The organism is Rhizobium sp. O111 (assembly GCF_055616315.1).
Window position 1 is genome coordinate 115,344 of sequence record NZ_JBSHXL010000002.1, and the last position, 57,016, is coordinate 172,359.

Genomic DNA, 57,016 nt, shown 5'->3' on the forward strand with positions numbered 1-57,016 from the left:
CGCGCTCTCCGCCGACGCCACGGCCGTCGATGCCGCTGCCGCCGAAGCGACCCGCAGGGTCGCTGAAACGGCGGCGGTTGCAGCGTCAATGGACGAGGGTGCGTCGACCGATGACGCACTGGTGCTACTGTCCGGAAGAACGATGCTGGTGCTTGCTGTTACCGGGCGAGGGGTGATCGGCGCCGCGTCGACCGGCAAGACCGTCCGCGGCTCCGTCGTCGAGGCCGTGGTCGTGGGGGTGTCGATCAGCGCTGCGGTTTGCGAAACCGAGGTTGACGCGGCATCGCTGGCAGAACTGAATACGGCTGCCGTGCTGGTCGCGGCAACACCTGCTGACACTTGGAAAGCCGCGGCCGCTGTGCTCGGCTGGCCGCTGGTGTCATCGGAAGCGGTTGGCGCGGCGCCAATGCTCCAGTTCTGGGCTGCGGTATACACTGCCGTGGCGCCACCGAACGCACTGAGATAGCTGTTATTACGACCGCGTATTTTAATCATCTGCCACCCATCCCCAAATGAGTGGCCATGGTGCCATTTTTCGCGTTGCAGGAAACGACGGCAATCAGTGGTACGCAGAAAAGCGGTTTGTACTTCGTTTTGATTACTTAGTGGGAAGTGTTATATCTGGATTTTATTTGAATATCTGTGCCGATGTGTTTGCGTTGCTTCGCATATAACGATTTGAAAATCGCCGCCGCGGGCATTCAGCCGCCATCGAACAATGCGAATAGTGGCCAGATGCATCACCCGAAAGGAGCGGCGACAATCCACCCAACCCTTTGAACTTGCGGCGGGAACTGAATCCTCTGTCACGGTGTTTCTGCGACATGGACCAAGCGATCAATCAACCGGAAATCACTGTCGCAGCCTTGGCGTCGTCTCGACTGGTTTACACCACGGATATCGAGAGCGGCATCACGCGCAAGGCGGGAAAAAATGGCTTTCTCTATTATGCTCCCGATGGGCGTAGGATCACGGATAGCGCGGAAATTGCGCGGCTGAACGCACTGGCGATCCCGCCCGCTTATGTCGACGTCCGCATATCGCCCAATCCTCTCTCGCACCTGCAGGCGATCGGCATCGATGCGCGCGGACGCAGGCAGTATCGCTATCATCCGGAATGGCATTTAGAGCGCGCACGCGCCAAGTTCGACCAATTATTGGAGTTCGGAGAACGCCTGCCGGATATACGCCAGCGTGTCGATGCCGATCTGCGGGGCCGCGCGCCGACGATGGAAAAGGCCTTGGCCACCATCGTCTGGATGCTCGACAACCTCTATATCCGCATCGGAAATGCCGCATATGCAGAGGATAACGGTTCTTTCGGCCTGACGACCCTGCGGCGGCGGCACGTCAAGATCGACGGCTCCAAGGTCAAATTCCGCTTCAAGGGAAAGTCCGGGAAGGAGTGGAATCTGGTGCATACGGACCGGCGCATTGCGCGTGTTGTCCGCAGCCTGCAGGAATTGCCGGGGCAGCAATTGTTTCAGTATGTCTGCGAGGACGGGACCCGCCGGCAAATATCGTCGCAGGACGTCAACGAGTACATCCGGGAGGTATCGGGCGCCGAGTTCAGCTCCCGCCAGTTTCGGACATGGGGCGCGACCTGTGCGGCCGTCACTGCCTTCACGCCTTTGGAAGTCGCCGCCACCGAGGCCGCAATCGCGCGACAGATGAACGAAGTGATCGACGCCATTGCGGCCATGCTCGTCAATACGCGCGCGGTCTGTCGCTCGTCCTATATCCATCCCGCCGTGTTCGATGAATTCAAGGCCGGCAGATTGGGCCAGTTGCTGCGCACGAGACCAACGCGAAGCAAGCGGCTCTTGAAGTGGATGGATGCGGAAGAGGCCCGTGTGCTGGGGTGGCTGAAGTCGGTGTCTTGAACCGACGCGCTTTCGGGTTGATGGACTGCCCAGCAAAACTTCATCACTCGCGGCAAACGCTCCAGTAGACTGACCACGGCGACAGGTTGCTGCCAGATGACGCGACAAGGCCGAAGATGGCCTCGGCCTTATCCGTGGCCGGGTCCATTGCAATCGCCTCGTCTCCAAGGTTTGCCCGCAGGCACAACCGGCCGCCGCTCGCCAATGGCCAATCGACCGCGACTGCCGTGAAGCCGGATTCGGCGACGATTTCGCCACGGCGCATCCCGGCCAGAAGCGGAACGATCTTCTGGTGGCGGATCGCAAGCAGCGAGGTGTAGAAGTCGTGCATATCGACGCTTTCAGGCTCGGTGAGATTGGACCAATCGAGTTTGGCCATCTCGAATGTCGATGGCGCGGTCGGGTCCAGCAGGTCATCCGTGTCGAAGCCCGGCAGACGCGAGAGCTCCTCGCGGCGTCCGTTTCGCACCATCTCGTTCAGCTCTTCATTGAGGTCGCAGAAATAGGGGAACGCATCCCGCGCACCCCATTCCTCGCCCATGAACAACATCGGTATTTGCGGTGCGAGTAGATAGACGGCGGCCATTGCTTTCGAGACATGAACCGGTTGCGCGGCGATGATCCGGTCGCCCATCGCGCGGTTGCCGATCTGGTCATGGTTCTGGATGAAGGAGACGAAAGCCGTTGGTGGCAAGTCGCGTGTGCTCTTGCCCCTGCTTTCGCCGCGATAGGGCATGTGCTGGCCCTGAAACACAAAGCCCTCCGCGAGCGAACGCGCAATCGCTTCGCTATCCTCAGCGTAGTCGGCGTAGTAGCCGAAGCGCTCGCCGGTGGCGGCGACATGCAGCGTGTGGTGGATGTCGTCGTTCCATTGGGCGGTGAACAGGGTTGTTGCGCCATCGCTCGTGCGCTTCAGGAGATCGCTGTCGTTTTCCTCGTTCTCGACGATCAGGTGAACATGGCGATCGGCAGCGGCAGCGGCTGCGCGCACGCGGCGTGCGAGTTCCAGCAGCAAATGCTCCTCGCTGCCGTCATTGATGGCATGAACGGCATCCAGCCGCAGCCCGTCCAGTCTGAAGACGGTGATCCAGTAAATGGCATTCTGGATGACGAATTCGCGCATCGGCCGCGACATCGCGCCATCGTAATCGATACCCTTTCCCCAGGGTGTCTTATGCCGGTCGGTGAAGACAGGCGCATAGAGCGGTAGATAATTGCCATCGGGGCCGAAGTGATTGTAGACGACATCCAGGAAGACCGAGATCCCGCGCGCGTGGGCCGCATCCACCAGCGCCATCAGATGCTCGGGCCTGCCATAGCTGCTATCGGGCGCATAGGGCAGCACACCGTCATAGCCCCAGCCGTAACGTCCCGGAAAATCGGAAACCGGCATGATTTGAATCGCCGTCACGCCCAGCGGTGCGAGGTGATCGAGGCGCCCGATCGCCGCGAGAAAGGTGCCCTCCTCGGTGAAGGTGCCGATATGCAATTCGTAGAGTACGGTCTCTTCCCATGGGCGTCCGCGCCAGGCTTCTTCCTTCCAATCATAGGTCGCGAGGTCCTCGACCTCGCTGAAGCCATGCACGTCGTGCGGCTGAAAGCGTGAGGCCGGATCGGGCACCTGTAAGCCGTCGGGCAGAACAAACCGGTAAAGCGCGCCGGCACCGACGCCTGCCCTCTCCAGCTCGTGCCACCCGTCCGCAAGGCGATGCATGGGTTGCGGCTCGTGGTCTTCCAGCTTCAGACGGATGTTGTCGAGAAGAGGCGCCCAAAGCCGGAAGGTGACACCCCTGTCGGAAATGACGGGTCCGAATTGCAAGTCAGTCACGTGAAGCCTTTCGACAAATATGATTGGCAGCACTCAACGCAGCCGAGGCCGAAAAGTTCGCGGCGGCTGGAAGGCAGTTTGTCGCGGTGGCGTTATCCACGCCGCTGAACGGGTCACTCGCCCTGCAGCAAAGCAACTGGTTGCCTTCCCAGCAGCTGCGCCACGGGAACAGATGCCGCACCGGCGATCGATCGCTCCGTCAGAAGATCATGTTTCGGGCCCTGTAATTCCGCAGGCAAGATGATGGCGGTGTCGCCCCAGAATTCGGGACCGGCATAGAGTTTTCCTTGCTCCATCTGCCCCAGCATCATGCGCGGTGTCACCGTGATGGTGAAAGCATCGCCCAGCCACCGAGCGTATGCAATGACATGGTCGCGCCGAATTCCTGTCACCGACAAAGGCACATAATCTCCCTCGGCAAACAGGGCAGGCAGGCGTTTGCGCAGGTTGAGGCCAATGCTGATAATGCGCTGTTTGAGGGCTGGAACGGTGAGCTCCGAAATCGGCTCGCGCGTTGCCAGCATGCGCGCCAACTCCTTGGTGTCGATCGGCCGCCGGTTGTCGGGATCGACGAGGCTGAAGTCGCAGGCTTCCGACCCCTGATAGATGTCGGGTACACCGGGAGCCGTGAGCTTGATCAGCGTCTGCGACAGGCTGTTCAGATACCCCGCGGCCATCACCCGCCGGAGCGTTTCGGCGAAGTCTTCGTGAAAGGTCAGGTTGGACGATGCCGTGAGCGCCGCCACGTAACTCTTGATCGCTGCCTCGTATTGTTCGTGCGGCGCGTTCCAGTCCGTCACAAGCTTCGCCTCTCGCACCGCCTTTTCGGCATAGGCGACGAAACGATCCGTCAGGTTTGCAGCCGCGCCATCGCGAAACTCCTCCGGCCATATGCCGGCCAATGCCTGATAGAGCATCCATTCGACATTGGCGTCAGGTGTCAGACCCGCCGGCAGCTCTGTCAGATGGCTGCGGTTCATGTCACGCCAGCACTCTACCCCGAGCCTCCACACGTCCGGCTCTTCGCTGAGCGCGTAAAGACGGGCGCGGGCGTCCTCGCCGCGCTTGGTGTCATGGGTAGAAGTGGCCGACAGCCCGTGCGGCTGCAGTTTTGCTCTTTGCTGCATCAGCGCGTGAAATGCATCGACGCCACTTGCCGGCCTGTCGGGCTCGCCGCCAACTTCGTTGGCGGCGAGCAGCAGGTTGTGGCGATAAAACAGCGTGTCTTCCATGGCCTTCGCCATGATGGGTCCGCTCAGTTGCTGAAAGCGTCGCTGGAATTCTTCTGCACGAGGGCCGCCATCGAGGAGCCCGGCTACAGCGTCCAGCGCATCGCGGTCTCCGGTTTGCATAGCGGCTTTGTCAACGGCCTGCTCGATCAGCCTTCGATCGCTGTCCGACAATTTTCCGGCACGGCCATAGGTGCGATAAAAGGGAAACGCGATGAGCAGCTCCTTGATCGCGGATGCAAGCCGCTGCTCATCCGTATCGGCCAGAAGCGAATGCGCGATCGCCACCAGTCGGCTTGTCTCGCCTTCGAAGTTGCGCTCGATCATCAGTAGCTTGGCCTGTCGCAGGCCGGCGGCGAAATCGGCCGCATCCGGCGAGAGATTGGCATAGGCATGGCCAAGTTCGCGCATGCCATCGGGATCGATGAAGAGATTGCTGAGCGCCGAGATGAACTCGTATCCGGTCGTGCCCTCGATCGGCCAGTCGGCGGGCAGTGTCTCGCCGTGTCCGACGATCTTCTCGGCGACGATATAGATATCGGGGCCAACGGCCGCACGCAGGCGGTCGAGATAGGCCGAGGGATCGGCGAGCCCATCTATATGATCGAGCCGCAGCCCCTGCACATGGCCGGCGCGCACCAAGTCGAGCACCAGCTCATGGCTGTCGGCAAAGACCTGCTCGTCCTCGACACGCAGCCCGACCAGCCCGGTGACTTCGAAGAAGCGCCGATAGCTGAGCGTCCGCGCCGCATCCTGCCAGAAGGTCAGCCGCCAGGATTGCTGATCGTGGACGCTCGATATCAGCGACCGATCCTTGAGGTCTCCGGATATCCGCGCGGTGCTATCCGGGTTGAGCGGCAATCGGGTCTCGAAATAGGCGAGCGACCAATCGCCGGTTTGCGGATCGCGTTGCAAATCGAACTCTCCATCGGCAAGCGCCTCATCGAAGCTCTTGCCAAGGATCGGCAGCGTCAGACGCTGGCTCCAGTCTATATCAAAGTGGCCGGCATATTTGCTGTCCGCGCCGAATTTGAGAACATCGGCCCACCAGGCATTCTCGGTCGAGGCCGCCATATGGTTCGGCACGATGTCGAGGATCAGGCCGAGGCCGGCGGCTTTCAAGGTGGCGCTGAGGCGCTTGAAACCCTCGCGTCCGCCTATCGCCGGCTCGATCTCGTTGCAATCGCTGACGTCATAGCCATGCGTCGATCCTGAGGTGGCCGTGAAGATCGGCGAGGCGTAGAGATGGCTGATGCCGAGCGATTTCAGATAGGGGATGAACTCGATGGCAGTGTCGAAGGTCATGCCATCTCGAAATTGCAGCCTGTAGGTCGATGTCGGTATGTGCATCTGTCGCCTCTGGTGGGATCGCGACACAGCAACAGCGCCAACGCGTCTTTTGTTCCCCTGCATGAGGCTTAGAGGCCGTCAGAATTTCAGCGTGATCAGCAACGGCAGATGATCGGAGGCGCGCTTTGCCAAGGGGGTGGAGATGACGCTGGCGGTACTGACCTTCAACTCCTGCGATAGAAACACGTGATCGATCCGCAGCAGCGGGAAGCGGGACGGAAAAGTCGGCCTCGACCGTTCCGCCGCGCTGAGCTGAGCGTCACGAAACTGCCCGGCCAACATCCTATAGGCCGGCGATGACGGTCGCGCATTGAGGTCGCCACAGATGACGGATGGTGTCGCGTGAAAATCCGGGTTCCCGATCCACTCATCCGAGAGCAGCGTCCGCACCTGCTTTATGCGGTCGATGTTGCGCAGGCCGAGATGGGTGTTGAGCACATTGAGGTTCCGTCCACCGGCATCCACCTGCGTCCAGATCGCCCCCCGTGTCTCGCCGACCGAGGGCAGGGGACCGGCCTTCATAAGTCGTGCCGGAAGGGCGGTCAGGATGGCATCGCCGTATTTCTCTTCCTGTACATGCAGCGCCGGGTGAAAATGGGCCTCCATCTTCAGAAGCGTTGCGATCATCTGCGCCTGATCGATACCACCGGTGCGCTTGCGGCCGACATCGAGCTCCTGAAGCGCGATGATGTCGGCGCCCGATTGCGCGATCACGTCGGCGACCCTGTTGGGGTCGAGCTGCCGGTCGGTGCCGATGCAGCTGTGCACATTGTATGTAAGGATTTTCAGTTCCTGGTCTGCAGTTCGGTGCGAAGTCTCTGTCGATACGCTCATCGAGAGGGAACCCGATTTCATCCTGTTTCGTTCCATTGCTGAAAGATCAATCGGAATGGAATGTTCATGTCGGCGAAGCGCGTCCTCATCAATGCAACCCTGGTTCTCGGACTGCTGCTCGCGGCCTATCTCCTTTACAAGGTCTTCAGTCGCTACTCGATCGACGAGATCACACGGTCGATCGCCGCAATCCCCATGTCACGTTTGCTCTCCGGGCTAGGGTTCGCCGCACTCTCCTATCTATGCCTCACTGGCTTCGATTGGATGGGGTTGCGCTATGCCGGCAAACCGCTGAGCTATCCGAAAGCGGCGATTGCCTCCTTCACCGGCCTTTCCATCGGGCATAATCTCGGCGTCGCCGCCTTGAGCAGTGGTGCCGTTCGCTATCGCTACTATGCGCGGTGGGGCCTGAGCGCCGAGGAAGTGGCGAAGGTCATCCTGTTTTGCGGCGTCACTGTGGGCATCGGGCTATCGGTGCTGGCCGGCTTGGCGCTCTTGGTCAATCCAAGCGATGCGGCCAACCTGCTCGCCATGAACGCCGATGGCCTGTTCATGCTGGGCCTGGCCTGCCTCGCCATCCCGGCCGCCTATGTCCTTCTCGCCGCTACCGTGCGTGCGCCGCTGCGCCTGTGGAAGTGGCGCTTCGAGATGCCGCGTCTCGGGCTTGCGATCGGTCAGGTCGTCATCGGTACGCTGAACTTTATCTTTGTCGCCGCTTGCCTTCACCAGATGCTGGCGGCCCAGGGTGATGTCAGCTTCGTGCAGACGGCGACGGCCTTCGTGCTTGCCAACATTGCCATCCTCGTCACCCATGTGCCCGGTGGCCTCGGCGTGCTTGAGGCAACCGTCAGCCATGTCCTGCCGGGTGCCACGTCGATCGGCGCGCTTGTGGCGTTCCGCGTGATCTATTTCATTGTGCCGCTGTTGATCGGCATTCCGGTCTTCGCGATCAGCGAGCTGGTGCTGCGCAAGCGCGGCAAAGCCGCGTCAGAAGATCGCGGCGGCCAGCCGTCCGACGCGCAGGCGCAGCTTCTGTAGCGGCCAATAGGGACGTCGCGGGTCGACGAGCGTGGTGCCCGTCAGCGGCGACGTCTCGCCTTTCGAGACATCGATCGCGAAGTGCCTCAGCCCACGCTTGCCGACATTCAGCGCGTCCACTGCGGCATTCAGCGACTGCATGCTGCGCTCGGTCTCGCGCACCGTCTCCGGCGTCGTCTCCAGATGCTCCGCCAGCAGCCGGTAACGCAGCGTTGAAATTGCCTCACGATGTGCGGCGGTCGAGGCTTCGATCGCCAGATCGCATTCCGTATCCAGCCCCTCGGAGCGGTTGTTCAGGTTGGACGAGCCAACGCGAATGAAATGGTCGTCGACGATCAGCAGCTTGGAGTGAATGACCAGCTCCTTCTCGCCGCCCTGCCTGTCGGGCACCACGGCATACATGACCCGCAACCGGTCATATTGGTCGATGCGCTTCAGCCGGCGGATCAGCCTGTCCCGGTTGTTGCCCATCGTCAGCTTCTCGAGAAAGCCGTGGGAGCTCTTGGTGACGAGCACGGTGATTTCCGGCCCGTCGCTCTCCTTCAGCCGCTTGGCGATGGTGCGCGCTACGCCGAAAGAGGCGAGATACTGCGTCTCGATGTAAATCAGCCTGCGCGCCGCCTTGATCGCATCGCGTGTCAGCCGAAAGGCTTCGTAGTGGCCGCGCTTGCCGATCAACCCGGGCTCCGTCAGCGCGATCGCGGCGGTCGCGTCCGCAAGGTCGGGGGCTACGCCTGCAGGCCACGATGCCCCGCCCGCCGGCGCCGGCGCCGGGCGTTCGCCCGTGGCGCGCTTCCATCGTCTGCGGGCAACATCGCCGATCAACCGGGCCGCGTCGCCCGATACCATGGACTGCATGTCATGTACCGGGTCATATGGTATGCCATCCGGCGATTTCCGCAGCGTATTGCTCATCTTGTGGTCCGGCTCGTCCCACCGTCTGGCGGTCAGATCGATGCCGCCGAGGAAGGCAAGGCTGTCGTCGATCGAGACGAGCTTCTGGTGATGACAGCCGCGGATCGGGTGGCGGAGATCGAAGCGCATGCTGATCTGCGGGTGAGCGGAAAATTCGCTCTCGCGGAAGAGGCGCAGCGATTTGCCGGAATAGATCGGCCCCATGCCCCATACCAGTATGCGGATACAAAGGTCCGGTTTCTCATCGGCGAGCGACAGGAGAAGCTCACCCAGCGTCTCGGAGCTTTGATGCGGTCTGAGCCTGATATCCGGGTTGAAGTCCCAGCCGACGATCCAGATCGTATGCACCGCCTTGCGAAGCGCCTGGTCGAGCGCCAGAAAATAGGCGGCGCCATCGATCAGGAAGGCGGCCTTCTCGACCTGGCCGACCTGCCAGGCGTTTCGTCTCTGGCGAATGATGCCGTCGGGCAAAACGGGAAGAGAAGCTTCTGTCTTGCGGGTTGCGCGTTTCAGGAACTCGGTTGCCTTGGACGCCTTCAGTCGATCGGCGATGGGTTGAAATTCTGTCATTCTGCTGTCCGGCGCCCCGCTTGGTATTTGACGTGGCCGTAACGCTCGAAGGCGTGACTTGTTCCGTCGAGGTGCACCGCATTTTCCGGGGGATGCCGGCCCATCGGGCGTCGCGCGAAAACAATTGCGGAACGAAAAGCCATTTCAATTGTTTACTTCACGGTAAAGGATGAGCCGAGGAGTAAAATCATGATCAGAGCTATTCTGTTGGTAACCGCGGTGGCGGGCAGTCTTGCATCGTGCACCGCGACCGAACAAGGCACGGCGATCGGTGCGGGGACCGGCGCTGTCATTGGCGGCGTGGCCACCAATAGCTGGGGCGGCGCGGCCGTAGGCGCTGTCGCCGGTGGTGCTGTTGGTGCCTTGATCGGCCAGTCGCAGGAACGTCGCGGCTACTGCGTCTATCGCGACCGCTATGGCCGCACCTATGAGGCGCGTTGCCGATAACCGGCTGAGCCGGATAGATTTGAATTCTCGACGTGCGTGATGCCTGCCGACATCGCGTGCGTCGAATTTTGTGCAATCGGCGCAAACATTCCGCTCGCGCCATGATGCCGACCAAATCTTTTGCTGATGAGAAATCGTCGGCAACGCGTCTTGGGCGAGCGCATGAACTGGATAAATCGTTATATTGATGAACCGCTGCTGCAGGGCGCCGCAACGGTCATGAAACTCTGGCACGGCCATACCGGCCAGCGACCTGATCTCCTCGAGCCGGTCTGGAACCTTCTCTCCATCGCGTTTCTGTTGATCGCAGCCATGCAATGCTTGGGAGGCGAAGCGCTGTGGCTGAGCGAGGCTGCCCTCGTCATGCTCGCGCTGCCATCAGTGCTGAAGCTATACAAGGCGAGCGCGGCGTCGGCCGACTATGACTTGAAAGACTACAAGGCCCTGCGCGCGGTCGCCTTGCAGAAACGGGAAAACGAATGGGCACTCAGGCTTGCGGTTCTCGTCGGCGCGTTGGTTCTGCCTCTCGCCAAGCCCGTCGACGATGTGGCGAGCGCCTATTTCATGCTTGGCGCGTGCCTCTGGTTCTCGCTGACGGCGCCTGCACGGTTCTACTTGAACGCGGCCGAGCCGCCGGCGCCGGATGAGGGCGATCGCCTGGTCCGTCCCGCGCTCGGTTCGGCGGCATAAATTCTGACAACGAGCGGCCTATCGCGGACATCTGCGACGGGCCTCTGTGCTTTTAGCCCATCAATCGCAGATCGCTTCCGCCTCGATCTCGACTTCGTAATCGCCAACCAGATTGCCGGCCTCGATCAGCGTGTTGGCGGGCAGAACCTCGGCGAAGACGCGTCCGTGCGCGCGCGACACCGGTTCCCACTGATTGGCATCGCGCAGATAGATGCGCGTCCTGACGACGTCGTCCATCTTGCCGCCGAGCGCCGATATGGAGGCGGCGATCTTGTCGAGGATGTAGGTCGCCTGCGCGCCGGCGTCGCCTGGTGCTACGCAGCGGTTCGTGCCGTGCGTCGCGGTCGTGCCGGAAACGAGAATGCGATCCCCTACCCTGACGGCGCGGCTATAGCCGGCGATCGGCTCCCAGATGCTGCCGGATGAGACGCGCGAACGGCCCGGACGGCCGGGCACGAGTTGAGCTGTGTAGACCGACGGAATGGCATCCAGATGGTGGCTGAGATCGCCGGATGCGGTAAGGAAAGGCGGCTTGCGGTACTCGTCGCCGCAGTCGCCGGGAATGGCTCGCGTCCTGGCGAATGCGGCGTTCAGCGCGGCGTGATCCTCTTCGTCGAGGGCGAAGGAGAAGACGTTCAGATTGTCGCCGCGATGCTCGTTTTCGCCGATGCGTGCGCCGACGATCGTGGCAGCGACCGCGTCGTGTTCCAGAACCCAGCGGCTCGCGACGTTTGAGATCGACACGCCATGCTTGGTCGCGATGGTTTGGGCGGCGCTGAGAATGCCCTGAAAGGCTTCCCAGCTGCCGGCGGTGTCGATGAAGCGCTTGTATTTCGAGCGGCTCCAGTCCGCGATCGATGTCGGCTCGGGCTGGCCCAGCCACTTCTCGGAGAGAAATCCGCCGCAGAGCGTCCCATAGGCGAGAAGCTTGACGCCGCTTTGGGCGCAGAGCTTCGAGAGCGCACCTGCCGCGCGGCGGTCGATCAGCGAGAACGAGACCTGATTGCTGGCGATCTCGATGCCGTCGGCAAGCGCCAGTGCCAGATGTCCGGCATCGAAATTGGTGAGGCCGAGCGCGCCGATCAGGCCTTCCTCGCGCAGGCGCTGCATTTCGTGTAGGGCATCGAGCCATGCCGGATGCTCGAAACTCCACCAGTGGAATTGCAGGAGATCCACCTTGTCGACACCAAGCCGCGTAAGCCGCTCCTCGACACCGCGGCGCACGACATCAGTCGTCATCGGTCCCGGCTCCGGGCACCATTTGGTGAAGGCGACAGGTCGCTGGCCATTCTGATAGCGCGAGAGCAGTCGGCCCGTGATCAGTTCCGCCGAGCCGTAGTGATCGGCCATGTCGAACGTGTCGAAGCCATCACGCGCATAGGCCTGCAGCACATCGGCGCCCTTGTCGGGATCGATCACTGTGCCGTTCTTCTCGATGTCGGCAACCTGCCAGAGACCGCAGACGATGCGGCTGATGGAGAGATTCTTGGTGAGTGCTGTGCGTGGTGGCGTGGTCGACATGTTTCTATTCCCTGGATGTCTGTTTGCGCTTGCCGGTGAGCGAGGCCAGCGCGTTGGAAGCGCCGAGAATGCCCCGGGGGCGCAGGAGCAGGATGAGGCAGAGCCCGACGCCGATCATGACGATCTGCAGCGATGCCGCGCGCGCCTGCTGTTCCGGTGGTACGAAGGCGGAGACGGCCGCGGCCGACAGCGCCCACAGACCCCAGACCAGCACTGCGCCGAGAATGGCGCCGCGATTGTTGCCGGAGCCGCCGACGATCAGCATCGCCCAGACCTGGAAGGTCAGGATCGGCAGATAGTTGTCGGGCGCGATGAAGCCGATGAAATGTCCTTGCGCGGCGCCGGCCAGCCCCATGATGGCGCCGCCTATGGTGAAGGCCTGGAGGCGAAAGCGGATTGGCCGCTTGCCGAGCGCCTGCGCGGCGCTCTCATCCTCGCGGATCGCGCGCAGCACACGGCCCCAAGGGCTCTTGGCGAGATGTTGGAGCGCCAGATAGAGCGCCAGCACGACAGCGGCCATCAGCGCGAGATTGGAAAGGGAAAACGCCAGCGGATCGGCGGCAAGGTTCCCGAACGGGCGCGGAATGAAGCCGATGCCGAAGGCGCCACCCGTCAGCGGCTGCAGGTTGAGCACGCAGAGTTGCACCGTGACCGCAACGCCGAAGGTGGCGATGGCGAGGTAATCGGAGCGCAGCCGAATGGTCAGCGCGCCGACCAGCCAGGCGGCGAGCCCCGCGAGCAGGGCGCCGCCGACCCAGCCGACGGCGATCGGCATGTCGAAGCCGCCGAAGCGGCCGGGCGCATCCGGCGTCGTCAAAAGCGCCGATACGTAAGCGCCGATCGCGACGAAAGCGGCGATGCCGACGTTGAACAGGCCGGTCTGGCCCCATTGCACGTTGAGCCCGAGGCACATGATGGCATAGGTCAGCGCCATGGTGAGGAAGAAGGCGGCGTAGGCGATCAGATCAAGGCTCATGCTGCTCTCCCGAACAGGCCGCGCGGGCGAAGAAGCAAGACTGCCACCAGGATCACGAAGGAAACAGCCGCCCGCCACTCGGCGCCGACGATCTGCACGGCCGCCGCCTCCGATAGGCCGACGATCAACCCCGCGATCATCGCGCCGGGAACGCTGCCGATCCCGCCGAGGATCGCGGCTGCAAACAGCGGCAGCAGCAGGTCATGGCCGAGATAGGGGCGGATCTGCACGAGAAGGCCGGTCATGATGCCGGCGATGCAGGCAAGGGCGGCGCCGACGAACCAGACGACGCGGATCACGCGGCGCACATCCACGCCGGCAATACCCGCGAGAGCCGGATTTTCGCTGACGGCGCGCATCGAGCGGCCGATATCGGTGCGGGTCATCAGCAGGTGGATGGCGAAGACCGCGACCAATGACAGGCCAAGCGACAGGAGCTGGTCGGGCGTGGCGCGCAGTCCGCCGCCGATCTTCACGGCGATCTGCAGCGCCTTGGTGTAATAGGCGGGCTTGGAGGTGAAGATGAATTCGAGCAGGCTGCGAAGCGCAAGCGAGGCGCCGAAGCTCGCCATGACGAGGATGATGATCGCGCCGCCGCGCGCCCGCAGGCGCCCGAACAGAACCGCATCGACGGCGAGCGCCAGCAGACCCGTGAGCAGGATCGCGACAACGGCCGCAAGCGGCAAAGACCAGCCGAAGGAGAAGGGGCCAATCGGCTTGGTCAGCGACGTCGAGAGGAGGCCGAGGCCGCCGCTGACGGCGAGTGCCAGATAGGCACCCCAGGAAAGCATCTCGCCATGCGCGAAATTGGCGAAGCGCAGGATCGAATAGGTGAGCGTCACGCCGATGGCGCCAAGGCCGATCATTGCGCCGGCGACCAGCCCGTCCATGAGAAATTGCGGGTTCATGGTGCCTCCGACGCCTGCTTGGTGGTGCCGAGATAGAGCTTGGCGATCAGTGGGTCGCCGAGCAGCGAAGAGGCCTCGCCCTCGTGCCTGATCCTGCCTTCGACAAGAATGACGGCGCGGCTGGCGATCGCCAGCGCCGCCTTGACGTTCTGCTCGACGAGAATGACGGTGACGCCGCCGGCGTTGATCTCCTTCAGCATCGAAAACACTTCGCCGACGATCTTCGGCGAAAGACCGGCCGAGGGTTCGTCAAGGATGAGCACGGAGGGATCGACGATCAGCGCGCGGGCGACCGCCAGCATTTGCCGCTGTCCACCCGATAACGCGCCGGCCAGGCGCGAGGGCTTACTGGCGAGATCGGGGAAACGACGATAGAGCGCGGCGATCCTGTCTGACCGCTGCGCCTTCGGCAGGACGGCTGCGGCAAGCTGCAGGTTTTCGTGGATGGTCAGCGTCGCGAAGATGTTTTCTGTCTGCGGCACGAAGGCTAGGCCTTCGGCGATCTTGCGGTGAGACGCGACGCGGGTGATTTCCCGCTCGCCGAGCATGACGCTTCCCGAGTGGATCGGCACGACGCCTGCGATCGCCTTGACGAAGGTCGATTTTCCGGCCCCGTTCGGCCCGAGCAGGACCAGCAGCTCTCCGGGCTCCACCGAGAGATCGACGCCGCGCACGATCGGCAGGTCAGGTTCGTATCCGGCGACGAGCGCACGGGCTTGAAGGGCCGACGCGGTCATGCGGCCGCTCCGAGATAGGCTTCGATGACATCGGGATTGGAGGCGACGTCGGCAGGCGTGCCCTCGGCCAGCGGCTTGCCGAGGGCCATGGCGACGACGCGGGTGCACAGCCGCGACACCATATCCATATTGTGTTCGATTAGCAGGATCGACTTGCCCTGTGCATTGAGATCAAGCACGCGTTCCATGATCGTTTCCAAGAGCGCCGGGTTGACGCCCGCCGCCGGCTCGTCGAGCAGGATTGCTTGGGGATCGGCCATCAGGATGCGTGCGAGTTCGAGCAGCTTGCGCTGTCCGCCTGAGAGAACCTTGGCCGGCTGCCCTTCGAGGCCCGACAAGGTGACGAATTCCAGCAGCGCGCGCGCCTTCTCGATCGCCAATCGTTCCTGCTGTCTGACATGGCCGAAGCGCAGGAAGTTGGCAAACAGCCGCTCGCCGTCCTGCGCCTGAGCGCCGACGAGCACATTTTCGAGCACGGTCATCTCGAGAAAGGGCTTCGGGATCTGGAAGGTGCGTCCGACGCCGCGGCCAATTCTCTGTTCCGGGCTCTCTTGCGATACCTCTCGTCCACCGATCCAGATCTCGCCAGATGTCGGCTTGAGACTGCCGGCGATCAGGTTGAACAGCGTCGTCTTGCCGGCGCCGTTCGGGCCGATGAGGCCAACCATCTCGCCTTCGCTGAGCCGGAGCGAGATGCCGCCGACGGCCATGTTGCCCTGAAACGACTTCACCAGCTCGCGCGCGTCGATCACGGCTCTGGCGGGTTCTGCCGCTTTCGGTGGGGCGTCTGGCACTGGCAAAGGCATGGAGGAAAGAAGTCTCTTGATTTGATTGGTGATGTTTGATCAAACTTCACCCCATGGTGAAAAGCAACCGAAAAAAGCAGCGTTCCACGGAGCAGGCTCGATGGTAGTCCCCTCTGCTGGCGCCTATGCGAGCAAGCCGGCCGATCGCGACGACGCGCTGTCGCCGGTCGGGCGCGAGACGCTGCAGGACCGCGTCTACGCGCAGCTGCGCAATTCCCTGATCAACGGCATGTTCGATGCCGGCGACGTGCTGCGCATCGTCGATCTGGCCGAGCGGCTTCAGACCAGCACCATGCCGGTGCGCGAGGCGCTTGGCCGTCTCGTGTCCGAACAGGCGCTGGAATCGCTGCCCAATCGCTCGGTGCGCGTGCCGCTGATCACCCGCGACCGTCTCGACGATCTGGCCCGCGCCCGCATCCTGATCGAGGGCCAGATGGTTGCGCTGGCGCTGCCCAATCTGACGGATGACGACTTTGCCGTGCTGAAGCAGATCAATGTCGATTGCGATCTCGCTTTCGAGCAGCATGGCAAGGATATCGGCCATGTCACCTCGGCGCTGAACCAGCAATTCCATTTCCACATCTATCATGCGGCGCGCTCGCAGGTGCTGATCCCGATCGTCGAGAGCCTGTGGCTCCAATCAGGCGCGATCATTCGCAAGGCCGCGCATATTCACGACGAACAGGGCGGACTTGCCGCCACCAATCATCATTGGGCGCTGATCGATGCGTTGGAAAAGCGCGATGTCGAGGCCGCGATGCAATCGCTGTCCAACGACATCAGCCGCTCCTTCGATCTCATCCGCGGGCGGCTGGATGTCGAACCTGACGGCAATGCATCGGGAGACCACCATGGCTGAACCCATCGACGACGGCTTCGACCTGTTCGATCTGAGGGTCGACGTGATCATTCCAGAGGGCGGTGCCGTCTATTGCGGCGCCAGGCCGGGCGATCATTTCGAACTCAAGGGCGAGATGCTGCATTTGCCGGAGGGGCAGGGGATCTCGATCTACTCGCTCTCCTCCGTGCTGCCGCTGCTCGCGGCCAAGCAGCGCCCGACGGATCGCAACGACTGGATGACGACGGATGCCGACATCGCTTGCCCGGACCCGAATTGCTCGACACGGCTGAGGATCACCCGCACGGGTATCCGCCGTTTCAGCCATGCCGCCACCACGGCGGTTCCTTTGAATGACGAATAGGCCGAAAGATATGCAGCGCATCACCATCGCCCCCGGTTACGAAATCTCCCGCGTCATCCGCGGCGGCTGGCAGTTGGCCGGTGGGCACGGCGCGATCGATGGCGACAGCGCCGTCGAGGACATGATCGCATTCGCGGATGCCGGTATCACCACCTTCGACTGCGCCGACATCTATACCGGTGTCGAAGAGCTGATCGGCCGTTTCCGCGTCGCCTATAGGAACCTGCGCGGCGCCGAGGCGCTGTCGCGCATCCGCGTCCACACCAAGTTCGTGCCCGATCTGACGGTGCTGCCAAACATCAGCAAGGCTTATGTCGAAAGCGTCATCGATACTTCACGCAAGCGGCTCAACCTCGATTGCCTCGATCTCGTGCAGTTCCACTGGTGGGCCTATGATATCGAGGGCTGGCTGGAGACGGCGGGCTGGTTGAAAGAACTGCATGAGGCCGGCAAGATCGGCAAGATCAGCGGCACCAATTTCGACACGGATCATATCGAGGCGATCATCGGCTCCGGCGTGCCTTTCACCTCGCTGCAGCAGCAATATTCGCTTCTCGACCGGCGCCCGGAAAAGCGCATGGTGGCGCTTGCTCAGGAGAAGAACTTCGCGCTGTTCTGCTACGGCACCGTGGCCGGCGGCTTCCTCGGCGACCGCTGGCTTGGCCAGAAGGAGCCGGAGCATCCGCTCGAAAACCGCTCGCTGACGAAATACAAGCTGATCATCGATGATTTCGGCGGCTGGGACCTGTTCCAGGCGCTGCTATCGACGCTGCGCGGGATCGCCGATCGGCACGACACCGATATCGCCACCATCGCCAGCGCCGCCATGCTGACCAAGCCAGGCGTCGCGGCCGTCATCGTCGGCGCCCGCAACAGGGAGCATCTGAAGTCCAATCTCGCCATCGCCGATATCGCGCTCAGCGAAACGGATAGAGCCGAGATCGATGCGATCCTTGCGCAATCAAAGCCGCTCGACGGCGACGTCTATACGCTGGAGCGGGACAGGGAAGGCCGCCACGGCAGCATCATGAAGTACAATCTCAACAAAGGGGAACAAAAATGAGAACGACATTCCTGCTTTCCGCCATGGTTGCTGCGCTTGCTGCATCGACGGCGCCGACGTTTGCTGCCGATTGCGACATCACCGTCGGCCTCGTCATGGAACTGACCGGCCCTGCCGGTGAATATGGCCAGGCGGGCGCGAAGTCCGTCGAGATGGCCTTCCGCGATATCAACGACGCCGGTGGCGTCAATGGTTGCAAGATCGTTGCCGATACGCGCGACAGCCAGAGCCAGGGCAACGTCGCCGTCGATCAGGCGACGCAGCTCGTCAACATCAAGAAGGTGCCGGTCATCATCGGCGGCATCATCTCGTCGGTATCGATCCCGATTCTGACTTCGGTGACGGCACCGGCCGGCGTCGTGCAGGTCTCGCCAGCATCCTCTTCGCCAACACTGACCGAGCTTGGCCGCAGCGGCAAGACCAACGGCGTCTTCTTCCGCACCATCACGTCCGATGCGCTGCAGGGCACGGCGGCCGCGAAGTTCGCGATGGATCAGGGCCTGAAGAAGATCGCGATCATCAACGTCAACAACGACTTCGGCGTCAACATGGTCAAGGAGTTCGCGACCGCCTACCAGAAGCTCGGCGGCACGATCACCTCGACGACGCCCTATAACGAGAAGCAGTCGAGCTACGCGTCCGAGGCCAGCGCCGCCATGGCTGGCGATCCCGATGCGCTCTATCTCGTCAGCACCCCCGTCGATGGCGCGACCATCGCCCGCGCCTGGGTTTCCGGCGGTGGCAAGCAGACCTTCCTGTTGAACGACGGTATGAACTCCAAGGACTTCATCGAGAGCGTCGGCGCGCAGTATCTGGAAAACGCCTACGGCACCTCCTCGGGCACCAGCCCGACGGCGTCGACTGAGTATTTCAACGGCAATTACGAGGCCTTCTCCGGCGGCATCTCGCCTTCGGCCCCGGCCGCCGACCGCTCTTATGACGCCGGTGCAATCGTGGCGCTGGCGATCGCCAAGGCCGGCAAGGCCGATGCGGCAGCCATCAAGGCAGCCATGCCGGAAGTTGTCGCCGCGGGTGGCACGCCTATCCATGCCGGCAAGGAAGAGTTCGCCAAGGCGCTGCAGCTCATCAAGGAAGGCAAGCCGGTGAAGTATGAAGGTGTCATCGGCCCTGTCAGCTTCGACACGTATGGCGACATCACCGGTCCCTTCCGCCTGTGGAAGATCAGCAATGGCGAGGTGACGACGGTCGGCGAATTGAGCGCCGAAGAGGTCACCAAGATCAAGACCGCGCAGTAAAGGTACCAGGCGACATGGGAGCTGTGCTCCCATGTCGCACCAGTCCGGTCTGGGCGCATATGTGCTTTGTTGGGTAAGCAGTGTCGTTCGCGGATCGCGCGACGTAAAAACGGCACCATGCATTTGGCAACCAACACGACAGGCCATCGACATATGAAAAAGCGCTCAATCCTTTCGTCGATCTGTTCGATCGCCAGCCTGCTCGTCATGACATCCGCGGCATCCGCCGAGGACATCGAGCACGGGAGGCGGGTGTTCAGGCTGTGCGTCGCCTGTCACACGGTCGATTCCGAACGCAACGGCTTCGGCCCGCATCTGAAGAGCGTCGTTGGTCGCCCAGCCGGAAGCTTGCCCGACTACAGATATTCCGACGCGATGAAGACAGCCGGCGCGGGTGGGCTTGTCTGGGATGAGGCGGCGCTCTCGGAGTTTCTGTCCAGCCCCAAGAAGAAAGTGCCGGGAACGAAGATGAGCTTCGGCGGCCTCTGGACGACGTCGGAGATCAGCGACCTGATCGGCTATCTCCGAGCCAATCCCTAGACGCGCCAAATGTCGGCTCGTCACGTCTTGACGTCTTGACGTCTTGACGCCGGATCGCCTAAGTCAGCCTCGATGGTTCCCGAAGGGATGACTTCCGACGGGATTAATAGGGAACACGGTGCGGATGACCCGAATGGGGCCAAGACCGTGGCTGCCCCCGCAACTGTAAGCGGATTGCCTGATGTCCTTGTGGTGTTCGTCTCGAACGCCATGCCACTGCGAAGCTCTTCGTGGGAAGGCAGATGTTAGGCGCATATTCGCAAGCCAGGAGACCTGCCGTCAAAACAGTGTCCACCATCCCGGACGGGGTTGTCCGGAGAGGAGCATCATATGATGGTTTTTGACGTCAGCCGCTGGCGCGGTCCCGCTTTATTCCCCTCCGCAATCTCATGGCCGTGATTCCGCGATAGCTTTCGCCGCCGCATGATGTCAGGCGAGCGCTTTGCTGTTTCGTCCTGCATCATCCGTGGCGGTCCCGCTTCGAGTTTCACAGCCACGGCCAGTCGGCTGCGGGCTTCAGCCATACATGAGGACCAATATGAACCGCATCATCCTGCGAACCGCGCTGCTTTCGATCGCGACGGCTTGCGCTTTCACCACCTTTCTACCCTCTGCCCACGCCGCGGCAACGACCTATCCGCTGACGATCACCAATTGCGGCCAGCAGGTGACATTCGACAGCGCGCCGAAGAAGACGGTGTCGATCGGTCAGGGCATGACCGAAATTCTCTATTCGCTCGGCCTCGCCGACAAGATCGTCGGCACGGCGGTCTGGGTCGGGCCGGTGCTGCCCGCCTATGCCGAGGTCAACCAGAAGATCAAGCGGCTGGCCGACAATGATCCGAGCTTTGAATCCGTCGTCGGTCAGGAGCCGGATCTGGTTGCGGCCGAGTTCGAGTGGCATGTCGGCACGCAAGGGTCGGTCGGCAAGCGCGAGCAGTTCGCCGGGCTCGGCATCAAGACCTATGTTTCGCCGGCCGATTGCGTCGCGAAGGTCAATACCGATGGTGGCGACGGGGTGCGTAGCGAGCTCTTCACCATGGAGCTGATCTACCAGGAGATCGCCGAACTGGCGGAAATCTACGACATCCAGGATCGCGGCGCGGCCCTGATCGCCGACTTGAAGAAGCGCGAAGCGGATGCCGTGGCATCGCTTGGCGGGTCGGCTAAGGATCTGCCTGTCGCCTTCTGGTTTTCCAGCAAGGAAGTGCAGGGCGATGCCTTTATCGCCGGCAAGAACAGCGCTCCGGCCTATATTTTGAAAACGCTCGGCGCCCGCAACGTCGTCAGCACCGAGGAAGAGTGGCCGCTGGTCGGATGGGAAACCATCGCGCAGGCCAATCCTGCGGTCATCGTCATCGCCACCATGGACCGCCGCCGCTATGCAGCCGACGATCCGAAGGTGAAGATCGATTTCCTTGAAAAGGACCCTGTCACCAGCCAGCTCGATGCCGTCAAGAACAGGCACTTCGTCGAGATGGATGCGCAGTCGATGAACCCGACGATCCGCACCATCGATGGCCTGGAACGCCTCGCCGTCGGCATCAAGTCCTTCGGTCTTTCCAAGTGAGGCACGCGTCGATTGCCCACCGGGGATGGAGAACGCTGGTCGCGCTCTTCGTCCTTGCCATCGTGGCATTGGGCTTTGTCATCAGTCTCGCCGTGTCCATCGGCGAGATCTCCATTCCTGTCGGCACGACCGCCAAGGCCGTGGCGAACCGTGTCTTCGGCACCGGCTTTGAACTCAGCCGCATCCATGAAGGCATCATCTGGGATTATCGCCTGAGCCGCGCGCTTGTGGCAGCCAGCGCCGGAGCCGCTCTTGCGCTATGCGGCGCGGTGCTGCAGGCGCTGCTGCGCAATCCGCTGGCCGAGCCCTATGTGCTCGGCATCTCGGCCGGCGCGTCAACTGGGGCCGTCGCGGTCATGATCCTCGGCTTCGGCTATGGCGTGTTGACGCTTTCGGCCGGCGCTTTCGTCGGCGCAGTCGCGGCGTTCCTGCTGGTGTCGTTGCTGGCGGCAGGCTCCGGCGGCGGGACGGACCGTATCATTCTCGCCGGTGTCGCTGGCTCGCAGCTCTTCAACGCGCTGACATCCTATATCGTCACCACATCGGCCAATGCCGAGCAGGCGCGCGGCGTCATGTTCTGGCTTCTCGGCAGCCTGTCCGGTGTGCGCTGGCCGGATGTCTATCTCGCCGCTCCTGTTGCGATCGCCGGCTTTCTCGTCTGCATGCTCTATGCCCGTGCGCTCGACGCCTTCACCTTCGGCACCGACGCTGCGGCAGCGCTCGGCATTCCTGTCGCTGGCATCCGGATCGTGCTGCTCGCACTCACGGCGCTGCTTACGGCGACGATGGTCTGCATCGTTGGCTCGATCGGCTTCGTCGGGCTGGTCATTCCGCATGCGGCGCGTTTCGTGGTCGGGCCGGGGCATGGGCGCCTGTTGCCGGCAACGGCGATATCCGGAGCGATCTTCATGGTGATCGCCGATATCGTCTCACGCGTCATCATTCCGCAGCAGGTGTTGCCGATCGGCGTCGTCACCGCGCTCTTCGGCGCGCCGGCATTCGCGCTCATTCTCTACAAGGCGAGGCGGCCAGCATGAGCATTTCCATCAGCGACGTGCATTGGGCAACATCAGGCGTGCTTGTCGTCAAGGGCGTGAGCCTTGAGGTCCCTACCGGCCAGACGCTCGGTCTCATCGGGCCGAACGGTTCGGGAAAATCCAGCCTGCTGCGGTTGATCGGCGGGTTGCGCAAGGTCAAGAGCGGCGTCATCGCCCTCGGCGATACCGGTATCGATACGCTGGCGCGCCGCGATATCGCGAGGCGCGTTGCCTTTGTCGAGCAGCAGGCCACGACGGAGACACAGGTGACGGTGACCGAGGTCGTCCGTCTCGGGCGCACGCCGCATCGTGGTCCGCTGGCGCCGTGGAGCGCCAATGACGAGGAGGCGGTCGAGAATGCTCTGCGGCAGGTGGGCATGGTCGAGAAGGCGCGGCAGCTCTGGCATACGCTGTCTGGCGGCGAGCGCCAACGTGTGCATATCGCGCGCGCACTGGCGCAGACGCCGACCGAGCTTCTGCTCGACGAACCGACCAATCATCTCGACATCCAGCATCAGCTCGAAATCCTGTCGCTGGTTGCCAAGCTGCCGGTCACAAGCATCGTCGCGCTGCATGATCTGAACCTCGCCGCCATGTTTTGCGACAGGATTGCTGTGCTTAGCCAGGGTCGGCTTGTTGCGGTCGGACCGGCGGACGAGGTATTGACCGAAGACTTGATCGCCGACGTGTTCGGGGTGCGCGCCCATATCGAGCGCTCGCCGCATCATGGTCGGCAGCATATCCATTTTCTTGGCTGTATTTCTTGAGGTCCGATGTCCATCAGACAAACCAATTTCGATTTGAAGGAAGAGATCAGGGACTATTGGTCCAAGCGCTCGCAGACTTTCGATCTTGCCTTCGGCCACAGGATACCGCGTGGCCCGGAGTTCGACGCCTGGCAGCAGCCGATGCGCGACCATCTGGGGACCAAGCCGTTGCGTGTCCTCGAACTTGCCTGCGGCACCGGCGAGGTCACGGCGGTGATCCACGATCTCGGCCACGATGTGACCGCGCTGGATTTCTCCGAGGCCATGCTGTCCATCGCGAAAGCCAAGCACGCCGGCAAGGAACGGCTGCGCTTCGTGCTCGCCGATGCCGAAAATCCGATGGAGCCGGATGGCTGCTACGACGCGATCATCTGCCGGCATCTGGTCTGGACGCTGACAGATCCCGCAAAGGCATTCGGCGAGTGGCATCGGGTCTTGAAGCCGGGTGGCACGCTTCTGGTCTTCGACGGCGATTGGGCAAAGCCAACGCGCCTTGGACGCGCGGCGGCATGGATTATCCGGCAGATCGATCGCTTCTGCGGCGCGGACCGGCATTATGACGGCGCGATGAGCGAGCGTCATTCGACGATCATGGCTGAACTCCCCTTCGGCGCCGGGCTGCGGACGGATGATCTCATTCCACAATTGAAGCAGGCCGGTTTCGTGAGCTTCGAGATCTCGTCGCATGGACCGATCGCGAAGGCGCAGCGGCGTGGCGCCAACCTGCGCAACAAGCTCAGGACGCTGGTCTATCGGCGCTTCATTCTCATCGCCAAATCCGCTGGCGTTTCGCAAGACTAGGAATAGCTGAATTGCGAATTTTGCAGCCTGCTGCCATCGCAGCATGTTGACGTGATCGGCTAGACGGGGTCATCTGTGCATCACGGCATGGTGCTCATGCTTGCGGTGATCGGCACGGGAGGCCGGATCATCGCCTCGAAAGGCAGAGCGCCGGCTGGCTCAAGGGAGGAATACGCCTGTCAGCCAGCCCGATCGGATCGGGATGGGCTGAGACCCTTGAACGCTAGGACTCCCGGAATGGCATACAGCACGACGATCGAGCGAACGCGCTTCAGCTTTCGCGATCTCAAGGACCTCCTCGCAAAAGCGACGCCGGAACGCTCCGGCGATCAGCTCGCCGGCATCGCGGCCAGCGGACCGGTCGAGCGCTTGGCCGCGCAGATGGCGCTTGCCGATCTGCCACTGAAGGCGTTTCTCGCCGAAGAGGTTATCCCATCGGAAAGTGACGAGGTCTCCGCGCTGATCGCGAGACAGTTCGACGGGCAAGCCTTCGCGCCGATCAGTTCGTTCACGGTGGGCGAGTTTCGCGAGTGGTTGCTGAAGCCGGAAACAGACCAGCGGACGCTCGAAGCGATCACCTATGGCATCACGCCGGAGATGCTGGCGGCCGTTTCAAAAATCATGCGGCTGCAGGATCTGATCGCCGTCGCCGCCAAGCGGCAGGTCGTCACGCGCTTTCGCAACACGCTTGGCCTCACCGGCCGCTTGTCGACCCGCAACCAGCCGAACCATCCGACCGACGACAGCCGCGGCATTGCCGCCTCGGCGATCGATGGTCTGTTGATGGGCTCCGGCGACGCCGTCATCGGCGTCAATCCGGCGACTGATAGTGTTGAGGACTATGTGCGGATCGTCTCGCTGCTCGACGAAATCCGCGAGCGGCTCGCCATACCCACCCAGACATGCTGTCTCGGCCACGTCACCACCGCCATCCGTGCGGTCGAGGCGCGGGCGCCGGTTGATCTGATGTTCCAGTCGGTTGCGGGATCGCAGAAGGCCAATGAAGGCTTCGGCATCGATCTCGCGCTGCTGAAGGAGGCGCAGGATGCCGGGCGATCACTGAAGCGCGGCATGCCGGGCGCCAATCTGATGTATTTCGAAACCGGGCAAGGGGCAGCGCTCTCGGCCGACGCCCATTTCGGCGTCGATCAGCAGACGATGGAAACCAGAGCTTACGCGGTCGCGCGCGAGTTCGATCCGCTCTTGGTCAACACCGTGGTCGGCTTCATCGGTCCGGAATATCTCTTCAACGGCAAGCAGATCATCCGCGCCGGTATCGAGGATCATTTCTGCGGCAAGCTGCTCGGCCTGCCGATGGGTGTCGACGTCTGCTACACCAACCATGCCGATGCCGACCAAGAAGACATGGATACGCTGTTGACGCTGCTCTGCGCGGCAAACGTCAATTTCGTCATCACCGTCCCGGGTGCCGACGACATCATGCTGAACTATCAGTCACTCTCTCACCACGACGCCGTGTTCTGCCGCGAGACCCTTGGCCGCCCGCCGGCGCCGGAGTTCGAGACGTGGCTTCGCGATGTCGGACTGACCAATGAAGCCGGGGCACTATCCGGTGCGCCGGCGATGCTGACCGATTACCTGTCGAGGGCCGCTCTTGTCTAAATCCACCGCCACCGAACTCAGAGCCGATTACCAGCCGGCCACCGTCGATCTCACTGAGATGACCGATGCGCGCGTCGCGCTCGGGCGCTTTGGATCCGGCGCCCCGACCAAAGCGCAACTGGCCTTCTTGCTCGATCACGCACGGGCCCGCGAAGCGGTATGGTCGACCGTCGACGAAAACAGGCTGGAGAGCGATCTCAACGCGCTCGGGCTGGATGTCGTGTCGGTGGAGAGCATGGCCGAAGATCGCGGCAGCTACCTGCGCCGGCCGGATCTTGGCCGCAAGTTGTCGCGCGCCTCGGTCGAGCGGCTGGATGCTCTGCCGGCTGAGGCCAAAGGATGCGACGTCGTCATCACCATTGCCGACGGCCTCTCGTCGAGTGCGGTCGATATCAATGCGGTCGCGCTCGTGCGCGAACTCTCGGGCCTGTTGCGCTTAGCTGGCTTGTCGATCGGCCCGGTTACAGTCGCCCGCCAGGCGCGGGTGGCGCTTGCCGATGAGGTCGGCGAAATTCTCGGTGCTCGGATGACGATTGTGTTGATCGGCGAGAGGCCGGGTCTCTCCGCTGCCGACAGTCTCGGCGCCTACATCACCTACGAGCCATCCGTCGGCACGCCGGATTCCCGGCGCAACTGCGTGTCGAACATGCGCGAGGGTGGCCTGTCGATGGAGCAGGCGGCGAAGACCATCGCCGGTTTGATCGCCGACATGACGAAGACAGGTGTCAGCGGCGTCGGCCTGAAGGAAGCGCTGGTCAGGTTGCCCAGCGCTTCGTAATCGGTTTCACCGGATGCCCGCCCTTGCGCGCGGCCGTGTGTCATTGCGCTCGTGCTCGAAGATGGCGCCGGGGAGCGGCAGCTTGCCGCGAATGATGTCCGAGCCCTTCTCTCCCACCATGATCGTCGGCGCGTTGGTGTTGCAAGAGGGAACGCGCGGCATGACGGAGGAATCGCAGACACGCAGCCCTTCCAGCCCGTGCACCTTGAGATCGAGGCCGACGACCGCGTCGGCGCCCGTGCCCATCTTGCAAGTTCCGACGGGGTGGTGATCGGTCTTGGCGTTGGCGCAGCCATAGTCGAAGAGTTCGTCGTCGGTCATCACCTTGGGCCCGGGAAGCCGCTCGGCCAGCACGAAGGACTTCAGCGCCGCCTGCTGCATGATTTCGCGCGCGATCTTCAGGCCTTCGAGCGACATCGTCCGATCATGTGGATCGGACCAGTAATTCGGATCGATCAGCGGCGCTGCCGCCGGATCGGATGATTTGAGCCTGACGGTGCCGCGTGAGCGTGGGTGGAGATAGGCCGAGTTCAGCGTCACGCCGGCGTTCTTCAGCCGCTCGACGCCCGCCTCGATGCCGGAGCCGAGGCCGAGGTGGAACTGGATATCGGGAGAACGCGCATTCGGGTCCGCGTACCAGAAGCCGCCCGTCTCGAAGAGCGAGGAAGCAACCGGGCCGGTGCGGAAGAGGATGTACTCCAGCCCCGCCCAGACGGTCCGGTGCAATTTGGCGACGCCGTCATAGGTGTGGTCGCCGGTGCATTCGCAAATGACGAAGAGGTCGAGGTGGTCCTGCAGGTTGCCGCCGACGCCGGGTAGATCGTGCTGAACCTTGACGCCGACCGATGTCAGATGATCGGCCGGGCCGATGCCGGATTGCAGCAGGAGTTTCGGCGAGCCGATCGCGCCTGATGACACCAGCACTTCGCGCTCGGCGCGGATCACCTCGGAGCCCTTGTCCGTCACCACTTCGACGCCGACGGCCCGCGTTCCCTCGATCACGATCCTGCTCACGCGGGCGCCGGTGCGGATGGTCAGGTTCTTTCGGCCCTTGATGGGCGAGAGATAGGCGAGTGACGCGGACGAACGCCGGCGGTTGCGCTGGGTCAGCTGGTAGAAGCCGACGCCCGCCTGCTGCTTGCCGTTGAAGTCGTGATTGTAGGGAATGCCGAGCTCCTGGCCGGCGCGGATATAGGCGTCGCAGATCGGCAGCGCAGAGACGGGCATCGAGACGCCGAGCGGCCCGCCATAGGCGTGGTAATCGTCGGCGAAGCGCTGGTTGTCCTCGGCGCGCTTGAAGTAAGGCAGGATCGAGCGGTAGTCCCAGCCCTCGCAGCCATCCTCGCTGGCCCAGAGATCATAGTCGGCGGCATTGCCCCTTGTGTAGAGCTGGGCATTGATCGACGAGCCGCCGCCGATCACCTTTGCCTGCGTATAGCGCAGTACCCGGCCTTTCATGTGTTTCTGCGGAACGGTTTCCCATCCCCAGCTGGCCACACCCTTGGTCATCTTGGCAAAGCCGGCCGGCATATGAAACAGCGGATTCCAGTCGCCGCCACCAGCTTCCAGAAGCAGCACGCTGACCTCTGGATCTTCGCTCAGCCTGCTGGCGAGCACGCAGCCGGCGGGACCCGCGCCCGTTATGATATAGTCAAAGCCCATTGGTTCTATCCTGTCACAAGCGGGGAATGGAAAGGCCGCCATCGGCATCGATGACGGTGCCGGTTGCAAAGGCGAAGGCGCCCGAGGCGAGTGCCAAGCAAATCCGGCCGATATCGTCGGCTTCGCCCCAGCGCTTCATCGGCACGAGCCCGCCTTCGATCAAAGCGTCGTATTTCGAGGTCACGCCTGCCGTCATGTCGGTGCGGATGATGCCCGGCCGGAGTTCGAAGACGGAAATGCCCGATTCCGCCAGACGCAGCGCGAGCCCTTGCGAGAAGGCGGCAAGACCCGCCTTGCTGATGCAATAGTCCAGCCGCTCCGGCGAACTCGCCTCGGCCGATACCGAGGTGATATTGATGATCGAACGCGGGTGCGGCTTGTTGCCGGATACGAGCATCGCTTTCACCACCGCCTGGGTGAAGAACACGGTGCCGCGCAGGTTCGTGGCCATGATCGCGTCGAAATTGTCAGGCGTCAGGCCGAGGAAGTCGCCCCGGACCACGGCGGCCATGCCAGCATTGTTGACCAGGCAATCGATGCGCCCGAACGCCTGTAAGATCGCGTGAATGGTTTCCTCGTGCTTTTCGACAGCCGAGATATCTGCCTGCAGGTAGATCGCATCGCCACCGTGCTGCTTCAGCTGCGCGACGGTCTCGTCCGCGGTCTCCACGGCACCGACGCCTGTTATCACGACATTGAAACCTGATTTCGCCAGAGCGCCGGCGATGCCGAGCCCGATGCCACGACGGCCGCCGGTGACCACGGCGACGGGCTTGTCCGAATGCGTCGTCATGCTCTCAAATCCTTTGATGCAATGTGGTCGGCGACGCGCAGCGCCTGGCTCGCCACCGTCAAGGCCGGATTGACGGCCGCCGAGGTCGGCAGGAAGCTTGCATCGACGACGAAGAGGTTCTGGTGATCGAAGGCGCGGCAATAGATGTCGAGGGGAGCCGACGCCGGGTCGCGGCCGATCCTGATGGTTCCGCACTGGTGCGAGGGCGTGCGCTTGTCGAAGGGCCGGCTGAGCACCAGCGGAAAGCCGATCGACTTCAGGATGTCCTTGAGCTTGGAGACGAGCGAAAGGTGGGCATCCCAGTTGGTGCGCTGCCATTTCAACACGATGCGGTCGCCGTCGACCATGACCCGGCTTTCCGGATTGGGAACGTCTTCGCTCATCGCGTAGAAATCGATCGCATGGCCGGTGATCCGATTTAGCAGCCATTCCGGGACATTCGGCAGCGATCCTTTAAGGACCTTGCCGGAGATGCGGCCAAGAAGCTGGACGTTGCCAAGCGGCGGTCCGCCATTGCCGTCGGACAGATAGAAGTCGTTGAAGGCGAAGGTCTTCTGGTAGATCGAGGTGTTTCGATATCGCGGCGAGACACCGATCACGGCCGACGAGTTGTGGTTCATGAAGTTGCGCCCGACCTGACCTGACGAATTGGCGAGGCCATCGGGAAACCGGTCATTTGCAGAGCGCAATAACAGCACCGCTGATTGCACCGCGCCTGCGCTCAGGATCACGAGCTTTGGATGAAGCGTGCGGGTTTCGCCGCCTTTGCGGTAGGTGACGCCAGAGATGCGGCCGTCCGCATCCGCTTCCAGCTTGATGACGGGAGAATTGGTCTGAAGGCGGACATTGTCGTGTTGCAGCGCCTGCGCCAGCGCCGCCGTTTCCGCGTCCATCTTGCCGTCGTCGGAGTTCGGATGCGCATCCCAGGGGGTTGGCGCCTTCGCCAGCCATTTGTCGATATCGACACCCAAGGGGAGCGAGAAGGGGTGCAGCCCCTTCGCCTTCAGCCGTGCCCTGACATCGGCGATGGCGGGTTCTTCGCGCACCGGCGGATAATCATAAGCTGTCGAATGCGCCGGCTCCGTCGGGTCATCGCCGAGCGCGCCGCGCACCCGGTACAGCTTCTCGGCGCGGCCATACCACGGCTCCAGTTCCTCATAGGGAAACGGCCAAGCCGGCGACACGCCTTCGCGGTGATGGATTTCCTCGAAATCCTCGCGGCGGTAGCGCGAGAGCACGGCGCCGAAGAATTTCGAATTACCGCCGACATTGTAGTAGTTGCCGGGATTGAAGCCGGTACCGTCTGCCTCGTACCAGGTTTCCTTCGGGCGGAAATGGCCGCGCTGGAAGATCGCCCGCTGGTCGCGGTTGACGGGGTGGTCGGCGATCCGTTCGCCGGCTTCGAGAATAAGGATTTCGGCTCCGGTGGCAGCCAACCCGGCAGCGACGGTCGCGCCACCGATGCCCGAGCCGATGATGACGATATCAGGTGTTCTGTTCATATTGTTGTCCCGCCGTCAGATCACGCGATCCGCGCCTGGCTCTGCGGGTCGAAGAAGACCACCTTGTCGAGGTTGAATGCCAGCCGCGCGTTCTGGCCGGGCTGAATCCGGGCATCGGCGCGCAGGCGGGCGACGACTTCCTTGCCGCCCAGTTTCGTGACCGCGAAGGTGTCGGACCCGGCCGGCTCGACGACGTCGATCAGGCAATCGCCTTCCGCAAGTGTACGCGCGTTGCGGTCGGCGCCGTCGGGGTCGGTTAGCGCTTCCGGCCGGATGCCGAAGACGATCTGTCGGCCGGCATGCGCCTGCAGCGCTTCGCGGCCCGGCGCGATCGGCAGGCGGATGGGCTCGCCGCTGGGGCGGGCGAGCGAGACAGAGAGGCCCGTCGCGCCCTGTTCGATGGTGCCGGAGAGCAGGTTCATGGCCGGAGAGCCCATGAAGTCGGCGACGAACATGTTGGCGGGGTTGTTGTAGATCTCGGCTGGCGTGCCGAACTGCTGCACCTCGCCGTCCTTCATCACGGCGATCTTGGTCGCAAGCGTCATCGCCTCGATCTGGTCGTGCGTGACGTAGACGATCGTCTTGCCCGTCGCCTGGTGCAGCCGCTTGATCTCGATGCGCATGTCGACGCGCAGCTTGGCATCGAGGTTGGAGAGCGGCTCGTCGAACAGGAAGAGCTTGGGATCGCGCACCAGCGCGCGGCCCATTGCGACGCGCTGCCGCTGACCGCCCGAAAGCTGGCTCGGCTTGCGGTCCAGCAGATGGCCGATCTGCAGCACCTTGGCCACCTTGTCGATCGCGGCCTTGCGCTCGTCGGCTGGCACGCCGCGCATCTCCATGCCGAAGGAGATGTTTCCCGCGACCGTCATGTTCGGATAGAGCGCGTAGCTCTGGAACACCATGGCGATGTCGCGTTTGGATGGATGCAGATCCGAGATGCTGCGGCCATCGACGCTGATGTCGCCCTCGGTGATGGCTTCCAGCCCGGCGATGGTGTTGAGCAGCGTGGACTTGCCGCAGCCGGACGGACCGACCAGCACCAGGAAGCCGCCCTTTTCCAGCTCAAGATCGATGCCCTTGAGGATTTCCAGTGCGCCGAAGCGCTTTCTGAGGCCTGAGATTTCGAGAAAAGCCATGGGATTATCCTTTGACCGCACCCGCCATAAGACCGCGAACGAAGTAGCGGCCGGCGAGGATGTAAACGAGAAGCGTGGGCATGGCGGCGATCATCGCGGCGGCCATGTTGACATTGTATTCGACCACACCTGTCGAGGTGTTGACGACGTTGTTCAGCGCCACCGTCATCGGCATGGACTCGCCGGTTCCCGCATAGGCGGATGCGAACAGGAAGTCGTTCCAGATGTTGGTGAACTGGTAGATCACGGTCACGACGATGATCGGCAGCGAGTTCGGCAGCATGATGCGGCGGAAGATCTGGAAGAAGCTTGCACCATCCACCTGCGCCGCGCGCACCAGTTCCGTCGGAAACGCCTCGTAGTAGTTGCGGAAGAACAGCGTCGTGAAGCCGAGACCGTAGACGACGTGGACGATAACGAGGTTGACGGTCGGGTTACCGAAGCCGAGCGACATGCCGATATCATTGGTGAGCATGTTGCCGAAGCGGCCGAGGCTACCGAGAATGGTCGCCATCGGCAGCAGCACCGACTGGAACGGAATGAAGCAGGCAAACAGCATCAGCCCGAAGACCAGCGTATGGCCGGGGAAGCGCCATTTGGTGAGCACGTAGCCGTTCAACGCGCCGAGGATGGTCGAGATGGCGACGGCGGGGACGACCATCTTGATCGAGTTCCAGAAGTAGCCCTTGATGCCGGCGCAGGTGAGGCCGACGCAGGTCTCGCCCCAGGCCTTGAACCAGGGCTCCAGCGTTGGCGCGCTGGGCAGCGACAGCATGTTGCCGCCCTGGATCTCGTCCATGGTCTTGAACGAGGTGACCAGCATGACGAAAAGCGGCATCAGGTAGATGATCGCGAAGATCGCCAGTACGCCGTAGATGACGATGCGGTTGAGCATCCGCATGCGTGCCATGCTGGAGGCATCCGATGTGACCGTGCTCATCGCGATTTCTCCCGCAGTTCCGAATAGAGATAGGGAATGATGATCGCCGAGATGGTCATCAGCATGATCACGGCGCTGGCCGAGCCGACGGCCATTTCGTTGCGCTTGAAGGTGTATTCGTACATGAAGTTGGACGGCAGCCAGGCCGAGCCGCCGGGACCGCCGGAGGTCAGCGCGACCACAAGGTCGTAGGACTTGATCGCCATGTGCGCGAGCACGATGAAGGCGGAGAGGAAGACGGGTCTCAGAAGCGGAATGATGATGCGGCGGTAGAGCTGCACCGTCGAGGCACCATCGATCTGCGCCGCCTTCATGATCTCGCTGTCGATGCCGCGAAGGCCCGCGAGGAACATCGCCATGACGAAGCCCGAGGCCTGCCAGACGCCGGCGATGACGACGGTGTAGATCACGAAGTCCTTGTTCTTGATCCAGTCGAAGTGGAAGCTCGTCCAGCCGAAATGATGCAGCGTCTGTTCCAGCCCGAGGCCCGGATCGAGGAACCATTTCCAGGCAACGCCTGTCACGATGAAGGAGAGGGCCATCGGATAGAGGAAGATCGGCCGCAGAATGCCTTCGCCGCGGATCTTCTGGTCGAGCAGGATGGCAAGCAGCAGCCCGAGGCCCAGGCAGATCGCGATATAAAGAAAGCCGAAGATCCCCATATTGGTGATCGACGTGTACCAGGACGACGGCGGATCGCTTTCGAAGGTCCAGCGCCAGAGCCGTTGATAGGCGCGAGGCCCGGTCAGCGCGTAGGACGGAAAGGTCTTTGAATTGGTGAAGGACAGATAGACCGTCCAGAGGATGAAGCCGTAGACGAAGACCAGCGTGATGGCGAAGCTCGGCGCGAGCACGATTTTCGGCAGCGCATCCTGTAGCCAGCCGCGCAAGGAAAACGAGGTTCCGCGCTGCGCTTTGACTTCTGGTTTGGTGGTAGCGATAGTGCTCATAACATTCATCCCCCTCCCAAGGGTGACGTTGGCAGTCGATATCTTCCCCGCCATCCGAGGCGGGGAAGACCATGCTCGGAGCCGATTACTTGGCGTCGTCGATTGCCTTCACGAGTTCCTCGACGGCCTGGTCGGAGGTCTTGATCTGGCCGTGAACGAACTTCGAGACGACGTCCTTATAGGCGTTGGCAACGGCCGGAGGCGCGCCATAGCCCTGTGCCAGCGAGCCGAACAGCGTGCCGCCTTCGTTGGCTGCCTTCAGGTCGGCGATACCCTTCTTGCCGCAGGCGTCGAAATCGGTATCCGGCACGTCGGTACGAGCGGGAACCGAGCCCTTGACGACGTTGAACGCCGACTGGAAGCTCTTCGACAGCGTTGCCGTCGCAAGCGCCACCTGGGCGGCCTTGCGATCGTCGGGAACATTGAACATGCCGAACATGTCGGAGTTGTAGATCACGCTGCCATCGGTGCCCGGGAAGCGGTAGCAAAGGAAGTCGGTGTCGGGGGTCTTCTTGGCGGCGACGAATTCGCCCTTCGCCCAGTCACCCATGACCTGCACCAGCGCATCACCCTTGATGACCATGGCGGTCGCAAGGTTCCAGTCGCGGCCGGAGAAGTTCGGATCGACATACTTGATCAGCGTGGCCAGGTTGTCGAAGGACTTCTTCATCGTGTCGGACTTCAGCGACTCCTCATCGAGTTCGTTGAAGGCCTTCTTGTAGAACTCCGGTCCGCCGGTCGAGAGCACGACGCTGTCGAACATGGTGGCTTCCTGCCAGTTCTGACCGCCGAGAGCGAGCGGCGTGACGCCGGCTGCCTTCGCCTTGTCGAGCAGGGCAACGAGGTCTTCGAAAGTCTTCGGCTGCGTGCCGCCGATCTTGTCCATCACGGCCTTGTTGATCCAGAGCCAGTTGACGGAGTGAACGTTGACTGGAGCTGCGACCCACTTGCCGTCATAGACGGAGAACTTCTGCAGCGCTGCCGGAACAGACTTATCCCAGCCTTCCTTCTTCGCGGTTTCGGTGAGATCGCCCATCACACCGGCTTGCGCGTAGTCGAGAACGGTGTAGCCGAGCATCTGCGAAGCGGTCGGGTAGGTGCCTGCCGCAACCATCGCCTTCAGCGCGGTCATCGCGGCGTCGCCACCGCCGCCGGCGACGGGCACGTCTTTCCACGCGTAGCCTTCCTTCGCCAGGTCGCCCTTCAGCACGTTGAGCGCGGCGGCTTCGCCACCCGACGTCCACCAATGCAGCATCTGCACTTCCTTGACATCGGCAGCGCGGGCCAAACCGCCCACAGCACCAACTGCCAATGCGACCACGGCGGTCGCCGTTAGAAATCTGCGCATTTGAAAACCTCCCGTTTTCAAGTTCGCGAAACGAGACCCATTCTCGTTCCGTATCCCCCGCCCTCCTCGAGCGTGGTTTCTGCAGACCGGCTCCCCGCCGGTCCTCAGCTCCTGGGCATCCACCAGTTGGTGCGGCTGCCGATATGCATGTTGAGCGTCTTCGTCTCGGTGTAATCCTCTACCGCATGGCGGCCGAGTTCGCGTCCGAGGCCGGACTGCTTGTATCCCCCGAACGGCAGCTCCGATGCGCCGTCCATGAATGTGTTCATCCAAACGGTTCCCGCGCGTACTCTACGCCCGATCGTCAGGCATGTATCGAAATCCTTGCTCCAGACGCCGGCCGAGAGGCCGTAATCGATGGAGTTGGCGATCTCGATCGCCTCCTCGGTGGTCTCGAAGGTGAGGACCGAGAGAACGGGGCCGAACACCTCCTCGCGCGCGACCGTCATCCCCGGTGTGACCTGAGAGAGAATGGTCGGCGCCATGAACTGGCCCATGCCCAGATCAAGCGCTTCACCGCCGTGGGCGATTTCGGCGCCGGCGCTCTTTGCGGCCGCGACGTAGCCAGCGATCTTGTCGAAATGCTGCGGCGTGATGATCGCGCCGACCTGCGTGGTCGGGTCGAGGGGATCGCCGACCTTCACATGCTTGGCGAGCGCCGCCACGCGCGCCACGACATCGCTGGCGATGGACTTGTGCAGGATCAGCCGCGAGCCTGCATTGCAGCATTCGCCGGCGTTGAAATAGGCGCCGAACACCGCCGCGTCGATGAAGGCGTCGAGGTCCGCATCCGGGAACACGATCTGCGGGTTCTTGCCGCCGAGCTCCAGCGAGACCTTCTTCAGTGTCTGCGCCGCATTGGTCATCGTCAGCTTACCAACGCCGGTCGAGCCCGTGAACGAAACCATATCGACGTCGGGATGCGACGTCATGATCGCGCCGACCTCGGCGCCCGTGCCGGTCACGATGTTGACGACGCCATCGGGAACGCCGGCTTCCTGCAGGATTTCACCGAGCACGACGGTCGAGCCCGAGGTGAGCTCCGACGGCTTGACCACGCAGGTGCAGCCTGCCGCGAGCGCGAAGGGCAGTTTTTGGCCGACGATCAGGAATGGGAAGTTCCACGGCGTGATGATCGAGACGACGCCGATAGCTTCGCGCAGCACGACACCCAGCGTGCCGTCGCCCAGCGTGTTGTAGCTTTCGCCATGCAGATCGCGCGCGAGCGCCGCGGCATAGCGCCAGATATCGACCGATCCTGCGATCTCGCCCTTGACCTGGCTGATCGGCTTGCCGGCCTCGATCGCATCGAGATAGGCAAGCTCATCGGCCCTGGCGGCGATGAGATCGGCGGCCTTGAGCAGGATCGCGGAGCGCTCCGATGCCGTCATGCGCGGCCAAGGGCCGGTGTCGAACGCCTTGCGCGCGGCTGCAATCGCGCGCTCGGCGTCGGCGTTGGAACCGGCCTGAAAGCGGCTGACAACGACGCCGTGGCTTGGTGCGACGCGCTCGATCGGCGCGGCATTGCCGGAGATCCATTTGCCGTCGATCAGCATCTTGAAGTCGCGGACCGTCTGATTGGCGAGCGCCTTCGGGGTGACCAGAACCGTCATTACCATTCTCCCTTGAACTGTGCCGGGCGTTTCTCGCTGAATGCGGTAACGCCTTCCTTGAGGTCGCCGGTTTTGGCGACCAGGATCGAGCCGAGCGCCTCGACCGCCGTGCCGTTGTCCTCGCCATTGGCCGATGCGATCATCAGCTTGGTGATCTCGAGTGCCGCCGGTCCACGCGTCGCGACGCGGCGTGCGTAGTCTCGTGCCGCATCGAGGGCTGTGCCCGTGGCGACGACCATGTCGACCATGCCGCACTGGCGCGCTTCCTCAGCGGTGAAGATCTCGCCGCCCAATGCCATGCGGCGGACGATCTGCGCGCCGAACCGCTTGACGAGACGCTGTGTGCCCGACCAGCCGGGGATCATTCCGAGGCCGGTTTCCGGAAGGCCGATCTTGATCTGCTCTTCGGCGATCCTGATGTCGGCAAGGCCGGCAAGCTCCAGCCCGCCGCCGAGCGCGTGTCCGTTCAGCGCGGCGATCAGGGGAACGCGAAGCGTGGCGAGACGCTCGAAGACGCGATGGCCGTAGCGCACCCAGGCGTGCCCGAACTCCTGCGGCGCCATGTGCCCCCAAGCCTTGATGTCTCCGCCGGCCGAAAAGGCCTTGCCTTCGCCGGTAAGGATGGCGACATGCACATCCGGATTGGCTTCCACCGCGTCGGCGGCTTCCGACAGAGCCTTCAGCATGTCGAGGTCGAGCGCATTCAGCTTCTCGGGCCGCGATACGGTCATGATGGCGAGAGAGCCGTCGATATCGATGCGCACGGTTCCGCTAGTCATGGAAGGTGCCCTCCAGAACGCGGGCACTTTTCACTGGAAGCGACAATCCGATCGGCTCTTCTGCAAACAGCCTGGCGTCCATCACCTTGAGGTCCTTGGCGACCAAGAGCGGGAACTCCGACTGATCCAGAACATGTGCCTGCAGGTCGATGCCGGGTGCGATTTCGGTCAGGACGATCCCGTCGGCGGTGAGCTTCATTACGCAGCGCTCGGTCACATAGGTGATGTCCTGCCCTTGTTCGATCGCCCGGCGGCCGGAGAAGGTCACATGCTCGACCTCGTTGACCAGCTTCTTCAGCTTGCCTTCCTTCTCGATCACAAGCTTGCCATCGGCGATGCCGAGCTTGGCGCCGGCATTGAACATGCCGGAGAAGACGATCTTGCGCGCGCGAGCGGTGATATCGACGAAGCCGCCGGCTCCAGCCGTCACATGCGGACGGAAGGAGAGCTTGGAGACATTGACCGAGCCATCTCGGCCGATCTCGAGGAAGGACAGGAGCGACGCGTCGAAACCGCCACCCTGGAAATAGGTGAACTGGTAGGGCGATGGCATGTAGGCATCGGCGTTTGAGGCGCAGCCGAAGGCGAAGTCGAGCAGCGGGACGCCACCGACCGCACCTTGCTCGATCACCCAGGTGACGGCCCCGTGCTGCCCTTCTTCCATCAGGATACGCGGCACATTCGCCGAGATGCCGAAGCCGAGATTGACGCAGCTATTGGCCTGCAGTTCCTGCGCGACGCGACGCGCGATCACCTTCTGAATGTTGAATTCGGGCACACGGAACGTATCGAGCGGGCGGAAGATTTCGCCTGAAATCGCGGGATCGTAGAGCGTCTGTGTCGTCTGCTTCTGCTCTGGATCGACGATGACGTAGTCCACCAGCATGCCCGGTACGCGCACATCATGCGGCTTCAGCGAGCCCTGCTTGGTGAGGCGCTTGACCTGCGCGATGACGATGCCGCCATTGTTGCGGGCCGCGAGAGCCTGGTCGAGCCCGCCGAGATAGGCGCCCTCGTGCTCATAGGTCAGGTTGCCGTGCTCGTCGGCCGTCGTCGCCCTGACGATCGTGACATCGGGCCTGATCGCCGGGAAAAACAGCCAGTCGTCTCCCTCGAAGGAGACACGCTTGACCACGGGCGTTTCCTGGGCGGCGGCGTTCATCGCGCAGCCCTGACGCTTCGGGTCCACGAACGTGTCCATCCCCACTTTCGTCAGAACGCCAGGCCGCTTTGCGGCTGCCTCGCGGTGCATGTCGAACATCACGCCGGAGGGAATGTTGTAGGCCGGAATCTCGTTGCCTGATATCATCTGCCAGATCAGCGGCGGTTCGGCGGTCGACGGGCCGGAAGGGTAGGAGCCACCGATGATCCGCTTCAGGAGACCCTTGCGCGCGATGTGATCGATGCCCTTGATCCCGCTCATGTCGCCAGCCGCGATCGGGTGCAGCGTGGTGATGTCGCGCGGATGGCCGGTGGCCTCGAAGCGCTCGCCGATGGCTTTCAGCATCAGGTCGGGGCAGCCGAGGCCACTGGACGAGGAGACCGAAACGACGGCGCCATCGGGGATCAGGTCAGCGGCTTGCGATGGGGTGATGTGCTTGCTCATCTCTCTCAAAGTCCTGTCTTGACCGGCACCGCAGCGCCCGTGCGCGCCGCTTGGGCGACCGCGAGACCCGTCGCCAGCGACCAGATGCCATCCTTGGCCGTTGCCGACGGCCTGCCGTTGCCGGCGACGGCGGCGTGAAACGCGGTGAGCGCGGTTTCGTAGAGATTGCCGCCGGTGACCGGCAGCGACTGCTCGCCGTCTGCGGTCCGCAAGGTCACCGTGCCATCCGGCCGCTGGGTCATGACATTGCGGCCGATCAGCGAGCCCTCGGTGCCGTGAACCTCCAGACCGGTCTCGGCGTATTTCGTGGTGAAGCCATCGTGGAACTGCGCGATGATCTCGTCTTCGAAGCGCATGACGCCCATCACGGCGTCCTCCAGGCCTTCCTTGCCCATGCCGCCGGCCTGCGAGAACGCGATTACCTCGACCGGGTTACGTCCGAGCACGTAGCGCAGCGTGTCCGTGTCATGCACGGTGATGTCGAGAATGACGCCGCCGCCGGCCTGCGGCTTGTCGAGCCGCCAGCCCTGCAGATGCGGCGGCAGGTAGACGGCGTGAAATACGCGCGCCGAGAGCGGCTTTCCGATCTTGCCGGCCGCGATTGCGTCACGCATCGCCCTGTGGGTCGAAGCATTGCGCAGATGGTGGTTGGTGGCGAGAACGACGCCCGCCTCATCGGCGGCCTTGGCCATCGCGCGGGCATCTTCGAGAGACAGAGCCAGCGGCTTTTCGCAGAGAATGTGCTTGCCCGCGCGCGCGGCGGCGATTGCCTGGGCGCAGTGCAACTCGTTTGTGGTCGAGATATAGACGGCATCGATCTCGGGGTTGGAGAGCAGAGCGTCGAGATCGGAGACATGCTTGCCGATATTGTTCTCGGCGGCATAAGAGCGGGCGCGCTCCGGGCTGGTGCTCATGACGGAGACGACCTCGCCGCCAGTGGCGCGAATTGCTCCGATCACCCATTCGCGCGCGATCGTACTCGCGCCGATGAGACCCCAACGAACCGTCATGCCATTTTCCTCCCAGGCTTGTTCATCGCCGCGCCGCAGCTTTCACGCACGATCAGGCGCACCGAGCTCACGGCCGATTCCGCTTCCGGCTTTCCAGCGTTGATCTGCTTCAGCAGCATCTGTGCTGCGCGTTGGCCGATTCCCTGCGGATCGACCGAGATCGTGGTCAGTGCCGGCACCGTCGTCTTCGCCTCGATCACGTCGTCGAAACCGACGACGGCGAAGTCCTTGCCGGGTTCGATGCGGCGCGCTCTCAGCCCGTCACAGACCCCGAAGGCCACCGCATCGTTGAAACAGACGGCCGCCGTCGGCGGCTCGGGCATGGCCATGGCGCGGGCAAGCGCATCGACGCCGCCGGCGCGCGATGGCGCGGACGAGACGACCAGCTGCTCTTGGAAACCGGTGCCGGTTTTGGACATGGCGTCGCGATAGCCGCCCAGGCGCTCGTCGAATACGGCGGTGTCCGGGAAGCCCCCGACGAATGCGATACGGCTGTGGCCGAGTGCCGCCAGATGTTCGACGGCGGCAAAGGTGCCGGCATGATTGTCGGAGACAAGCGACGACACCTTGGCGCCGGGGATGTTGCGCACGACGAGCACGACCGGAATGCCGGCCATGACAAGCGGCTTCAGATCAACCGCTTCGGTGCCGCGCGCCGGCGAGATGATCAGGCCCGAGACACCGTGCTCGCGCATCGAGGCGATGACCTCGCGCTGGCGATCGATGCTTTCGCTGGTGTTGGACAGGAACTGCACGAAGCCGGCCGACTGCACCACCGTGTCCACGCCCACGGCAAGTTCGGCGAAGAAGCTGTTGGTCAGGTCGTTGACGACGATGCCGATGATCTTCGATCGCGCATTCGCCTGGCGAAGGTTCGCCGCGCCGCGATTATACACATAGCCAAGTTCCCGCATCACGGCGTTGACCTTCGTGCGGGTGCTCTCATTCACCAGGGGCGAGGCTTGCAGCACCAGCGAAACTGTCGACTTGGAAACGCCGGCAGCCTTCGCGATGTCGATGACGGTGACCCGTCCCTTGCCCATGAATGTCCTCCCTTGGTCTGCGCCAATTTTCACTGTTAATAATTGGAACGTTCCAACTTTGTCAAGCGGAGTTAATCGAGCCGCGTCGATGTCTGCGGGCGAATTCACCGGAAAGCATCTGTTGCGGTGCAAAATGGCACAAAACATTCAGTTTTGCCGCTAGCTAACGTCTCTAAAGCGATAAGCGACGCCTTGCTTTTGATGCCGAAAACAGGCTTGCAATTTGGAACGATCCAAATTATTGCATTGTCCACGTCTTGAGGAGGACCCCATGAGCTTGACCTTGAATCTGCCTGACGCCGATGGTGCCGTTCGCGAATATCGCCTTGTCGGAACCCCGATCGAGCGGCCGTCCAAGCCACCGGTATTCAATCGGATTGCCTACGCCGCGGCCCACGTCGTCTCCGATCCGCGCCGAGATTTGGACCCCTGGGGCAAGCCGGCGATCGACTGGGATACGACGATCGCCTTCAGGCGCCATCTCTGGAGCCTGGGTTTCAAGATCGCCGAAGCCATGGACACCTCGCAGCGCGGGATGGGGCTTGATTGGGCAGGCGCGCAGGAACTCATTCGCCGTTCGCTGGAAGAAGCGCGCCATGTCGAGGGCGCCGATCTTGCCTGCGGTGCCGGTACGGACCATCTGGCGGCCGCCGATGCACGCTCGCTGGACGACGTGATCAAGGCCTACGAGACGCAGATCGAATTCGTGGAAAAGAACGGTGGCCGCGCCATCATGATGGCGAGCCGCGCGCTTGCCCGCGTCGCCAAATCGCCCGACGATTACATCAAGGTCTATAGCCGTATTCTATCGCAGGCGAAGGACAAGGTCGTCCTTCACTGGCTGGGCGACATGTTCGATCCCAACCTTGCCGGCTATTGGGGAAGTGCTGATTTCGAGCCGGCGCTTGCGTGCGCGCTTGATATCATCAAGGAAAACCGGAGCAAGGTCGAAGGCATCAAGATCTCGTTGCTCGACAACGCCAAGGAAGTGCAGCTTCGCGACCGGCTTCCCGAGGGCGTGATGTGCTTCACCGGCGACGACTTCAATTACGCGGAACTGATCGAGGGTGATGGCAAGCGCTACAGCCACGCGCTTCTCGGCATTTTCGACGCCGTGGCGCCGTCGGCCTCCAAGGCGCTTGCGTCGCTGGCTGCGGGCGATACCACGACGTTCCGCTCCGTGATCGAGCCGACGGTGCCGCTGTCGCGCAAGATCTTCGAGGCGCCGACGCAATATTACAAGGCGGGCGTGGTCTTCCTGGCCTGGCTGAACGGCCATCAGAGCCATTTCAGCCTGCCCGCCGGCATGCAATCGGCACGCGGCATCAATCATTACGCGGATATCTTCCGCCTGGCCGATAAGGCAAATGTGCTCGATCGGCCGGAGCTGGCGACTGAGCGCATGAAGAACTTCGTGGGTGTCTTCGGCGTGCAATAAGCCGGGCGGAAGGCCGCCCCGCTTATGGTGGTCGTATCAATGAATAAAAGGACCGGCGTGTGGTGACGCCGGTCCTTCCGAACGCTAGGCCGCAGCGAAGGGAACAGCCACGAAGGTCTTGTTGCCGCCTCGCTGTACGAGGAGCAGCACGGACTTCTTCTCGGTCTTTGCTGCATCCGCCACCGCGTTCTTAGCTTCGCTCGCGTCGTGAACGGTCTTGTCGTTCACCGACAGGATGATGTCTCCGGTCTGCAGGCCGGCCTTTGCGGCGGGCTTGTCCGGCGCCACGTTGGCGATGACAGCGCCTTCGACCTTCTGCGACAGGCCAAGCTGGGCGCGGATATCGGGGGTGAGATCGGCAAGTGCGACGCCGATCCTCGGTCCGCTCTGCGCATGCTTTTCAGCGCCGCCGGCGCTTGCAAGCTGCTGTCCGTCATCGCCTCCGCCGATCGCAACCTTGAGCTCGACGCTCTTGCCGCCGCGCCAGACTGTTACGGTCTGCTTGTCGCCGGGCGAGAGGTCGGCCACGAGGCGCGAGAGATCCTTCGGCGATGTCACGCTGTCGCTTCCGACGTTGGTGACAACGTCGCCGGCCTTGAGGCCGGCCTTGGCCGCGGGCGAGCCTTCCGAGACATCGGCGACCAGCGCGCCTTGCGGCTTGGCAAGGCCGATCGCATCGGCGACATCCTGGGTGACGCCCTGAATCTGAACGCCGAGATAGCCGTGCTCGATGGAGCCGTTCTTCTGCAGCTTGGCGACGATCGTCTTGGCTTCATCGGACGGGATCGCGAAGCCGACGCCGACGCTGCCGCCGTTCGGAGAATAGATCGCGGTGTTGATGCCGACGACATGACCGTCGCGATCGACGAGCGGGCCACCCGAATTGCCGTGGTTGATCGGCGCATCGATCTGGATGAAGTCGTCATAAGGGCCGCTGTGCAGATCCCGGCCGCGCGCCGAGACGATGCCCGCCGTCACCGTCGTACCGATGCCGAAGGGGTTGCCGATCGCCAGAATCTGGTCGCCGAGCTTGAGCTTGCCGGAATCGCCCCAGGCGATGGTCGGCAACGCTTTCGGCGCCTCGATCTTCACCACGGCGAGATCGGCCTTGGCGTCGGCGCCGATCAGCTTGCCTGGCAGTTCTGTCCCGTCGTCGAGCGTTACCTTGATATCGGTGGCGTTGGCGATGACGTGGTTGTTGGTTACGATGTAGCCGTCCGGGCTGACGATGAAGCCGGAGCCGAGGGCCTGCGCATGCTCACCCGCTTGCGGTGCCTGATGCGGGACCGGAATGCCCTGCTGTTCGAAGAACTGCTTGAACTGCTGCTGCATCTCGGAATTGTCGGTGCCGTCGTAGGCGCCCGATGCCTTCATCGTCGTGACGATGGTCACGACCGCCGGCTTGTCGGCATCGACGACATCGGCAAACGAACCACTGCCGTTGGGGGAGGTGGCGACTGACGCCGGCGACGCTACGGCCGATGACGTTTCGAACGCATAAGGAAGCGAGGCCGCGCCAACGATGATTGCCGCACCGAGAAGGGCTGCTGACCGGCGGCGATTGAGGATGTTCGACATGATGTCTGTCCTTTGGATGTGTTGCTCGATCGCGTGATGGCTTTCACCAGTAATAGACGCGTGAGATACATATCTGCCGGCCGAACTGTATTTTCAAATTAAATATAGATTAGGTAATTGTTACGTTTTCGTCATTTATTACAGGACTTTAATGATGCGTGGCGAAGTATATTTCGCGCTCGCGAATGCGACAACTATCGCAGGCCGGATGCTGTTTTCCGGGCCGATATCTGGGTGGTTTTGAGGGGAAATTTCGACCGCGATCGGCCGTGCTTTGTCCTCGGACAAGCTGCCGATCGCGGAAGAGCCTTGGGAGGCATTGCGTGGTCCGCCGCAGGGCTGGGACGCGGCGCTTCACTAGCCCGGCACCACCGGCGCGTCGATACACAGTAAAGTGACCCGAGCCGCGAATTTTTGTCATAAATGAAAGTCATCACCGCATTTTGCGTGCCGGCTTCGGCTCTGTTATGGGTATTCGGGCAGAAAACGAAACTGAAGCGAAAGCACTCGCACAATGTTCCTGAGCGACCGTCAAACCGAAATCGTCGATATGGCCAAGTCGAAAGGCCGGATATTCGTCGAGGACCTGGCAGCGCATTTTTCCGTGACGCCGCAGACCATTCGCAAGGATCTCAACGACATCTGCGACGCTCAGATCCTGACCCGGGTGCATGGTGGCGCGGTCTTCCCGAGTGGAACCGAGAACGTCAAATACGAGGCGCGACGTCAGATCGCGTCGAGCGAAAAGCAGGCAATCGGCCTGGCCGCTGCCAGCCTCATTCCCAACAATGCGTCGCTGTTCATCAATATCGGCACGACAACCGAGGCGGTCGGCGAGGCCCTCGTCAATCATCACGAGCTGATGGTAATCACCAACAACATCAACGTCGCCAACCGGCTGAGGCTTCTGCCGGCCATCGAGGTGGTGATTGCCGGCGGTGTCGTGCGCAGCGCCGATGGCGGCATCGTCGGCGAGGCGGCGGTCGATTTCATCCGGCAGTTCAAGGTTGATTATGCCGTGATCGGCGCCTCCGCGCTCGATGAGGACGGCGCGCTTCTCGATTATGATTTCCGCGAGGTGAAGGTGGCGCAGGCGATCATCGCCAATGCCCGCCATGTCATCCTTGTCGCCGATTCCACCAAGTTCGAGCGCACCGCGCCGGTCAGGATTGCCCAGCTTTCCCAGGTGCACACCTTCATTACTGATCGTTGCCCGGTTCCATCCGTGCGGCAGTTCTGTCTTGAGAACGATGTGCGGCTGATCGAGACCAGCACGCAAAGGCAACCCCAGACCGAGCTGGCGTGACACGCTTTCCAATACTCCCATCAAGGATGATTGTTGCCCATGAGCCTAGAGACCGTCCGCGCATTCCTCAGCGCATCCGCTCCCGATATCGACATCATCGAAACCGAAATGAGCTCCGCGACCGTCGCGCAGGCAGCCGAAGCGCATGGGGTCGATCCGGCGCAGATCGCCAAGACGATCTGCCTGCGGCTAGATGACGCGCCGATCCTCGTGGTTGCCGGCGGTCTGGCGCGGCTCGACAATCGCAAGTTCAAGGACACGTTCGGCACCAAGGCGCGGCTGCTGAATGCCGAGGAGGTCGTCGAGGCGACCAGCCACCCTGTTGGCGGCGTCTGCCCGTTCGGGCTTCCTTCGCCTTTGCGCATTTATTGTGACGTTTCCCTCAAGCAATTCGACGTGGTGGTGCCCGCTGCGGGATCGACCAATTCGGCTGTCCGGATCGCGACGGATCGCCTGGCGGAGCTGACCAAGGCGACGTGGGTTGACGTCTGCCAGTAGGCCGACACACGAACAATTGAACCAGATTCAACGCAAAGCTTAAAACGCAGAAAAAGAAACCTATATAAGGGGTCGAAACTCAACTGTTGCCATATGGGAGACTTTAGATGCCTCGTGCCGTTTCACGTTTTGCCAAGGTTGCGGCGATTGCCGCCCTGACAGGCGTTACCGTATTTGCGTCCATCGGGGATGCGGATGCGCGGCGGGCAGGAAGCTCCGGTTTCGGCAGCCGCGGCACGCGTACGTTCCAGGCGCCGCCGGTCACCCGCACCGCGCCGGCCCCTGCCGCCCCTATGGATCGTTCGATGAGCCAGCGCCCGGAAACCAACGCGCCTGGCGCCGCGACGCAGCCGGCCATGGGTGGTGCTCAGCAGCGTGGTGGCCTGTTTGGCGGCTTTGGCCGGTCGATGATCGGCGGTCTCGTCGCCGGCGGCCTCCTCGGCATGCTGCTCGGTCACGGGTTCGGCGGCGGCTTCGGCTTCCTCGGCATGCTCCTGCAGTTCGCTCTGATCGCCGGCGCCATCATGCTCGCCGTGCGTTTCTTCGCCAATCGCAGCCAGCAGCCGGCCTATGGCTCGGCGCGTCCGAGCGGCGTCAGCCCGATGGCATCGAACGGCAACTCGTCCTTCCGTATCCCGAGCATCGGTTCGGGCGCGGCCGGCTTTGGCCTTGGCGGCTCGAATGCCGCTCCGCAGCCGCCGCGCAACGATCAGCCGAGCGATGAAATCGGCATCAAGCCTGATGACCTCGACCGGTTCGAGCAGCTTCTCACCGAAGTTCAGACCGCCTATGGCGCCGAGGATTACGGCACGCTTCGCAAGCTGACGACGCCGGAAGCCATGTCCTATCTCGCCGAGGAACTGGGCGAAAACGCCACCAACGGCGTTCGCAATCAGGTCAGCGACGTCAAGCTGCTGCAGGGCGATGTCGCCGAAGCCTGGCGTGAAGATGGTTCTGACTACGCGACGCTCGCCATGCGCTATCAGTCCATCGACGCTGTCATCGAGCGCGATGGCGGCCGGGTGGTCAGCGGCGACACGCGCTCGCCGACCGAGAGCACCGAGGTCTGGACCTTCGTGCGCAAATCCGGCACCGACTGGAAGCTTGCAGCTATCCAGGGCACCGAACAGCGCGCAGCCTGATATCTATCGAGTTGAAACCCTGCTTCAGCCCTCCTGGGCTGCGGCAGGCACGACCCAGAGCGGCCGATCTTCGCGCCGTGGCGCGGCAATGGTTGGAGCGGCTTCCTCTTCTGTGAGGAGGCCGTCTTCGTTTTCGCTGACGTCCACTTCATAGGCATAGTCGTAAAGCATCTCGCAGGCGCGTTCGCTGGCCTTGATCTTGGCCTCGGTCTCGCTGATCGCCGAGGCGATCGCCTTAACGCGGGCGCGCAGCATCGAGCCGAGAATATCGGTCGAAGGGCGCTTTTCCAGGCGTTCCAGGTGATGCTCGATACGCGCGGCGTGGCGCTCGAGTTCGCGCTTGGAAAAGCGCGCCTTGCGCATGTCCTCGGAGAGATCGTCGCGCATGCGCGCGAGCGGATCGAAGGTGCCGGGCTCACGCTCATCCAGCGTCAATTCATTGACGAGCTTCTCGATCACAATCAGCGCCTGCAGATCGACGGGATCGGCGAGTTCGACGTCATAGCCGGTATCGTCGAACACCTTGCGGCGAACGGGATCGAGCAGCAGTTCATAGGCCTTCTGCACCCGCCCGAAGGCACTGGGATCGCCACCGGAATCCGGATGCGTCGTCTTCGCGCGCCTGCGGTAGGCCGACTTGATCTGGTCATCGCTCGCGTCCCTGCGGACACCGAGAATCTCGTATGGATTGGTCACTGTCCCTCCGCTGCTGTCGGACATCGTCGTGACACCCGTGAAGGGCATTCGTCTATCAATGCCGTTCTTCTACCATCACTGGGGCAGAGTTTGGACAAAAGAATGCATAAGTTTGCGTGAAGGCCCGGATTGCCTGAAGGCATCCACCGTCTGTCCACAGTTTGATTGGGCGCACGTGCTTGCCACGTCCTTTTCCGCGCGGAAATCAAAGCAATAGGAAAATCGCATGTCGCAATGAAGCTTAATCGATATAATGGCGCCGCTTGCGTTGACGCTGTCAGTCAAATCGAGTTCTATCCGCCACCTTCTTGCGCCAGCCCCGCTGGCGGAGAGCTTCGGAGGACGGTTTCGTGCGTATTATCAAATCGATAGCGGATCTTAGGGCGTGCCTGGAGATCTATCGGCGTGAGGGCAAGAAGATAGGCCTGGTGCCGACCATGGGCTTTCTGCATGTCGGTCACATGGAGCTCGTCTCTCGCTCCAAGGCTGCAAACGACGTGACCGTGGTGTCGATTTTCGTCAATCCGCTGCAGTTCGGCGCCAACGAGGATCTGGCCCGCTATCCGCGCGATCTCGAGCGGGATTCTGCGCTTCTCAAGAATGCCGGCGTCGACTTTCTGTTCGCGCCGGAGGTGACGGACATGTGTCCGCGCCCGATGCTGACAGTTGTCGATGTGCCGGAGATTGGCCGGCAGCTTGAGGGCGAGGTCCGTCCGGGACATTTTGCCGGTGTCGCCACTGTCGTCACCAAGCTCTTCAATATCGTCCAGCCGCATGCCGCCTATTTCGGCGAGAAGGATTATCAGCAGGTGGTGCTGATCAAGCGGATGGTCGAGGATCTCGCGCAGCCGGTCGACGTGGTCGCGGTGCCTACGGTGCGCGAAGCCGATGGGCTGGCCTGCTCTTCCAGAAATGTCTACTTGAGCGAGACGGAGCGCGCCGCTGCCGTCATCGTGCCGCGGACGCTCGACGAAGCGGCCCGGCTCTATGCCGAGGGCTGCGATGATCCCGTGGAACTGGAAGCCGCATTGACCCGATTTGTCGCATCCGAACCGCTCGCGAGTGCCGAGGTTGTCGCCGTCAGGCATCCCGAAACGCTGGAACCGCTGACCTCGCTGCAATCGGCGCCGGCGCTCGTGGCGCTTTTCGTGCGGATCGGAAGCACGCGCCTGCTCGATAACCGCGTCATCGGCCTGGCGGCACAGTCGAGGGCTGCTTGATGAGCGCGCAGGGCAAGCAGAAGCGACTGACCACGGCCTCGATCCGCTCGATGAAGGGCGGTGATCGCGTCGTCTGCCTCACCGCTTATACGACACCCATCGCTCGCCTGCTGGACCCGCATTGCGATCTGCTTTTGGTTGGCGATTCCCTGGGCATGGTGCTTTACGGCATGGAGACGACGGTCGGCGTCACGCTCGACATGATGATCGCCCATGGCCGCGCCGTCATGCGCGGCGTGTCGCATGCCTGCGTGATCGTCGATCTGCCATTCGGCAGCTACCAGGAATCCAAGGAGCAGGCCTACCGAAACGCTGTCCGCATCCTGCAGGAAACGGGCTGCGACGGGGTCAAGCTCGAGGGTGGAGAGGAGATGGCCGAGACAATCGCTTTCCTGACATCGCGCGGCGTGCCAGTCTTCGCTCATGTTGGCCTGATGCCGCAGTTGGTCAACACGGCGGGCGGTTTCCGCTCGCTGGGGCATTCCGAGCAGGAGGCGACGAAGATCCGCCGCGATGCGGCGGCGGTCGCCGATGCCGGCGCCTTTGCCGTCGTCATCGAGGGAACTGTCGAGCCACTGGCGCGCGAGATCACGGCATCTCTGTCTATCCCCACTATCGGCATCGGTGCGTCGGTCGCCTGCGATGGCCAGGTGCTGGTGTCGGACGACATGCTGGGCCTGTTCAGCGATTTCAAGCCGCGCTTCGTCAAGCGCTTCGCCGAGCTGGGTCCGCTGGTGTCGCAAGCGGTGGAGACCTATGCGGAGGACGTCCGCGCCGGCCGGTTTCCGGGCGCCGAGCACACCTTCCAGCCGCGCAAGTAGTCGAGGTTTATGCCATGGGCGTGTCCCCGCGATGTTTGGTCGCGCTTTGGTAGCGAAAACCTGCGCTTAATTGCATCTTTGCGGAAGTGCGCTACACTCGATTTGCTTCAAGGCCGAGTTGCGTTCAGCTAATACCGATCGCATACCGCCTTTTCGTGAAGCAGTGACGGCATGATGTCTATACTCGCGCGTTCGCGGCGGAGATAAGATTTTTAGGAGTGATTTCATGCTGTAGCCTTAGGCCATCCGCCGACGGGTCTGCAGCGCCTTTAAGGCCTACTCAGCTTGTGTCAGTTTTGGAATTCGGGGGAACTCCTAAGATGCACATCAAGACGTTCAGCCTGCTTCTTTTATGCCTTTCGTTCGTATCCTGCCAAAGAGAGGGCGGCGAGCCCGCCGAACTGACCATTCCTGTTCGTGCCGAACCAGTCGCGCTTCAGGATTTCCGCTACAGCATCAAGCTCACCGGTGCGATCGCCGCCCATATCGAATCCAATCTCTCGTTCCGCGTAAGCGGCAAGGTGACCGAGTGGACCGCCGATGTCGGCGCGCATGTGACCGCCGGACAGGTGATCGCGCGGGTCGATCCACAGCAGCAGAAGGCCGATGTCGAGGCCGCGCAGGCCGCGCTCGTCGCCGCGCAGGCCGACGTCGAGCAGGCGACCTCGGAGTTCGAGCGGCGCAAGACGCTGCTCGCCAGCGGGTCGATCTCCAAGGAATCCTACGATCAGGCGGCAACGGCGCTTGATACATCGAAGGGTTCGCTCGATAACGCCAAGGCGCAACTCGGCACCACCAAGGATGCGCTCGGCTATACAGAGCTGAGAACGGATGCCGATGGCATCATCACTGCTCGTAACGTCGAAGTAGGGCAGGTGATGCAGGCGGCGCAGACCGCATTCACCCTGGCGCAGGACGGGCCGCGCGACGCGGTGTTTTACATCTACGAGACGCTGCTGCAGTCGAGGCCCGATACGCCGAGGATCGAGGTAGCACTCGTCAGCGATCCCAGCGTCACGGCGTTCGGCAAGGTCACCGAGATCTCGCCGACGATCGATACGTCCACCGGCACCGTGCGCGTCAAGATCACGCTTGAGGAGACGCCTGCGAGGATGACGCTGGGCGCGCCGGTGACGGGCTTTGCTCAATCGGCGCCGACGAAGATGATCATCCTGCCCTGGACGGCATTGTTTGCCATCGACGGCAAACCGGCGGTGTGGGTGATAGACCCGAAGGATGAAACCGTCAGCCTGAAGCCGGTCAAAGTCGCGACCTACGAGACCGGCCGTGTGATCATATCGGGCGGGCTTGATGTCGGCGAAATGGTCGTCACCGATGGTGGCAAGATGCTGCGACCGGGCCAGAAGGTGACGGTCGAAGGAGGGCAGAGCTGATGCGGCGGTCTTCTATCCCCAAGCTTCTTGTTATCCCGATGATCATCGCGCTCAGCGCGTGCAGCGAAGAAAAGGAGACCGCTTCCCCGATACGGCCAGTCCTGTCGAGCATCATCGAGCTCTCGAACTTGCCGACCCCGAGCTTCGCCGGAACGGTTGCGCCGAAGACGGAGACGCCGCTCGGCTTTCGCGTCGGCGGCCTGATGGTGGCGCGCGATGTGAATGCGGGCGATGTCGTGACCAAGGGCGAGCTCCTGGCGTCGCTTGAACCGACCTCGCTGGAGCTTGCAGTCAGATCGGCGCAGGCTGAGCTTGCCAATGCGCAGGCGCAGCTCGCCAATGCAAGGTCCTCCGAGGAGCGCGCCCGCGCGATTTTCCAAGGCGGAACGGCCACCAAGTCCAGCCTTGAGAGCAGCGTGCAGGCAACCCAGACCGCGCAATCGGCCGTGGTGCAGGCACAGACCGCGCTCGACAAGTCGAACGAGGATCTTTCCTACGCGCAGCTTCTCGCGACCTTCGACGGGGTCGTAACCGCCACCTCCGTCGAGGTGGGGCAGGTGGTATCGGCCGGCGAATCCGTGCTGACGGTCGCCATGCCAGGTGAGCGTGATGCGGTCATCGACATTCCCGAGGGCGAACTGATCCCCGCGATAGGGGATGCCTATTCCATCCTGCTGCAGATCAATCCGTCGATCACATCGGCGGGTGTCGTGCGCGAGGTGGCGCCGGCCGCCGATGCCGCGACCCGCACGCGCCGCGTCAAGATCGCGCTGCATAACCCGCCCGACGCCTTCAGGATAGGAACAACGATCACGGCGATCCGGCAGGCCCGCGATATCAAAAAGCTGTTCCTGCCGGCTTCGGCCGTCCTCAATCAGGACGGCAAGACGCTGGTGTGGATCGTGGATGAGAAGGCCGAAACCGTTCGATCGCAGGAGGTGAAGCTGCGCGACAAGACGTCGGCGCATCCCGAGGTCGTCTCGGGTCTGGAGCCGGGGACGCGCGTCGTCATCGCCGGCGTCCATAGCCTGAAAGAGGGGCAGAAGATCAAGGTCGAGGGTGGGGCGCGCTCATGAACAAGTTCAACCTCTCCGACTGGGCGCTCGAACACCGGTCGATGATCTGGTACTTCATGATCGTCTTCGCGCTGCTGGGGATTTTCTCCTACATGAACCTCGGGCGCGAGGAAGACCCGAACTTCACCATCAAGACGATGACGATCTCCACGCAGTGGCCCGGCGCGTCCGCCGAGGAGACCACGCGGCAGGTCACCGAACGGATCGAGCGCAAGCTCGAGGAGCTGGATTCGCTCGACTACACCAACTCGCTGACGATCGCGGGCCAGACGACGGTTTTCGTCTATCTCAAGGACTCCACCAAGGCGCGCGATGTGCCGGGCATCTGGGTCGACGTTCGCAACATGATCAGCGATATCGAGGGGCAATTTCCCTCGGGCGTGCAAGCGCCGACCTTCAACGATCGCTTTGGCGACGTCTTTGGCAACATCTACGCCTTCACTGCCGATGGGTTCACGCAGCGCCAGCTGCGGGATTATGTCGAGAGCGTGCGCCGCAGCATCCTGACCGTTCCGAATGTCGGGAAGGTCGATCTGGTCGGCGCCCAGGACGAGGTGATTTTCCTCGAATTCTCGACGCGCCAGCTCGCCGCGCTTGGCATCAGCCAGGCGGATGTGCTCAACACGCTGCAATCGCAGAACGCGATCACGCCATCGGGCGTGCTGCAGGCGCAGGGCGAACGCGTCAGCCTGCGTGTCAGCGGCCAGTTCACCTCGGAAGACAGCCTGCGCAGCGTCAATCTGCAGGTGAACAACCGCTTCTTCCGGCTGAGTGATATCGCGACCATCACGCGCGGCTACACCGATCCACCCACCGCGCTCTTTCGGGTCAACGGCATGCCGGCAATCGCACTCGCCATCGGCATGAAGCAGGGCGCCAATCTGCTCGAGTTCGGCAAGGCGCTGCAGACCGAATTGCGCAAGGTGCATGCCACGCTGCCGATCGGCATCGAACCGCATCTCGTGGCCGACCAGCCCGTCATCGTCGAGGAGGCAGTGTCGGGGTTCACGCGGGCGCTGGCGGAAGCGATCATCATCGTGCTCCTGGTGAGTTTCGTCAGTCTCGGCTGGCGTGCGGGGCTGGTCGTCGCCTTTGCGATCCCGCTGACCTTGGCGATCACCTTTGTCTTCATGGAATATGACGGCATCTCACTACAGCGCATCTCGCTTGGCGCGCTGATCATCGCGCTCGGCTTGCTTGTCGATGACGCCATGATCGCCGTGGAAATGATGGTCGCGCGGCTGGAGGCCGGCGATCCGATCACCAAGGCTGCGACCTACGTCTATTCGCATACGGCCTTCCCAATGTTGACGGGAACCCTGGTGACCGTCTCGAGCTTCATGCCTGTCGGCCTCAACAACAGCGCGGCCGGCGAGTTCACCTTCTCGCTCTTTGTGGTCATCGCGGTGTCGCTGGTCGTGTCGTGGATCGTGGCGGTGGTGTTCGCGCCCTTGCTCGGGGTGACGATCCTGCCCAAGACGATGAAGCGGCATGAGGAGAAGAGCGGCTGGTTCGCAAACGGCTTCGCGAAAATCCTCGATGTCTGCATGCGGTTCCGCTGGATCACCATCGCGCTGACGGTGATCGCCTTTGCCTGCGCGGTTTACGGCATGCGCTTCGTCCAGGAACAGTTCTTTCCGTCGTCCGACCGACTGGAGTTGATCGTCGATTTCGCGCTGCCCAACAACGCCTCGATCAGCGAAACCGACAAGCAGATGGCGCAGTTCGAGAAGGAGAAGCTGCAGGGCAATCCCGATATCGAGCGCTGGTCCACCTATGTCGGGCAGGGCGCGCAACGCTTCGTTCTGTCTTTCGACGTGCAGCCGGCGAGCCCGTCTTTCGGCCAGGTGGTGATCATCACCAAGAGCCTTGAAGTGCGCGACAAGCTTCGCGTGGATCTTCAAGAATATCTTACCAAGACCTTCGTCGGCACCGATGCCTATGTGAAGCTGCTCGACATCGGCCCGCCCGTCGGCCGCCCGGTTGCCTATCGTCTCAGCGGTCCTGACATCGAACAGGTCCGCCAGCGCGCGCTGGAACTCGGCGCGGTCATGAGTCAGAACCGGTCGCTTGGCGATGTGGTTTACGACTGGAACGAGCCGCAGCGTGTCGTGAAGGTCGATGTTCTCCAGGACAAGGCACGCCAGCTCGGCGTCACCTCGGAGGATATCGCGTCGGCGTTGAACGGCATCGTTGGTGGTGCGTCGGTGACGCAGGTGCGCGACGACATCTACCTGATCACCGTCCTGGCGCGCGCCCAGGCATCCGAGCGGCGGTCGATCGAGACCCTGCGCGACCTGCAGCTGCGCACCAGCAATGGCAACTCCGTTCCCTTGGCGGCGATCGCGAATTTCCGCTACGAGACCGAGCCGCCACGAATCTGGCGCCGCGACCGCCTGCCGACCGTCACCCTCAAGGCCGCCGTCATCGACAACAAGCAGCCGGCGACGGTTGTCGATCAGCTGGCCAAGGATATCGATGCCTACACCGCGCAGCTGCCAACGGGCTTTACGGTCGAGGTGGGCGGCAGCGTGGAACAGAGCGCCAAGAGCCAGGCGCCGATCGCCGCCGTGGTGCCGATGATGCTGTTTACGATGGCGACGATCCTGATGATCCAGCTTCAGAGCTTCTCTCGGCTGTTTCTAGTCTTCGCGGTCGCGCCTCTGGCGCTGATCGGCGTCGTGATCGCGCTATTGTCGAGCGGCGCGCCGATGGGCTTCGTGGCGATCCTCGGCATCCTCGCCCTGATCGGCATCCTGATCCGCAACTCGGTGATCCTTGTCGTGCAGGTGGAGGAACTCAGGCGAGAGGGGCATCATCCCTGGGATGCGGTGCGGGAGGCGACGCAGCATCGAATGCGTCCGATCCTGCTGACGGCGGCGGCGGCGAGCCTTGCGCTCATCCCGATTTCACGCGAGGTGTTCTGGGGGCCGATGGCCTACGCCATGATGGGCGGCATCATCGTCGGCACGGTGCTGACGCTGCTCTTTCTGCCCGCGCTTTATCTCGCCTGGTTCCGGATCAAGCGGCCGGACGGGGATGAGCATGTTGCGGAAAAAGAAGTGACTGGAAGCGCGGGTTGATCAGGCCCGCAGCCAGTCTGCAATGCCGCGCGCGGCGGCGCGACCGGTGGCGAAGCACGCGGTGAGCAGATAGCCACCCGTTGGGGCTTCCCAATCGATCATCTCACCGGCGACGAACAGGCCGGGGCGCTGCTTCAGCATGTAGTGCTCGTCGATCTCGTCCCATGCGACGCCGCCCGCCGATGAAATGGCTTCAGTGATCGGGCGCGGGGCGACGACGTGGATCGGCAACGCCTTGATCAGCCGCGCCAGCCGAGCGGGGTCACGCAGATCGGCGTCATCACCGCACTCGCGAACGAGGTTTGCCTTGACGCCATCAAGGCCGGCGCCTTTGCGCAGCCGGTTGGCGAAGCTCGTCTTGGCGTCCTGCTTCGCAAGATCGCGTTCGAGCCGCTCCAGCGCACGCCCGGGCATAAGGTCGACGATGAGCTCGGCAGGCTGTCCAGATGCCAGCGCGTCTCGCAATGCGGCTGCATGGGCGTAAATCAGGCTTCCCTCTATGCCGTGCTGGGTAACGACAAACTCGCCCTGTGTCGATCCCGCCGGCGAGGTCGCCACCACGGACTTGACCGCAGCGCCGGCGAAGCGCTCGCGAAACACCGCGCTCCAGTCGACATCGAAGCCGCAATTGGCCGGTTGGAAATCGTGAACCGGAACGGCCTCATTTCGCAACCAATTGACCCAGCGACCGTCCGAGCCAAGCCGCGGCCAGCTCTGGCCGCCGAGTGCGAGCAGGGTGGCATCGGGCTGCACGACGAGGTCGCCTTCGGGCGTCTGGAACAGATAGCCACCGTCGGAAAAGCCCTGCCAGCGGTGCCGGGTCCGGATTGTAACCCCCTGCGCGTCCAGCCGCCTGATCCACGCGCGCAACAAAGGCGATGCCTTCATCGCCACGGGAAAGACGCGTCCGGAGGTCCCGACGAAGGTCTCGGTCTCCAGATCGGCGGCCCATTGCCTGATATCGTCAGGGCAAAAGGCGTCGAGCGCGTCGCGCAGGCGCCCGTTGGCGGTGCCGAAGCGCGTCGCAAAGCGTTGATAGTCTTCCGAATGAGTGATGTTGAGACCGGATTTTCCGGCAAGCAGAAACTTGCGCGCGACCGTCGGCATAGCCTCGTAGACCGTGACCCTATGCCCGGCTGAAGACAAAATCTCTGCCGCCATAAGCCCCGCCGGCCCGCCGCCGATGATGGCTACCTCTTTGTTCGACATACATACGCCCGCAATTAAATTCGCAGGCCCGTCATGACGCGTACGCTCAATATACGCAACCCCGCCAAGGCGGAGCCGCGTGCAATCACGTTAGATGCCGATGCAAACAGCGCGCACCAAGCCTCGTCGACAAAAAAAGGCGTCAGTCCACAAAACGCGGGATAAAGCGCGGCTGGGCTGAGGCTTCTTCCTCTTTTATGGCGTCTTCGTGGTACCAGCAGCTGTCGTAGACGCAGGGTTCCAGATCTTTTTCCAGGTCAACCTTCTGACGAAGCGCCGATGAAGCGAAGCGCTTCGTCGGGAAAGCGTAAATCGTTGCCGACTCGTGATGCACACCAGTAACCATGTCATGCCTCCAAATTGAGTCCGCCCTAAAGCGTTAAGAGGGACAATAACACAGTTGCACAGAGAATGCGCTATTTGATTGAAAAAAGTGCAACAAATGTTTGAATCGTGGGCAATCGCGATTTGAACAGCTTTATATCAGAAATTTACAGAATACATAAAATATGCAATTGCACAATAAATGATCATTTTGGCCGCTGTGCGGAAAAAATCGACCGCCGTCTTATTCATCTTTTTCCAGCGGAGTGTTCGATCAATAGGCAGCGTAACCGCTTGAGTCCACTGGCACTTCAGTGCCTGCTGCGATTGATGAGTGCCTGCCTGAACAGCACTTTAAAGGCGCCCTTCCGCGTGGTCATTTCACCCCTCGTCGCGAACTGGCACGCTACATGCATACTCTTTGGCATCCCTCCACGGGCAAGGCAGCCTCGGCTTCCGCGTCCTTGGGACCTGCTGACA

The 57,016-nt window shown here is 62.5% G+C and carries 50 protein-coding genes and 1 riboswitch (1 of these 51 running past the window's edge); of the genes, 25 read left to right on the forward strand and 25 right to left on the reverse strand.

Annotation, left to right across the window (positions count from 1 at the left end):
* Together ACVTFQ_RS20170 and ACVTFQ_RS20175 are read left to right on the forward strand one after the other, a co-directional pair.
* Positions 1 to 466 carry the 3' portion of a hypothetical protein gene (locus ACVTFQ_RS20170; protein WP_413391220.1) on the forward strand. Its footprint begins 71 nt before the window's first position, so the window shows 466 of its 537 coding nt (coding positions 72-537); its start codon lies off the left edge, out of view; the stop codon is at positions 464 to 466.
* A 358-nt stretch (positions 467 to 824) separates the two neighbouring features.
* Positions 825 to 1,883 carry a DNA topoisomerase IB gene (locus ACVTFQ_RS20175; RefSeq protein ID WP_112436605.1) on the forward strand — a complete coding sequence of 353 codons (1,059 nt, stop codon included), beginning with the start codon at positions 825 to 827 and terminating at the stop codon, positions 1,881 to 1,883.
* A gap of 43 nt (positions 1,884 to 1,926) precedes the next feature.
* On the opposite strand, the gene treZ is transcribed toward ACVTFQ_RS20175, so the two are convergent.
* The 3 genes from treZ to ACVTFQ_RS20190 all read right to left on the reverse strand — a co-directional run bounded on the left by treZ (position 1,927) and on the right by ACVTFQ_RS20190 (position 7,145).
* Positions 1,927 to 3,711: a malto-oligosyltrehalose trehalohydrolase gene (treZ, locus tag ACVTFQ_RS20180; RefSeq protein ID WP_112436604.1), complete on the reverse strand. Its 1,785-nt coding sequence runs from the start codon at positions 3,709 to 3,711 to the stop codon at positions 1,927 to 1,929.
* A 113-nt stretch (positions 3,712 to 3,824) separates the two neighbouring features.
* The gene (gene treY / locus ACVTFQ_RS20185; RefSeq protein WP_112988775.1) at positions 3,825 to 6,290 is read right to left on the reverse strand and encodes a malto-oligosyltrehalose synthase; all 2,466 of its coding nucleotides are present in this window, start codon (positions 6,288 to 6,290) and stop codon (positions 3,825 to 3,827) included.
* Between the two features lie 78 nt (positions 6,291 to 6,368).
* Positions 6,369 to 7,145: an endonuclease/exonuclease/phosphatase family protein gene (locus ACVTFQ_RS20190; RefSeq protein WP_413391215.1), complete on the reverse strand. Its 777-nt coding sequence runs from the start codon at positions 7,143 to 7,145 to the stop codon at positions 6,369 to 6,371.
* Positions 7,146 to 7,190: 45 nt separating this feature from the next.
* Between ACVTFQ_RS20190 and ACVTFQ_RS20195 the strand changes: the two genes are divergently transcribed.
* Entirely contained in the window at positions 7,191 to 8,162 is a 972-nt protein-coding gene (locus ACVTFQ_RS20195) for a lysylphosphatidylglycerol synthase domain-containing protein (protein WP_112436636.1), read from the forward strand.
* Here ACVTFQ_RS20195 and ACVTFQ_RS20200 read toward each other — a convergent pair.
* On the reverse strand, positions 8,112 to 9,647 hold the full coding sequence (locus tag ACVTFQ_RS20200; protein ID WP_112436602.1) for a phospholipase D-like domain-containing protein: 1,536 nt from the start codon (positions 9,645 to 9,647) through the stop codon (positions 8,112 to 8,114). The genes ACVTFQ_RS20195 and ACVTFQ_RS20200 overlap by 51 nt on opposite strands.
* 189 nt (positions 9,648 to 9,836) lie before the next feature.
* On the opposite strand from ACVTFQ_RS20200, the gene ACVTFQ_RS20205 reads away from it, so the two are divergent.
* Together ACVTFQ_RS20205 and ACVTFQ_RS20210 are read left to right on the forward strand one after the other, a co-directional pair.
* Positions 9,837 to 10,094: a YMGG-like glycine zipper-containing protein gene (locus tag ACVTFQ_RS20205; RefSeq protein WP_111560741.1), complete on the forward strand. Its 258-nt coding sequence runs from the start codon at positions 9,837 to 9,839 to the stop codon at positions 10,092 to 10,094.
* 162 nt (positions 10,095 to 10,256) lie between these two features.
* Positions 10,257 to 10,784, forward strand: coding sequence for a hypothetical protein (locus ACVTFQ_RS20210; RefSeq protein WP_413391212.1), 528 nt, complete (start codon positions 10,257 to 10,259; stop codon positions 10,782 to 10,784).
* Between the two features lie 60 nt (positions 10,785 to 10,844).
* Here the strand turns inward: ACVTFQ_RS20210 and ACVTFQ_RS20215 are convergent, their stop codons facing one another.
* The 5 genes from ACVTFQ_RS20215 to ACVTFQ_RS20235 are packed head-to-tail and all read right to left on the reverse strand — an operon-like array spanning position 10,845 to position 15,732.
* Positions 10,845 to 12,305: an aldo/keto reductase gene (locus tag ACVTFQ_RS20215; RefSeq protein ID WP_470423988.1), complete on the reverse strand. Its 1,461-nt coding sequence runs from the start codon at positions 12,303 to 12,305 to the stop codon at positions 10,845 to 10,847.
* 4 nt (positions 12,306 to 12,309) lie between these two features.
* Entirely contained in the window at positions 12,310 to 13,281 is a 972-nt protein-coding gene (locus tag ACVTFQ_RS20220; protein WP_112436599.1) for a branched-chain amino acid ABC transporter permease, read from the reverse strand.
* Positions 13,278 to 14,189 carry a branched-chain amino acid ABC transporter permease gene (locus ACVTFQ_RS20225; protein WP_112436598.1) on the reverse strand — a complete coding sequence of 304 codons (912 nt, stop codon included), beginning with the start codon at positions 14,187 to 14,189 and terminating at the stop codon, positions 13,278 to 13,280. The genes ACVTFQ_RS20220 and ACVTFQ_RS20225 overlap by 4 nt, the downstream gene beginning before the upstream one ends.
* Positions 14,186 to 14,926, reverse strand: a complete 741-nt coding sequence (locus ACVTFQ_RS20230; RefSeq protein ID WP_112436597.1) for an ABC transporter ATP-binding protein — start codon at positions 14,924 to 14,926, stop codon at positions 14,186 to 14,188. The genes ACVTFQ_RS20225 and ACVTFQ_RS20230 overlap by 4 nt, the downstream gene beginning before the upstream one ends.
* A complete protein-coding gene (locus ACVTFQ_RS20235; protein WP_112436596.1) occupies positions 14,923 to 15,732 on the reverse strand; it encodes an ABC transporter ATP-binding protein in 810 nt (269 codons plus the stop codon). The genes ACVTFQ_RS20230 and ACVTFQ_RS20235 overlap by 4 nt, the downstream gene beginning before the upstream one ends.
* A 100-nt stretch (positions 15,733 to 15,832) precedes the next feature.
* Between ACVTFQ_RS20235 and ACVTFQ_RS20240 the strand changes: the two genes are divergently transcribed.
* The 11 genes from ACVTFQ_RS20240 (at position 15,833) to eutC (ending at position 26,369) form a co-directional block, all read left to right on the forward strand.
* Positions 15,833 to 16,591 (forward strand): GntR family transcriptional regulator, encoded by a 759-nt coding sequence (locus ACVTFQ_RS20240; protein ID WP_112436595.1) that lies wholly within the window; start codon positions 15,833 to 15,835, stop codon positions 16,589 to 16,591.
* Positions 16,584 to 16,934, forward strand: a complete 351-nt coding sequence (locus tag ACVTFQ_RS20245) for a TIGR04076 family protein (RefSeq protein WP_018896740.1) — start codon at positions 16,584 to 16,586, stop codon at positions 16,932 to 16,934. Before ACVTFQ_RS20240 ends, ACVTFQ_RS20245 begins: the two co-directional genes overlap by 8 nt.
* Positions 16,935 to 16,944: 10 nt before the next feature.
* Entirely contained in the window at positions 16,945 to 17,997 is a 1,053-nt protein-coding gene (locus ACVTFQ_RS20250) for an aldo/keto reductase (protein WP_112436594.1), read from the forward strand.
* A gap of 23 nt (positions 17,998 to 18,020) precedes the next feature.
* The gene (locus tag ACVTFQ_RS20255; RefSeq protein ID WP_402930295.1) at positions 18,021 to 19,253 is read left to right on the forward strand and encodes an ABC transporter substrate-binding protein; all 1,233 of its coding nucleotides are present in this window, start codon (positions 18,021 to 18,023) and stop codon (positions 19,251 to 19,253) included.
* A gap of 153 nt (positions 19,254 to 19,406) precedes the next feature.
* On the forward strand, positions 19,407 to 19,793 hold the full coding sequence (locus ACVTFQ_RS20260; RefSeq protein WP_112436592.1) for a c-type cytochrome: 387 nt from the start codon (positions 19,407 to 19,409) through the stop codon (positions 19,791 to 19,793).
* A 56-nt stretch (positions 19,794 to 19,849) separates the two neighbouring features.
* Positions 19,850 to 20,088: riboswitch (cobalamin riboswitch) on the forward strand.
* Between the two features lie 243 nt (positions 20,089 to 20,331).
* A complete protein-coding gene (locus ACVTFQ_RS20265; RefSeq protein WP_112436591.1) occupies positions 20,332 to 21,363 on the forward strand; it encodes an ABC transporter substrate-binding protein in 1,032 nt (343 codons plus the stop codon).
* Positions 21,360 to 22,400 carry a FecCD family ABC transporter permease gene (locus ACVTFQ_RS20270; RefSeq protein ID WP_112436590.1) on the forward strand — a complete coding sequence of 347 codons (1,041 nt, stop codon included), beginning with the start codon at positions 21,360 to 21,362 and terminating at the stop codon, positions 22,398 to 22,400. Before ACVTFQ_RS20265 ends, ACVTFQ_RS20270 begins: the two co-directional genes overlap by 4 nt.
* Positions 22,397 to 23,167 (forward strand): ABC transporter ATP-binding protein, encoded by a 771-nt coding sequence (locus ACVTFQ_RS20275; RefSeq protein ID WP_112436589.1) that lies wholly within the window; start codon positions 22,397 to 22,399, stop codon positions 23,165 to 23,167. Before ACVTFQ_RS20270 ends, ACVTFQ_RS20275 begins: the two co-directional genes overlap by 4 nt.
* A 12-nt stretch (positions 23,168 to 23,179) precedes the next feature.
* Positions 23,180 to 23,968: a class I SAM-dependent methyltransferase gene (locus ACVTFQ_RS20280; RefSeq protein ID WP_413391242.1), complete on the forward strand. Its 789-nt coding sequence runs from the start codon at positions 23,180 to 23,182 to the stop codon at positions 23,966 to 23,968.
* A 237-nt stretch (positions 23,969 to 24,205) separates the two neighbouring features.
* On the forward strand, positions 24,206 to 25,591 hold the full coding sequence (locus ACVTFQ_RS20285) for an ethanolamine ammonia-lyase subunit EutB (protein WP_112436587.1): 1,386 nt from the start codon (positions 24,206 to 24,208) through the stop codon (positions 25,589 to 25,591).
* Complete coding sequence (eutC, locus tag ACVTFQ_RS20290) at positions 25,584 to 26,369, forward strand: ethanolamine ammonia-lyase subunit EutC (protein ID WP_112436586.1); 786 nt, start codon at positions 25,584 to 25,586, stop codon at positions 26,367 to 26,369. Before ACVTFQ_RS20285 ends, eutC begins: the two co-directional genes overlap by 8 nt.
* Before the next feature lie 6 nt (positions 26,370 to 26,375).
* Here the strand turns inward: eutC and ACVTFQ_RS20295 are convergent, their stop codons facing one another.
* The 12 genes from ACVTFQ_RS20295 to ACVTFQ_RS20350 form a co-directional block, all read right to left on the reverse strand.
* Complete coding sequence (locus ACVTFQ_RS20295; RefSeq protein ID WP_112436585.1) at positions 26,376 to 28,031, reverse strand: GMC family oxidoreductase; 1,656 nt, start codon at positions 28,029 to 28,031, stop codon at positions 26,376 to 26,378.
* A gap of 13 nt (positions 28,032 to 28,044) precedes the next feature.
* A complete protein-coding gene (locus ACVTFQ_RS20300; RefSeq protein WP_112436584.1) occupies positions 28,045 to 28,824 on the reverse strand; it encodes a 3-ketoacyl-ACP reductase in 780 nt (259 codons plus the stop codon).
* Positions 28,821 to 30,326: an FAD-dependent oxidoreductase gene (locus tag ACVTFQ_RS20305; protein WP_112436583.1), complete on the reverse strand. Its 1,506-nt coding sequence runs from the start codon at positions 30,324 to 30,326 to the stop codon at positions 28,821 to 28,823. The genes ACVTFQ_RS20300 and ACVTFQ_RS20305 overlap by 4 nt, the downstream gene beginning before the upstream one ends.
* A 20-nt stretch (positions 30,327 to 30,346) precedes the next feature.
* Entirely contained in the window at positions 30,347 to 31,462 is a 1,116-nt protein-coding gene (locus ACVTFQ_RS20310; protein WP_112436582.1) for an ABC transporter ATP-binding protein, read from the reverse strand.
* Between the two features lie 4 nt (positions 31,463 to 31,466).
* On the reverse strand, positions 31,467 to 32,402 hold the full coding sequence (locus ACVTFQ_RS20315; RefSeq protein ID WP_112436581.1) for a carbohydrate ABC transporter permease: 936 nt from the start codon (positions 32,400 to 32,402) through the stop codon (positions 31,467 to 31,469).
* Positions 32,399 to 33,352: a carbohydrate ABC transporter permease gene (locus ACVTFQ_RS20320; RefSeq protein WP_470423989.1), complete on the reverse strand. Its 954-nt coding sequence runs from the start codon at positions 33,350 to 33,352 to the stop codon at positions 32,399 to 32,401. Before ACVTFQ_RS20320 ends, ACVTFQ_RS20315 begins: the two co-directional genes overlap by 4 nt.
* Positions 33,353 to 33,437: 85 nt before the next feature.
* Complete coding sequence (locus tag ACVTFQ_RS20325; RefSeq protein ID WP_018896757.1) at positions 33,438 to 34,700, reverse strand: ABC transporter substrate-binding protein; 1,263 nt, start codon at positions 34,698 to 34,700, stop codon at positions 33,438 to 33,440.
* Positions 34,701 to 34,804: 104 nt separating this feature from the next.
* Entirely contained in the window at positions 34,805 to 36,313 is a 1,509-nt protein-coding gene (locus ACVTFQ_RS20330) for an aldehyde dehydrogenase family protein (protein ID WP_112436580.1), read from the reverse strand.
* On the reverse strand, positions 36,313 to 37,092 hold the full coding sequence (locus ACVTFQ_RS20335; RefSeq protein WP_112436579.1) for an enoyl-CoA hydratase/isomerase family protein: 780 nt from the start codon (positions 37,090 to 37,092) through the stop codon (positions 36,313 to 36,315). The genes ACVTFQ_RS20330 and ACVTFQ_RS20335 overlap by 1 nt, the downstream gene beginning before the upstream one ends.
* Positions 37,085 to 38,698, reverse strand: coding sequence for an acyl CoA:acetate/3-ketoacid CoA transferase (locus tag ACVTFQ_RS20340; RefSeq protein ID WP_112436578.1), 1,614 nt, complete (start codon positions 38,696 to 38,698; stop codon positions 37,085 to 37,087). Before ACVTFQ_RS20340 ends, ACVTFQ_RS20335 begins: the two co-directional genes overlap by 8 nt.
* Positions 38,699 to 38,703: 5 nt before the next feature.
* A complete protein-coding gene (locus ACVTFQ_RS20345) occupies positions 38,704 to 39,708 on the reverse strand; it encodes a Gfo/Idh/MocA family protein (RefSeq protein WP_112436577.1) in 1,005 nt (334 codons plus the stop codon).
* Positions 39,705 to 40,751 carry a LacI family DNA-binding transcriptional regulator gene (locus ACVTFQ_RS20350; RefSeq protein ID WP_112436576.1) on the reverse strand — a complete coding sequence of 349 codons (1,047 nt, stop codon included), beginning with the start codon at positions 40,749 to 40,751 and terminating at the stop codon, positions 39,705 to 39,707. Before ACVTFQ_RS20350 ends, ACVTFQ_RS20345 begins: the two co-directional genes overlap by 4 nt.
* A 271-nt stretch (positions 40,752 to 41,022) precedes the next feature.
* Between ACVTFQ_RS20350 and ACVTFQ_RS20355 the strand changes: the two genes are divergently transcribed.
* Positions 41,023 to 42,189, forward strand: coding sequence for a dihydrodipicolinate synthase family protein (locus tag ACVTFQ_RS20355; RefSeq protein ID WP_112436575.1), 1,167 nt, complete (start codon positions 41,023 to 41,025; stop codon positions 42,187 to 42,189).
* Between the two features lie 84 nt (positions 42,190 to 42,273).
* On the opposite strand, the gene ACVTFQ_RS20360 is transcribed toward ACVTFQ_RS20355, so the two are convergent.
* Positions 42,274 to 43,767 (reverse strand): Do family serine endopeptidase, encoded by a 1,494-nt coding sequence (locus ACVTFQ_RS20360; RefSeq protein WP_112436574.1) that lies wholly within the window; start codon positions 43,765 to 43,767, stop codon positions 42,274 to 42,276.
* 514 nt (positions 43,768 to 44,281) lie between these two features.
* Here ACVTFQ_RS20360 and ACVTFQ_RS20365 point away from each other — a divergent pair.
* From ACVTFQ_RS20365 to ACVTFQ_RS20375, 3 genes are all read left to right on the forward strand, one after another.
* Positions 44,282 to 45,073, forward strand: coding sequence for a DeoR/GlpR family DNA-binding transcription regulator (locus ACVTFQ_RS20365; protein ID WP_112436573.1), 792 nt, complete (start codon positions 44,282 to 44,284; stop codon positions 45,071 to 45,073).
* 39 nt (positions 45,074 to 45,112) lie between these two features.
* A complete protein-coding gene (locus tag ACVTFQ_RS20370) occupies positions 45,113 to 45,571 on the forward strand; it encodes a YbaK/EbsC family protein (protein WP_112436572.1) in 459 nt (152 codons plus the stop codon).
* Between the two features lie 107 nt (positions 45,572 to 45,678).
* On the forward strand, positions 45,679 to 46,713 hold the full coding sequence (locus ACVTFQ_RS20375; RefSeq protein WP_112436571.1) for a Tim44 domain-containing protein: 1,035 nt from the start codon (positions 45,679 to 45,681) through the stop codon (positions 46,711 to 46,713).
* Between the two features lie 24 nt (positions 46,714 to 46,737).
* On the opposite strand, the gene ACVTFQ_RS20380 is transcribed toward ACVTFQ_RS20375, so the two are convergent.
* Positions 46,738 to 47,409, reverse strand: coding sequence for a J domain-containing protein (locus ACVTFQ_RS20380; protein ID WP_112436634.1), 672 nt, complete (start codon positions 47,407 to 47,409; stop codon positions 46,738 to 46,740).
* A gap of 350 nt (positions 47,410 to 47,759) precedes the next feature.
* Between ACVTFQ_RS20380 and panC the strand changes: the two genes are divergently transcribed.
* The 5 genes from panC to ACVTFQ_RS20405 all read left to right on the forward strand — a co-directional run bounded on the left by panC (position 47,760) and on the right by ACVTFQ_RS20405 (position 55,003).
* Positions 47,760 to 48,629 (forward strand): pantoate--beta-alanine ligase, encoded by an 870-nt coding sequence (gene panC, locus ACVTFQ_RS20385; RefSeq protein WP_112436570.1) that lies wholly within the window; start codon positions 47,760 to 47,762, stop codon positions 48,627 to 48,629.
* Positions 48,629 to 49,450: a 3-methyl-2-oxobutanoate hydroxymethyltransferase gene (gene panB / locus ACVTFQ_RS20390; RefSeq protein WP_112436569.1), complete on the forward strand. Its 822-nt coding sequence runs from the start codon at positions 48,629 to 48,631 to the stop codon at positions 49,448 to 49,450. The genes panC and panB overlap by 1 nt, the downstream gene beginning before the upstream one ends.
* Positions 49,451 to 49,770: 320 nt before the next feature.
* Positions 49,771 to 50,844, forward strand: a complete 1,074-nt coding sequence (locus ACVTFQ_RS20395) for an efflux RND transporter periplasmic adaptor subunit (protein WP_112436568.1) — start codon at positions 49,771 to 49,773, stop codon at positions 50,842 to 50,844.
* Positions 50,844 to 51,920 carry an efflux RND transporter periplasmic adaptor subunit gene (locus ACVTFQ_RS20400; protein WP_112436567.1) on the forward strand — a complete coding sequence of 359 codons (1,077 nt, stop codon included), beginning with the start codon at positions 50,844 to 50,846 and terminating at the stop codon, positions 51,918 to 51,920. The genes ACVTFQ_RS20395 and ACVTFQ_RS20400 overlap by 1 nt, the downstream gene beginning before the upstream one ends.
* A complete protein-coding gene (locus ACVTFQ_RS20405; RefSeq protein ID WP_112436566.1) occupies positions 51,917 to 55,003 on the forward strand; it encodes an efflux RND transporter permease subunit in 3,087 nt (1,028 codons plus the stop codon). Before ACVTFQ_RS20400 ends, ACVTFQ_RS20405 begins: the two co-directional genes overlap by 4 nt.
* Here ACVTFQ_RS20405 and ACVTFQ_RS20410 read toward each other — a convergent pair whose 3' ends face one another.
* Positions 55,004 to 56,212, reverse strand: a complete 1,209-nt coding sequence (locus tag ACVTFQ_RS20410; protein WP_112436565.1) for a TIGR03862 family flavoprotein — start codon at positions 56,210 to 56,212, stop codon at positions 55,004 to 55,006. It lies immediately after the preceding gene.
* A gap of 142 nt (positions 56,213 to 56,354) precedes the next feature.
* The gene (locus ACVTFQ_RS20415) at positions 56,355 to 56,558 is read right to left on the reverse strand and encodes a DUF2735 domain-containing protein (RefSeq protein WP_112436564.1); all 204 of its coding nucleotides are present in this window, start codon (positions 56,556 to 56,558) and stop codon (positions 56,355 to 56,357) included.
* Positions 56,559 to 57,016: the final 458 nt, after the last annotated feature.

Coding starts and splice junctions, on each gene's coding strand:
- ACVTFQ_RS20200 (WP_112436602.1), bottom strand. CDS start 9,647: ATGACAGAATTTCAACCCATCGCCGATCGACTGAAGGCGTCCAAGGCA.
- ACVTFQ_RS20265 (WP_112436591.1), top strand. CDS start 20,332: ATGAACCGCATCATCCTGCGAACCGCGCTGCTTTCGATCGCGACGGCT.
- panB (WP_112436569.1), top strand. CDS start 48,629: ATGAGCGCGCAGGGCAAGCAGAAGCGACTGACCACGGCCTCGATCCGC.
- ACVTFQ_RS20275 (WP_112436589.1), top strand. CDS start 22,397: ATGAGCATTTCCATCAGCGACGTGCATTGGGCAACATCAGGCGTGCTT.
- ACVTFQ_RS20335 (WP_112436579.1), bottom strand. CDS start 37,092: ATGACTAGCGGAACCGTGCGCATCGATATCGACGGCTCTCTCGCCATC.
- ACVTFQ_RS20230 (WP_112436597.1), bottom strand. CDS start 14,926: ATGACCGCGTCGGCCCTTCAAGCCCGTGCGCTCGTCGCCGGATACGAA.
- ACVTFQ_RS20415 (WP_112436564.1), bottom strand. CDS start 56,558: ATGGTTACTGGTGTGCATCACGAGTCGGCAACGATTTACGCTTTCCCG.
- ACVTFQ_RS20210 (WP_413391212.1), top strand. CDS start 10,257: ATGAACTGGATAAATCGTTATATTGATGAACCGCTGCTGCAGGGCGCC.
- ACVTFQ_RS20245 (WP_018896740.1), top strand. CDS start 16,584: ATGGCTGAACCCATCGACGACGGCTTCGACCTGTTCGATCTGAGGGTC.
- ACVTFQ_RS20235 (WP_112436596.1), bottom strand. CDS start 15,732: ATGCCTTTGCCAGTGCCAGACGCCCCACCGAAAGCGGCAGAACCCGCC.
- ACVTFQ_RS20315 (WP_112436581.1), bottom strand. CDS start 32,402: ATGAGCACGGTCACATCGGATGCCTCCAGCATGGCACGCATGCGGATG.
- ACVTFQ_RS20305 (WP_112436583.1), bottom strand. CDS start 30,326: ATGAACAGAACACCTGATATCGTCATCATCGGCTCGGGCATCGGTGGC.
- ACVTFQ_RS20310 (WP_112436582.1), bottom strand. CDS start 31,462: ATGGCTTTTCTCGAAATCTCAGGCCTCAGAAAGCGCTTCGGCGCACTG.
- ACVTFQ_RS20370 (WP_112436572.1), top strand. CDS start 45,113: ATGAGCCTAGAGACCGTCCGCGCATTCCTCAGCGCATCCGCTCCCGAT.
- treY (WP_112988775.1), bottom strand. CDS start 6,290: ATGCACATACCGACATCGACCTACAGGCTGCAATTTCGAGATGGCATG.
- ACVTFQ_RS20410 (WP_112436565.1), bottom strand. CDS start 56,212: ATGTCGAACAAAGAGGTAGCCATCATCGGCGGCGGGCCGGCGGGGCTT.
- ACVTFQ_RS20360 (WP_112436574.1), bottom strand. CDS start 43,767: ATGTCGAACATCCTCAATCGCCGCCGGTCAGCAGCCCTTCTCGGTGCG.
- ACVTFQ_RS20240 (WP_112436595.1), top strand. CDS start 15,833: ATGGTAGTCCCCTCTGCTGGCGCCTATGCGAGCAAGCCGGCCGATCGC.
- ACVTFQ_RS20250 (WP_112436594.1), top strand. CDS start 16,945: ATGCAGCGCATCACCATCGCCCCCGGTTACGAAATCTCCCGCGTCATC.
- ACVTFQ_RS20205 (WP_111560741.1), top strand. CDS start 9,837: ATGATCAGAGCTATTCTGTTGGTAACCGCGGTGGCGGGCAGTCTTGCA.
- ACVTFQ_RS20260 (WP_112436592.1), top strand. CDS start 19,407: ATGAAAAAGCGCTCAATCCTTTCGTCGATCTGTTCGATCGCCAGCCTG.
- ACVTFQ_RS20225 (WP_112436598.1), bottom strand. CDS start 14,189: ATGAACCCGCAATTTCTCATGGACGGGCTGGTCGCCGGCGCAATGATC.
- ACVTFQ_RS20190 (WP_413391215.1), bottom strand. CDS start 7,145: ATGAAATCGGGTTCCCTCTCGATGAGCGTATCGACAGAGACTTCGCAC.
- ACVTFQ_RS20350 (WP_112436576.1), bottom strand. CDS start 40,751: ATGGGCAAGGGACGGGTCACCGTCATCGACATCGCGAAGGCTGCCGGC.
- ACVTFQ_RS20365 (WP_112436573.1), top strand. CDS start 44,282: ATGTTCCTGAGCGACCGTCAAACCGAAATCGTCGATATGGCCAAGTCG.
- ACVTFQ_RS20220 (WP_112436599.1), bottom strand. CDS start 13,281: ATGAGCCTTGATCTGATCGCCTACGCCGCCTTCTTCCTCACCATGGCG.
- ACVTFQ_RS20175 (WP_112436605.1), top strand. CDS start 825: ATGGACCAAGCGATCAATCAACCGGAAATCACTGTCGCAGCCTTGGCG.
- ACVTFQ_RS20255 (WP_402930295.1), top strand. CDS start 18,021: ATGGTTGCTGCGCTTGCTGCATCGACGGCGCCGACGTTTGCTGCCGAT.
- ACVTFQ_RS20295 (WP_112436585.1), bottom strand. CDS start 28,031: ATGGGCTTTGACTATATCATAACGGGCGCGGGTCCCGCCGGCTGCGTG.
- ACVTFQ_RS20330 (WP_112436580.1), bottom strand. CDS start 36,313: ATGACGGTTCTGGTCACCCCGAAGGCGCTCGCCAATCAGACGGTCCGC.
- ACVTFQ_RS20300 (WP_112436584.1), bottom strand. CDS start 28,824: ATGACGACGCATTCGGACAAGCCCGTCGCCGTGGTCACCGGCGGCCGT.
- ACVTFQ_RS20345 (WP_112436577.1), bottom strand. CDS start 39,708: ATGACGGTTCGTTGGGGTCTCATCGGCGCGAGTACGATCGCGCGCGAA.
- ACVTFQ_RS20195 (WP_112436636.1), top strand. CDS start 7,191: ATGTCGGCGAAGCGCGTCCTCATCAATGCAACCCTGGTTCTCGGACTG.
- ACVTFQ_RS20285 (WP_112436587.1), top strand. CDS start 24,206: ATGGCATACAGCACGACGATCGAGCGAACGCGCTTCAGCTTTCGCGAT.
- ACVTFQ_RS20395 (WP_112436568.1), top strand. CDS start 49,771: ATGCACATCAAGACGTTCAGCCTGCTTCTTTTATGCCTTTCGTTCGTA.
- ACVTFQ_RS20405 (WP_112436566.1), top strand. CDS start 51,917: ATGAACAAGTTCAACCTCTCCGACTGGGCGCTCGAACACCGGTCGATG.
- ACVTFQ_RS20215 (WP_470423988.1), bottom strand. CDS start 12,305: ATGTCGACCACGCCACCACGCACAGCACTCACCAAGAATCTCTCCATC.
- ACVTFQ_RS20340 (WP_112436578.1), bottom strand. CDS start 38,698: ATGAGCAAGCACATCACCCCATCGCAAGCCGCTGACCTGATCCCCGAT.
- ACVTFQ_RS20325 (WP_018896757.1), bottom strand. CDS start 34,700: ATGCGCAGATTTCTAACGGCGACCGCCGTGGTCGCATTGGCAGTTGGT.
- ACVTFQ_RS20355 (WP_112436575.1), top strand. CDS start 41,023: ATGAGCTTGACCTTGAATCTGCCTGACGCCGATGGTGCCGTTCGCGAA.
- ACVTFQ_RS20375 (WP_112436571.1), top strand. CDS start 45,679: ATGCCTCGTGCCGTTTCACGTTTTGCCAAGGTTGCGGCGATTGCCGCC.
- ACVTFQ_RS20400 (WP_112436567.1), top strand. CDS start 50,844: ATGCGGCGGTCTTCTATCCCCAAGCTTCTTGTTATCCCGATGATCATC.
- ACVTFQ_RS20320 (WP_470423989.1), bottom strand. CDS start 33,352: ATGAGCACTATCGCTACCACCAAACCAGAAGTCAAAGCGCAGCGCGGA.